General features: G+C 68.8%; 55 protein-coding genes and 1 pseudogene (2 of these 56 running past the window's edge). 30 read left to right on the top strand and 26 right to left on the bottom strand.

The annotated features are described in order from the left end of the window. Nucleotides 1-1121, top strand: partial view of an MFS transporter gene (locus NJE57_RS16045; RefSeq protein ID WP_319029519.1) — the 3' portion only. 247 nt of this gene lie to the left of the window's left edge; only the last 1121 of its 1368 coding nucleotides appear in the window; the start codon falls outside the window, past its left edge; it ends in the stop codon at nucleotides 1119-1121. A gap of 26 nt (nucleotides 1122-1147) precedes the next feature. Then, a complete protein-coding gene (locus NJE57_RS16040; protein WP_319029518.1) occupies nucleotides 1148-1576 on the top strand; it encodes a hypothetical protein in 429 nt (142 codons plus the stop codon). A 75-nt stretch (nucleotides 1577-1651) separates the two neighbouring features. Here NJE57_RS16040 and NJE57_RS16035 read toward each other — a convergent pair whose 3' ends face one another. Continuing rightward, nucleotides 1652-2227, bottom strand: coding sequence for an HdeD family acid-resistance protein (locus NJE57_RS16035; RefSeq protein ID WP_319029517.1), 576 nt, complete (start codon nucleotides 2225-2227; stop codon nucleotides 1652-1654). Between the two features lie 271 nt (nucleotides 2228-2498). Between NJE57_RS16035 and NJE57_RS16030 the strand changes: the two genes are divergently transcribed. Genes NJE57_RS16030 through NJE57_RS16020 form a run of 3 tightly spaced genes read left to right on the top strand, consistent with a single transcriptional unit; the run spans nucleotide 2499 to nucleotide 6250 of the window. Further along, a complete protein-coding gene (locus tag NJE57_RS16030; RefSeq protein WP_319029516.1) occupies nucleotides 2499-3545 on the top strand; it encodes an ABC transporter substrate-binding protein in 1047 nt (348 codons plus the stop codon). A 40-nt stretch (nucleotides 3546-3585) separates the two neighbouring features. Next, entirely contained in the window at nucleotides 3586-5202 is a 1617-nt protein-coding gene (locus NJE57_RS16025) for an iron ABC transporter permease (protein WP_319029515.1), read from the top strand. Beyond that, nucleotides 5195-6250, top strand: a complete 1056-nt coding sequence (locus NJE57_RS16020; protein ID WP_319029514.1) for an ABC transporter ATP-binding protein — start codon at nucleotides 5195-5197, stop codon at nucleotides 6248-6250. Before NJE57_RS16025 ends, NJE57_RS16020 begins: the two co-directional genes overlap by 8 nt. Nucleotides 6251-6272: 22 nt before the next feature. On the opposite strand, the gene NJE57_RS16015 is transcribed toward NJE57_RS16020, so the two are convergent. The 4 genes from NJE57_RS16015 to NJE57_RS16000 form a co-directional block, all read right to left on the bottom strand. Then, on the bottom strand, nucleotides 6273-7115 hold the full coding sequence (locus NJE57_RS16015; protein WP_319029513.1) for a mycofactocin-coupled SDR family oxidoreductase: 843 nt from the start codon (nucleotides 7113-7115) through the stop codon (nucleotides 6273-6275). A 313-nt stretch (nucleotides 7116-7428) separates the two neighbouring features. Beyond that, complete coding sequence (locus NJE57_RS16010) at nucleotides 7429-9930, bottom strand: PEP/pyruvate-binding domain-containing protein (RefSeq protein ID WP_319029512.1); 2502 nt, start codon at nucleotides 9928-9930, stop codon at nucleotides 7429-7431. After that, entirely contained in the window at nucleotides 9927-10925 is a 999-nt protein-coding gene (locus tag NJE57_RS16005) for a TIGR03617 family F420-dependent LLM class oxidoreductase (protein ID WP_319029511.1), read from the bottom strand. The genes NJE57_RS16010 and NJE57_RS16005 overlap by 4 nt, the downstream gene beginning before the upstream one ends. A 10-nt stretch (nucleotides 10926-10935) precedes the next feature. After that, on the bottom strand, nucleotides 10936-12051 hold the full coding sequence (locus NJE57_RS16000; RefSeq protein ID WP_319029510.1) for a hypothetical protein: 1116 nt from the start codon (nucleotides 12049-12051) through the stop codon (nucleotides 10936-10938). Between the two features lie 52 nt (nucleotides 12052-12103). On the opposite strand from NJE57_RS16000, the gene NJE57_RS15995 reads away from it, so the two are divergent. Beyond that, nucleotides 12104-12733 carry a TetR-like C-terminal domain-containing protein gene (locus NJE57_RS15995; protein WP_319029509.1) on the top strand — a complete coding sequence of 210 codons (630 nt, stop codon included), beginning with the start codon at nucleotides 12104-12106 and terminating at the stop codon, nucleotides 12731-12733. Between the two features lie 40 nt (nucleotides 12734-12773). Here NJE57_RS15995 and NJE57_RS15990 read toward each other — a convergent pair whose 3' ends face one another. The 4 genes from NJE57_RS15990 to NJE57_RS15975 form a co-directional block, all read right to left on the bottom strand. Next, nucleotides 12774-14705 carry a heavy metal translocating P-type ATPase gene (locus tag NJE57_RS15990; RefSeq protein WP_319029508.1) on the bottom strand — a complete coding sequence of 644 codons (1932 nt, stop codon included), beginning with the start codon at nucleotides 14703-14705 and terminating at the stop codon, nucleotides 12774-12776. Beyond that, entirely contained in the window at nucleotides 14702-15091 is a 390-nt protein-coding gene (locus NJE57_RS15985) for a metalloregulator ArsR/SmtB family transcription factor (protein WP_319029507.1), read from the bottom strand. The genes NJE57_RS15990 and NJE57_RS15985 overlap by 4 nt, the downstream gene beginning before the upstream one ends. A gap of 78 nt (nucleotides 15092-15169) precedes the next feature. Next, entirely contained in the window at nucleotides 15170-15784 is a 615-nt protein-coding gene (locus tag NJE57_RS15980) for a CueP family metal-binding protein (RefSeq protein ID WP_319029506.1), read from the bottom strand. Beyond that, the gene (locus NJE57_RS15975; protein WP_319029505.1) at nucleotides 15781-16503 is read right to left on the bottom strand and encodes a DUF305 domain-containing protein; all 723 of its coding nucleotides are present in this window, start codon (nucleotides 16501-16503) and stop codon (nucleotides 15781-15783) included. The genes NJE57_RS15980 and NJE57_RS15975 overlap by 4 nt, the downstream gene beginning before the upstream one ends. 273 nt (nucleotides 16504-16776) lie before the next feature. Here NJE57_RS15975 and NJE57_RS15970 point away from each other — a divergent pair, with 273 nt between their 5' ends. Both NJE57_RS15970 and NJE57_RS15965 read left to right on the top strand, forming a co-directional pair. After that, on the top strand, nucleotides 16777-17496 hold the full coding sequence (locus NJE57_RS15970; protein WP_319029554.1) for a response regulator transcription factor: 720 nt from the start codon (nucleotides 16777-16779) through the stop codon (nucleotides 17494-17496). A gap of 110 nt (nucleotides 17497-17606) precedes the next feature. Continuing rightward, entirely contained in the window at nucleotides 17607-18686 is a 1080-nt protein-coding gene (locus NJE57_RS15965; RefSeq protein ID WP_319029553.1) for a HAMP domain-containing sensor histidine kinase, read from the top strand. Here the strand turns inward: NJE57_RS15965 and NJE57_RS15960 are convergent, their stop codons facing one another. Both NJE57_RS15960 and NJE57_RS15955 read right to left on the bottom strand, forming a co-directional pair. Then, nucleotides 18687-19499, bottom strand: coding sequence for an adenylate/guanylate cyclase domain-containing protein (locus NJE57_RS15960; protein ID WP_319029504.1), 813 nt, complete (start codon nucleotides 19497-19499; stop codon nucleotides 18687-18689). It lies immediately after the preceding gene. Between the two features lie 2 nt (nucleotides 19500-19501). After that, nucleotides 19502-20161, bottom strand: a complete 660-nt coding sequence (locus NJE57_RS15955; protein ID WP_319029503.1) for an ATP-binding cassette domain-containing protein — start codon at nucleotides 20159-20161, stop codon at nucleotides 19502-19504. Between the two features lie 53 nt (nucleotides 20162-20214). Between NJE57_RS15955 and aztB the strand changes: the two genes are divergently transcribed. From aztB to NJE57_RS15930, 5 genes are all read left to right on the top strand, one after another. Beyond that, nucleotides 20215-21126 (top strand): zinc ABC transporter permease AztB, encoded by a 912-nt coding sequence (gene aztB, locus NJE57_RS15950; RefSeq protein WP_319029502.1) that lies wholly within the window; start codon nucleotides 20215-20217, stop codon nucleotides 21124-21126. A 23-nt stretch (nucleotides 21127-21149) separates the two neighbouring features. Beyond that, on the top strand, nucleotides 21150-22424 hold the full coding sequence (locus NJE57_RS15945) for an ABC transporter (protein ID WP_319029501.1): 1275 nt from the start codon (nucleotides 21150-21152) through the stop codon (nucleotides 22422-22424). Continuing rightward, the gene (gene aztC, locus NJE57_RS15940; protein WP_319029500.1) at nucleotides 22421-23341 is read left to right on the top strand and encodes a zinc ABC transporter substrate-binding protein AztC; all 921 of its coding nucleotides are present in this window, start codon (nucleotides 22421-22423) and stop codon (nucleotides 23339-23341) included. The genes NJE57_RS15945 and aztC overlap by 4 nt, the downstream gene beginning before the upstream one ends. A gap of 27 nt (nucleotides 23342-23368) precedes the next feature. Continuing rightward, a complete protein-coding gene (gene aztD, locus NJE57_RS15935) occupies nucleotides 23369-24592 on the top strand; it encodes a zinc metallochaperone AztD (protein ID WP_319029499.1) in 1224 nt (407 codons plus the stop codon). Between the two features lie 232 nt (nucleotides 24593-24824). After that, the gene (locus NJE57_RS15930; RefSeq protein ID WP_319029498.1) at nucleotides 24825-25235 is read left to right on the top strand and encodes a hypothetical protein; all 411 of its coding nucleotides are present in this window, start codon (nucleotides 24825-24827) and stop codon (nucleotides 25233-25235) included. Between the two features lie 103 nt (nucleotides 25236-25338). On the opposite strand, the gene NJE57_RS15925 is transcribed toward NJE57_RS15930, so the two are convergent. The 3 genes and pseudogenes from NJE57_RS15925 to NJE57_RS15915 form a co-directional block, all read right to left on the bottom strand. Then, entirely contained in the window at nucleotides 25339-25752 is a 414-nt protein-coding gene (locus NJE57_RS15925) for a hypothetical protein (RefSeq protein ID WP_319029497.1), read from the bottom strand. 12 nt (nucleotides 25753-25764) lie between these two features. Further along, entirely contained in the window at nucleotides 25765-28035 is a 2271-nt protein-coding gene (locus NJE57_RS15920; protein ID WP_319029496.1) for a hypothetical protein, read from the bottom strand. A 9-nt stretch (nucleotides 28036-28044) separates the two neighbouring features. Continuing rightward, nucleotides 28045-28434 (bottom strand): annotated as a pseudogene (locus NJE57_RS15915) (helix-turn-helix domain-containing protein); the annotation flags it as partial. A gap of 311 nt (nucleotides 28435-28745) precedes the next feature. Here NJE57_RS15915 and NJE57_RS15910 point away from each other — a divergent pair. Further along, nucleotides 28746-29108: a hypothetical protein gene (locus NJE57_RS15910; protein ID WP_319029495.1), complete on the top strand. Its 363-nt coding sequence runs from the start codon at nucleotides 28746-28748 to the stop codon at nucleotides 29106-29108. 298 nt (nucleotides 29109-29406) lie between these two features. Continuing rightward, nucleotides 29407-30234: a hypothetical protein gene (locus NJE57_RS15905; protein WP_319029494.1), complete on the top strand. Its 828-nt coding sequence runs from the start codon at nucleotides 29407-29409 to the stop codon at nucleotides 30232-30234. 136 nt (nucleotides 30235-30370) lie between these two features. On the opposite strand, the gene NJE57_RS15900 is transcribed toward NJE57_RS15905, so the two are convergent. Continuing rightward, the gene (locus tag NJE57_RS15900) at nucleotides 30371-31255 is read right to left on the bottom strand and encodes a hypothetical protein (RefSeq protein ID WP_319029493.1); all 885 of its coding nucleotides are present in this window, start codon (nucleotides 31253-31255) and stop codon (nucleotides 30371-30373) included. Between the two features lie 444 nt (nucleotides 31256-31699). On the opposite strand from NJE57_RS15900, the gene NJE57_RS15895 reads away from it, so the two are divergent. The 11 genes from NJE57_RS15895 (at nucleotide 31700) to NJE57_RS15845 (ending at nucleotide 40266) form a co-directional block, all read left to right on the top strand. Then, nucleotides 31700-32047 (top strand): metalloregulator ArsR/SmtB family transcription factor, encoded by a 348-nt coding sequence (locus tag NJE57_RS15895; protein ID WP_319029492.1) that lies wholly within the window; start codon nucleotides 31700-31702, stop codon nucleotides 32045-32047. Further along, nucleotides 32044-33459: an ABC transporter substrate-binding protein gene (locus tag NJE57_RS15890; protein WP_319029491.1), complete on the top strand. Its 1416-nt coding sequence runs from the start codon at nucleotides 32044-32046 to the stop codon at nucleotides 33457-33459. The genes NJE57_RS15895 and NJE57_RS15890 overlap by 4 nt, the downstream gene beginning before the upstream one ends. Nucleotides 33460-33562: 103 nt before the next feature. Continuing rightward, nucleotides 33563-34195: a nitrile hydratase subunit alpha gene (gene nthA / locus NJE57_RS15885; RefSeq protein ID WP_319029490.1), complete on the top strand. Its 633-nt coding sequence runs from the start codon at nucleotides 33563-33565 to the stop codon at nucleotides 34193-34195. Next, nucleotides 34192-34506: an SH3-like domain-containing protein gene (locus NJE57_RS15880; RefSeq protein WP_319029489.1), complete on the top strand. Its 315-nt coding sequence runs from the start codon at nucleotides 34192-34194 to the stop codon at nucleotides 34504-34506. The genes nthA and NJE57_RS15880 overlap by 4 nt, the downstream gene beginning before the upstream one ends. After that, nucleotides 34506-34871 carry an SH3-like domain-containing protein gene (locus NJE57_RS15875; protein ID WP_319029488.1) on the top strand — a complete coding sequence of 122 codons (366 nt, stop codon included), beginning with the start codon at nucleotides 34506-34508 and terminating at the stop codon, nucleotides 34869-34871. The genes NJE57_RS15880 and NJE57_RS15875 overlap by 1 nt, the downstream gene beginning before the upstream one ends. Continuing rightward, nucleotides 34868-35329 (top strand): nitrile hydratase accessory protein, encoded by a 462-nt coding sequence (locus NJE57_RS15870; RefSeq protein WP_319029487.1) that lies wholly within the window; start codon nucleotides 34868-34870, stop codon nucleotides 35327-35329. Before NJE57_RS15875 ends, NJE57_RS15870 begins: the two co-directional genes overlap by 4 nt. Nucleotides 35330-35366: 37 nt before the next feature. After that, the gene (locus tag NJE57_RS15865; protein WP_319029486.1) at nucleotides 35367-35591 is read left to right on the top strand and encodes a hypothetical protein; all 225 of its coding nucleotides are present in this window, start codon (nucleotides 35367-35369) and stop codon (nucleotides 35589-35591) included. Next, the gene (locus NJE57_RS15860; protein WP_319029485.1) at nucleotides 35588-36994 is read left to right on the top strand and encodes an amidase; all 1407 of its coding nucleotides are present in this window, start codon (nucleotides 35588-35590) and stop codon (nucleotides 36992-36994) included. The genes NJE57_RS15865 and NJE57_RS15860 overlap by 4 nt, the downstream gene beginning before the upstream one ends. 280 nt (nucleotides 36995-37274) lie before the next feature. Further along, a complete protein-coding gene (locus tag NJE57_RS15855; RefSeq protein ID WP_319029484.1) occupies nucleotides 37275-38306 on the top strand; it encodes an iron ABC transporter permease in 1032 nt (343 codons plus the stop codon). Continuing rightward, nucleotides 38303-39139 carry an ABC transporter ATP-binding protein gene (locus tag NJE57_RS15850; protein ID WP_319029483.1) on the top strand — a complete coding sequence of 279 codons (837 nt, stop codon included), beginning with the start codon at nucleotides 38303-38305 and terminating at the stop codon, nucleotides 39137-39139. The genes NJE57_RS15855 and NJE57_RS15850 overlap by 4 nt, the downstream gene beginning before the upstream one ends. Nucleotides 39140-39201: 62 nt before the next feature. Continuing rightward, nucleotides 39202-40266: an ABC transporter substrate-binding protein gene (locus NJE57_RS15845; RefSeq protein WP_319029482.1), complete on the top strand. Its 1065-nt coding sequence runs from the start codon at nucleotides 39202-39204 to the stop codon at nucleotides 40264-40266. A gap of 275 nt (nucleotides 40267-40541) precedes the next feature. Here the strand turns inward: NJE57_RS15845 and NJE57_RS15840 are convergent, their stop codons facing one another. The 7 genes from NJE57_RS15840 to NJE57_RS15810 all read right to left on the bottom strand — a co-directional run bounded on the left by NJE57_RS15840 (nucleotide 40542) and on the right by NJE57_RS15810 (nucleotide 46634). After that, nucleotides 40542-41039 carry a carbonic anhydrase gene (locus NJE57_RS15840; RefSeq protein ID WP_319029481.1) on the bottom strand — a complete coding sequence of 166 codons (498 nt, stop codon included), beginning with the start codon at nucleotides 41037-41039 and terminating at the stop codon, nucleotides 40542-40544. Between the two features lie 36 nt (nucleotides 41040-41075). Further along, nucleotides 41076-41756 carry a TrkA family potassium uptake protein gene (locus NJE57_RS15835; protein WP_319029480.1) on the bottom strand — a complete coding sequence of 227 codons (681 nt, stop codon included), beginning with the start codon at nucleotides 41754-41756 and terminating at the stop codon, nucleotides 41076-41078. Next, nucleotides 41749-43125, bottom strand: a complete 1377-nt coding sequence (locus NJE57_RS15830; protein ID WP_319029479.1) for a TrkH family potassium uptake protein — start codon at nucleotides 43123-43125, stop codon at nucleotides 41749-41751. The genes NJE57_RS15835 and NJE57_RS15830 overlap by 8 nt, the downstream gene beginning before the upstream one ends. 35 nt (nucleotides 43126-43160) lie before the next feature. Then, nucleotides 43161-44618, bottom strand: a complete 1458-nt coding sequence (locus NJE57_RS15825; protein ID WP_319029478.1) for a PepSY domain-containing protein — start codon at nucleotides 44616-44618, stop codon at nucleotides 43161-43163. A 139-nt stretch (nucleotides 44619-44757) separates the two neighbouring features. Beyond that, the gene (locus NJE57_RS15820; protein ID WP_319029477.1) at nucleotides 44758-45420 is read right to left on the bottom strand and encodes a hypothetical protein; all 663 of its coding nucleotides are present in this window, start codon (nucleotides 45418-45420) and stop codon (nucleotides 44758-44760) included. Between the two features lie 52 nt (nucleotides 45421-45472). Next, nucleotides 45473-46033, bottom strand: a complete 561-nt coding sequence (locus NJE57_RS15815) for a GNAT family N-acetyltransferase (RefSeq protein WP_319029476.1) — start codon at nucleotides 46031-46033, stop codon at nucleotides 45473-45475. Beyond that, nucleotides 46026-46634 (bottom strand): GNAT family N-acetyltransferase, encoded by a 609-nt coding sequence (locus NJE57_RS15810; RefSeq protein ID WP_319029475.1) that lies wholly within the window; start codon nucleotides 46632-46634, stop codon nucleotides 46026-46028. Before NJE57_RS15810 ends, NJE57_RS15815 begins: the two co-directional genes overlap by 8 nt. Nucleotides 46635-46714: 80 nt before the next feature. On the opposite strand from NJE57_RS15810, the gene NJE57_RS15805 reads away from it, so the two are divergent. Next, complete coding sequence (locus tag NJE57_RS15805; RefSeq protein WP_319029474.1) at nucleotides 46715-47362, top strand: TetR/AcrR family transcriptional regulator; 648 nt, start codon at nucleotides 46715-46717, stop codon at nucleotides 47360-47362. Nucleotides 47363-47386: 24 nt separating this feature from the next. Here the strand turns inward: NJE57_RS15805 and NJE57_RS15800 are convergent, their stop codons facing one another. Further along, on the bottom strand, nucleotides 47387-48589 hold the full coding sequence (locus NJE57_RS15800; protein ID WP_319029473.1) for a 12-oxophytodienoate reductase: 1203 nt from the start codon (nucleotides 48587-48589) through the stop codon (nucleotides 47387-47389). A 225-nt stretch (nucleotides 48590-48814) separates the two neighbouring features. After that, a complete protein-coding gene (locus NJE57_RS15795; RefSeq protein ID WP_413464427.1) occupies nucleotides 48815-49786 on the bottom strand; it encodes an alpha/beta hydrolase family protein in 972 nt (323 codons plus the stop codon). 223 nt (nucleotides 49787-50009) lie between these two features. Between NJE57_RS15795 and eat the strand changes: the two genes are divergently transcribed. The 3 genes from eat to eutC are packed head-to-tail and all read left to right on the top strand — an operon-like array spanning nucleotide 50010 to nucleotide 53619. Next, nucleotides 50010-51449, top strand: a complete 1440-nt coding sequence (eat, locus tag NJE57_RS15790; protein WP_319029472.1) for an ethanolamine permease — start codon at nucleotides 50010-50012, stop codon at nucleotides 51447-51449. Next, complete coding sequence (locus NJE57_RS15785; RefSeq protein WP_319029471.1) at nucleotides 51446-52858, top strand: ethanolamine ammonia-lyase subunit EutB; 1413 nt, start codon at nucleotides 51446-51448, stop codon at nucleotides 52856-52858. The genes eat and NJE57_RS15785 overlap by 4 nt, the downstream gene beginning before the upstream one ends. Beyond that, the gene (eutC, locus tag NJE57_RS15780; RefSeq protein ID WP_319029470.1) at nucleotides 52855-53619 is read left to right on the top strand and encodes an ethanolamine ammonia-lyase subunit EutC; all 765 of its coding nucleotides are present in this window, start codon (nucleotides 52855-52857) and stop codon (nucleotides 53617-53619) included. Before NJE57_RS15785 ends, eutC begins: the two co-directional genes overlap by 4 nt. Before the next feature lie 75 nt (nucleotides 53620-53694). Here eutC and NJE57_RS15775 read toward each other — a convergent pair whose 3' ends face one another. Both NJE57_RS15775 and NJE57_RS15770 read right to left on the bottom strand, forming a co-directional pair. After that, complete coding sequence (locus NJE57_RS15775; protein ID WP_319029469.1) at nucleotides 53695-55245, bottom strand: FAD-dependent oxidoreductase; 1551 nt, start codon at nucleotides 55243-55245, stop codon at nucleotides 53695-53697. Continuing rightward, nucleotides 55245-56159, bottom strand: the 3' portion of a protein-coding gene (locus NJE57_RS15770) for a diiron oxygenase (RefSeq protein WP_319029468.1). 87 nt of this gene lie beyond the right edge of the window; only the last 915 of its 1002 coding nucleotides appear in the window; its start codon lies beyond the right edge, outside the window; the stop codon is at nucleotides 55245-55247. The genes NJE57_RS15775 and NJE57_RS15770 overlap by 1 nt, the downstream gene beginning before the upstream one ends.

Genomic DNA, 56159 nt, shown 5'->3' with positions numbered 1-56159 from the left:
ACTACGGGGACCGCCTGGGACGCAAGGTCACGCTCGTGGGGGCACTGCTGACCATGGGCCTCGCCACGTTCCTGATCGGACTGCTGCCGACCATCCACCAGATCGGGCTGTGGGCGCCGGCAATGCTCACTATCCTTCGGTTCTTCCAGGGCATCGGCCTGGGCGGTGAGTGGTCGGGCGCCGCGCTCCTGGCATCCGAGACCGCGCAGCCGGGCAAGCGGGCCTTCGCCGCGATGTGGCCGCAACTGGGTGCGCCGTTCGGGTTCATCCTGGCCAACGGGCTCTTCCTGCTGCTGACCACCTGGTTCACGTACGACTCCACGGCCAGCGACCTATCCGATCCGTTTCTGGTGTGGGGCTGGCGCCTGCCGTTCCTGCTCTCGATCGTGATGGTGGCCGTCGGCCTCTACGTCCGTCTTCGTATCGAGGAGACTCCGGTCTTCGCCCGGGCGATCGCGGACGATCAGCGCGTCAAGACACCGGTGTCGGAGGTGTTCAGCAAGAACTGGCGGGAGATCATCCTCGGCACGTTCATCATGCTTGCCACCTACGGCCTGTTCTACCTCATGACCACATGGATCCTGTCCTTCGCGATCGGCGGAGAGGGCACCGGCGGGTTGGGGTACGGCTACCGGTCGTTCCTGACCCTGCAGGTGCTCGCGATCATCCTGTTCGCGGTGTTCGTGCCGGTGGCCGGGCTTCTCGCAGACGCGCTCGGGCGGCGGCGCATGCTCATCGGCGTCACCCTCGCCATCATCGTCTTTGGGCTCAGTTTCGGCTGGTGGCTTGACCCCGAGGCGATCGGTACCGGCGACGACCTCGACGTGACCCGCATGCTGCTCTTCCTGTGCGTCGGCATGATCCTCATGGGCCTGACCTTCGGACCCATGTCGGCCGTGCTCCCGGAACTGTTCCCCACCAACACCCGGTACACCGGCTCGGGAGTCGCGTACAACTTCTCGGCCATCCTCGGCGCCGCCCTGACGCCGTTCGTCGCGGTGTGGCTGGTGCAGAACTTCTCGGTGGCCTACGTCGGGTACTACCTGGTGGGTCTGTCCGTGCTGACCATCATCTCGCTCGTCCTGGCCCCGGAGACCAGCAAGAAGTCTCTTTATTCGTGACCCGCGAGCCCATAGGATGGGCGCGTATGAACGCAGTCGGCAAGGTCCTTCTCGGGTTGTTGTTCTTCAACGGGATCACGGCTACCGGTGGGGGCATCGCGCTCATGACCGGTGTGATCCCCGAGGAACCCTCGTGGATCGAGCACACCGACTTCAGCAGTCTCTTCCTCCCCGGCGTGATCCTGCTCGCGCTCGTGGGAGGTAGCGCGTTGTTCGCGGCGACGGTGATGCTCAAGCGAAGCCCGGGATGGCAGGCGGCCAGCATCCTGTCCGGATGGATCATGGTGGTGTGGATCGTCGCGGAGATCGCATCGATTCGCGGCTTCCACGTCCTGCAGGTGGTCTACCTCGTCACCGGGGTCGCCGTGATCTGGTGCACCCCGACCACCCCGACCACCCCGACCACGCCGACCTCGCCGACCACCCCGCGAGGGGCGTCGGAGAGAACCGGGTGAGATCGACGACGGCGGGGTCGGCGCGCCCGTCCGCGATCGCCGACCCCGCGAGTTCGTCGGTGCGTCGGTTCAGCGTCAGTCCCGCGCGGACATCGCCCGGAAGACGTTCAGCGCCCCGAGCACGATGAGCGAGATGCCGAGGAGCCACCACAGGAAGCCGGCGCCCCACACCGGGGTACTCAGCAGGGAGACGCCGGCGAGGACCGAGATGATCGCGAACACGATCGTCACGCCCTTCGCGCCTGACTCGCCGAGGGTGAACAGGGCGGTGAACCCCTCGATGATCCACATGACGCCGATCATCACGGTGATGAAGACGGCGAGGAATGCCGCGGACTGCTCGAGCGAGGCGAAGGCGTAGGCGCCGGCGAGGACGTACAGCAGGCCCAGGAGGACGTGGCCGACCCGACTACCCGTCCCATGGCTCTTGGCGAGGAAGCCTATGGAGGCGTAGACGACGCCCGCGATGATGGCGTAGAAGGCGAGCACGCCGGTGATCGCGACGGCGGTCTTGGCGGGCCAGAGGAGAACGGCGATGCCGAAGCCGATGGCGAGGAGGCCACCGATGATCAGCGCGAGACGCAAGGCCTTGGAGGCCTGGGCGACGGTGGAGTGGGCGGAGGTGGAATGGGTGGCGGTGGAGGTGGACATTCTGGGAACCCCGATCGGGAGAGCCGAACGATCGCGGTCGCGATCAACGGAAATTAATCTAGTCCGTTCATGTCCCCGCCGTGGGTTGTTCCGTGGGCGCAGTTCAGGCCATCGACTCCCGCCAGAAATCGCCGGACGCCGGGCCACGTGGAACCGCGGATAGTGTCATCTCGCGTTCAGGTGGAGGGAACCCCGAGAGAACCCAGCGATGTCACGATGGAGAGTCACGGATCACCGTGGCCCGTCGGCGATAGAGGAGCACCAAGTAACGATGACGACGACCACACGAATCGGTAGGCGTGTTCTGGCGCGGGCAGTCGCAGTGGCGGCCGCCGGCACCCTCACGCTCACGGCCTGTGCCGAACCCGACGAGGGAGGCGGCGCGACCGCGAACGGGGAGAACGCCACCGGCACCGTCACGCTGTACACCTCGGAGCCCCAGGCGAAGATCGACGAGATCATCTCTGCGTTCAACGAGGAGGAGCCCGACATCGCCGTCGAGGTGTTCCGCGCCGGCACCGGAGACCTGCGTGCCCGCATCGCGGCAGAGCAGTCGACGGGCGACATCGGCGCCGACGTGCTGCTGGCGGCCGACGTCCCCACGTTCGAGAGCTACAAGGAGCAGGATCTGTTCCGCGAGTTCACCCCGAGTGATGCCGACGCCCTCCTCGAGGTCGCGACGGACCCCGACGGCTACTACGTGGGGACGCGGATCATCCCCACCGTGATCGCCTACAACACAGGCGACGTCGACGAACCCCCGACCTCCTGGACCGAGCTCACCGAGCCGGACTACGTTGAGCGGATCGTCCTGCCCAACCCGGACATCTCCGGCGCGGCCGCGTTCAACGCCTCGGCGTGGAGCCTGCACCCGGACCTCGGCCCGGAGTGGATCGAGGCGCTCGGCGCCAACAACCCCCAGGTCGCCGAATCAAACGGTCCGGTCGCGCAGGCCGTCGCCGAGGGAGCACGTCCGATCGGCATCGTGGTGGACTACCTGGTGCGCGACCTCGCCGCGGCGGGTTCGCCGATCGGGGTCAGCTACCCCGAAGAGGGAGTCCCGTTCATCACGCAGCCGGGCGCGGTGTTCGCCGACGCCCAGGATCCGGAGGCCGCCGAGCTGTTCCTCGACTTCATCGTCTCGCAGCGCGGCCAGGAGATCGCCGTCGAGCAGAGCTACCTTCCGGTCCGCGACGACGTGGGCACGCCGGAGGGCGCGCCGTCACTGGACCAGATCACGCTGTTCGACCAGGACCTCGAGGCGATCGCCGAGAACCAGGACTCCGCGGTGACCGCGTTCAACGAGGCCACCCGCTGACGCTGCCGATCCGCCACCGACCCCGTCCCCGACCCGTCACGTGACCCTGCCCGTCAGGATCGTCCTCTGGTCCTCGCTCATCGGCGTGGCGGTGCTGCCGCTGGCCCTCGTCGTCTCGCTGGGTTTCGGTACGAACCACCTGCCGCTCCTGCTCGACGGGGGCATCGTGCAGGCCGCCGTGAACAGCGTGACGACATCGCTGGTGGCCGCGATCGGGGCGGTGGTGATCGGCACGGTGATGGCGTTCCTGCTCGACCGGACCGACCTGGCCGGGCGCCGACCGCTCAAGCTGCTGCTGCTCACGCCGCTGTTCGTGCCGCCGTTCATCGGGGCGATCGCCTGGACCGGCCTGGTCACGCGGGGCGGACTGGTCGACCGCACGCTGGGTTTCGCTCCCTGGGAGTTCTACGGCTTCTCGGGCGTGGCTTTCCTGCTGACGTTGCACAGCTATCCCGTCGCCTACTTCGTCGTGGCCGCGGGACTGCGCAGGATCCCGGCGGACTTCGTCGACGCCGCGCGGATGGGTGGGGCCACCCCGCTGCGGACCCAGATCGACGTGACGCTGCCGCTGATCCGGCCGGCGATCGCGGCGGCGTTCACGCTGACCTTCGTCAGCAGCATCGGAGACTTCGGCATCCCGATCATCGTCGGCGTGCCCGGTGGGCTCGACACGCTCTCGACGATGGTCTACCGGTACCTCGAGTCCGGAACCGTGGACTCGCCGCTCCAGGTGGTCTCGCAGATCGGCATCATCCTGCTGGTGCTGGGCGTGCTCGGGACGATTCTCGACCGACGGATGTCGAAGCGTGTGGTGGAGTTCGGCGGGTCCGGGCGGGAGTTCGACACGCTCTCGCTCGGTCGGGCGCGGGTCGGCGTCTCCGCCGTGGCATGGACGTTCGGCGTGGTCGCCACCGTGGCCCCGCTGGCCGGCCTCGCGGTCCGGTCACTCCTGCCGGCACCCGGGGTGCCGTTGACCCTGGAGACGATCACCCTGGACAACTTCGAACGCGTGCTCACCTCCGCGCGGACGATCAACGGTGCGACCAACTCGGTGGTCCTCTCGATCGGCGCCGGGGTCCTCTGCGGGATCCTCGGACTCGCGGTCGGACTGTTCACCACGAGGCTCGCCCGCGCCGACCGGGAGCCGATGTTGCTCTTGGTGCTCCTGCCGCAAGCCGTCCCCGGGTTGGTCATCGCCACGGGATGGCTCATCCTGGGCCGGTACACCGGGCTCTACAACACCGGCTGGGTGATCCTCGGGGCCTACGTCACCGCGTTCGCGGCGATCGTCGTCCAGACGGTTCGTGGCCCACTGGCCGGCATGCACTCCTCGATGGAGGAGGCGGCCAGGATCGGCGGGGCGGGACCGTTCCGGGCGCACCTCGACACGAGCGTGCGGCTGGCGTTGCCGGCGGCGGGGATCGGAGCGATCATGGTCGCGGTCACGGCGGTCCGCGAGTTGACGCTGTCGGTCCTGCTCGTCTCTCCTGGGACGCAGACGCTCGGGGTCGTGATCTTCCAGTACCAACGCGCAGGTGATTTCAACGCCTCGTCCGCGCTCTCGGTGATCCTCATGCTGGTCGGCCTCGTGGTGCTGGCAGTGTTCGGGTCACGGTTCACCAGGTCCGACTCGGAGACGGGGAAGCTGAATGTCTGAACTCGACGCCAGGGGAGTTGATGTCCGCTTCGGCTCCACGCGTGCCCTCGACTCGGTCGATCTCTGCGTGGAGGGCGGCCGGATCCTCGCCCTGGTCGGCCCCTCAGGATCGGGCAAATCCACGTTCCTGCGGGCGGTGGCGGGTTTTGTCACGCCGGACGCCGGCACCATCCGGGTCGGTGGCCGCACGCTGGTGGGCGACGGGGTCCCGGTACCGCCCGAGCGCCGGGGCCTTGGCATGGTGTTCCAACACCACGCGGTGTGGCCGCACATGAGCGTCGCCGAGAACGTGGCGTATCCGCTCCGCCGTGCGCGGTGGAACCGGGTCGATCGTGAGAAGCGGGTGGCGGAGGTTCTCGCGACCGTCGAACTCGGGGACCTCGCTGATCGCGCACCGGACACCCTTTCCGGTGGCCAGCGGCAGCGGGTCTCGCTGGCCCGGGCCCTTGTCGCCCGGCCCGAGGTGCTACTGCTCGACGAGGCGCTCTCCGCCCTCGACGAACCGCTGCGGGCGAGCCTGAGGCTGATGCTGCGCCGGCTCGCGGCGGAGAACGAGCTCACGATGGTCCACGTGACGCACGACCGCGACGAGGCGTTGGCGATCGGCGACCAGGTGGCGGTGTTGGACCGGGGCCGGGTGGTGCAGGTGGGGTCGCCGGCGGAGCTCGATGCATCGCCGAGGAGCGAGTTCGTCGCCCGGTTTCTGCACGACGCGGCCTGCGTGGCCGGCCGCATGAGCGGGGGTCGGTTCCGGTCCGACGACGGCAGGGTGAGCGTCCCGGCCGCAGCGTTGGGCTTCCCGTCCGGGCCCGTCGACGGCCCCGCGTACCTGGCGTTGCCGCCGGACGGGCTGGAACTCGTGGAGGAGTCCACTGGTGAGGGAGTCCTCCCCGTCGAGGTGCTCACCAGCCTCTACGGGCGTCGCGGAAGGACGGTGATCTGCCGGTCAGGAGACCTCGAGTTGCGCGTTCTGACCCCAGGGGTGGACGACGCGTTGCCGTCCACGCGCGGCGCCCGGGTGCGGCGGGGCTTCGTGTACTCCAGGTAGCTCCGGGGGCCGCCACTGGTGGTCAGTGGACCGACGCGCCTCCGTCCACCGGGATCTCCCCGCCCGAGACGTAGTAGGCCTCGTCCGAGGCCAACCAGGCGACGGCGTTGGACACGTGGATGGACTCGATCCAGGCCTTACCCATCGGGTTGAGGCCGGCGAAGGCGTCTTCGGCGTCCTCCGCCTGCGGGTCGTCCAGGTCGGGGCGGAAGAGACCGTAGGTCTTGGAGTTCTTCACCATCGGGGTGTCGATGGAGTTGGGGTGGATCGTGTTGACCCTGATGCCGTGCGGGCCGAGTTCGTTGGCCAGCACCTTCATCAACCCGACGATGCCGTGCTTGGCCGCGGTGTACGCGGCCACGTTCGCCAGGCCCTTGAAACCGGCGAGCGAGGAGATGATGATCACCGACCCGCCCTCGCCAGCGGCGAGGAGGTGCTCGGCTGCCGCCGCATAGGTGTGCCACACGCCGGTGAGGTTGATGTCCTGGATGTCGTTCCAGGACTGCTGCTCGATCTTGTGGGTCTCCTGACCGAAGGTGAAGATCCCGGCGTTTGCAACGACGATGTCAACGCTGCCCAGTTCGGCGACCCCGGCCGACACGGCCTCGGTGAGTGCCGGTAGATCGCGGACGTCGGCGACCCGGGCGACGATGCGGCGCCCCAGGGCCTCGACCTGGCGCACGGTCTCGTCCAGGTCTTCCCGCGTCGGCAGCTCGTAGAACCCCTCGAGTGAGGCGACGGGTGCGCAGATGTCGACGGCGATGATGTCCGCGCCGTCCTCGGCGAGCCGCACCGCGTGGCTGCGCCCCTGTCCTCTCGCTGCTCCGGTGATGAAGGCGACCTTGCCGTCCAGTTTTCCTGCCATGATCGGTTCCTCTCGCTCGAGAAGTCGTTCGGGGGTCGGGGGGACCGGTGTGTCGGACCCACAGCGGCGACCAACACGCTGGCGAAGGCCTCGAGCCGGTCCTCGGGGGAGGGAGACCGCGAGGGGGAGGGGTAAGGGGCTGCGGCCGAGGCGGTCGAGCGCCGGACCGGTGCACTCTCGGGAATGTCGCTCTGTGACGCTCGTCGCTTCTTCGGAGTGTTGCACGTTCCGCCGAGGGGCGCAGGAGACCTGCCACATCGCCGGGTTCGCCCCCGCTGCCGCTCTCCGACGACGGCGGTACACGGAGCAGATGTCACGACTGGTCGAGCCGCGTCACCACCCCGCGGTCCCCGTCCACGCGGACGAGGTCGCCGGTCCGCAGAGTCTGGGTGGCGACGATGGTGTTGACGACGCAGGGCAGGCCGTACTCCCGCGCGACCACGGCCCCGTGGGAGACCGAGCTGCCGATGTCGGTGACCAGCGCCGCGATCACGGTGAAATACGGCGTCCAGCCCACGTCCGTGACGGGCGCGACCAGGATCTCACCACGCTGCACCTCGCGGGCGTCGACGATCGACCTCGCCACGCGTACGACCCCCTCGACTGTTCCGCGGCTGGCCGGCCGGCCGATGATCTCCCCGCCCGCCGCCTCACGCGGAGGCCGGGCGATCAGCGGTATCGGACGGCCGACCGAGACGTCGGGGAACTCCAGGGCGTCCTGGAACGCCAGAGCCTCCCGGCGCTTGAATGCGCTCTGCACGAGGCCGCCCACAGCGCCCGACCCAACGACACTGCCCGACCCGACGACACTGCTCGACCCGACGATCCGGGCCAGCTCCGCGCGGTCGAAGAAGAACACCAGGTCCGCATCGGGCAGTCGCCCGCCCGCGGCCAGCACCTCCCCGAGGTGGCGGTAGCCCCGCTTGAGCGCGTGCGCCATCAGCGCCATCTTGGCCTTGGTCTCCTCGCGCCCGCGAGCGCCCTCCTGCGCGAACCGGGCGAGCAGGCGGATGACGGGCGAGCTGGGCTCGTCGGCGTCCCCGGCCGCATCCGGGCGCACAGGGGCCGGCCCGCGGTCGGGTGAGACCCGCACGGAGCGCACCATCACCTGCATCATCGCCCCGAGCCCCTCAGGGTCCTCGGCCCAGGAGGCATCGCGCATGCACAGCTCGCGGTAGCCGCGATGGCCGTGGCGGGCCAGGAACCCGCGCAGCTTCTCGGCCCCGGCGCCGCTCGAGGCCCGCAGGGCGGTGACCGCGTCGCCAGGCTCGGCGGAGAGGAACTCCTCGGCGGTCGCGGGGTCGGCCGCGATGGCGCGGACCACCGCGTCCAGCTCCTCCAGCATGAGCGCGCTCTCCACATCGGAGGCGCCGGCCATGAGCCGGGCCGCGTCGGTGCGACCGGACTCCTCGGTGCGCCCCTCCTTCACGGCCTGCTTCATCAGGACGCTCTCGAGTATGTTGGCCGCGACCGCGGCGCGGGAGGAGGACCGCACGTGGGTCAGCGTGACGTCGCAGTACTGCTCGACGCCTGCCTCCAGCTGCTCCCACACCAGCCGCGGATCGTCGCTGGTGGGGACGGGCCAGCCGGCGATCTGCGCCTCCAGTCTCCGGATGGCCGGTCCGGCCGTGAGCGCGTGGGTGGAGAGCCGGATGGTGTTGCCGAGCCTGCGCAGGAATGGTTTGGGCGGCTTGGGCACCAGCTCGTCGACCACGCGCCCGCAGATCGAGGTGGAGAACTGCTCGAGCGAGTTGCCCACGATGCCCGAGCTCAGCGCTGTCCCCTCGGTGAGGTTGAGGAACATGTGTCCGGAGAAGTAACCCACCTGCAGCCACGGCTGCTCGTAGCTCGGCTGGGCCCGCGCCACCACTTGGATCTGTTGCATGGCGTAGTCGATCGCGAACCCGGAGACCGCCGCGGTCAGGGGGCAGAACGCCCCCGGCATCATCTCACCTATGTTGCAGCGCGTGTAGACGTGGTCCGGGCCCGCGAGGGTGGAGTCCATCTCGCCGAGGTCGGCGGGCAAGGTCGTGATGGGCCGGGCCTGCAACCACCAGAGTCTGCCGGCCCGGTCGATCGCCCACTCGAGGTCCATCGGCATGGCCCAGTGCTGCTCCGCGCGCAGGGCGCCGGACCGGATCGCCGCGATCTCCTCCGGGGAGAGGACCCCCTCGTCGTCGTACTCCCTCACGACCACCTCGCCCCCGGAATCCAGGACGAGGTGGTCCGGGGACGCCGACCCGTCGACCAGCGCCTCGCCCAGACCGGCGACCGCGTCGATCACCATGAGGTCGCGCCGGCCGGTGGTCGGGTCGGCGGTGAACACCACGCCGGCCGCGCGCGCGTCCACCATCTGCTGCACCACCAGGTGCATGGGCGGCGGGGCGGTGTGTGTCAGGGCGGAGTCCGTGGCCGCGGTCGTGGGTGCCGCGGTGGGTGCAGCAGCGGTGCCCGGTTCAGCGCGGTAGGACGCGGCGCGGCCGGAGTCCACTGAGGCCACGCACGTGCGCACGGCCTCGAGGAAGGCCTCGGGGGAGTCCACGCCCAGCACCGTGTCGTACTGGCCGGCGAAGGACTGGTCCTCGCCGTCCTCCCCGGCCGCCGAGGACCTCACGGCCACGGGTGTCGCGCCCGCGTCGGCCATGCGGGTGAACCACCGGGAGGTGTCGACGACGACGAGGTCGGCCGAGGCGTCCGCGATCACGAACCCCCGGGGTACATCCAGGCCGAGGCGCCGGAGTTCGGCCAGGCCCGCGGCCTTGCCGCCGTAGCTGTCGTCGATGACCTGCTCGAACTCGACCACTCTCGGGGTCATCGCTCGCCTCCCAGTTCGTCGACGATCTGGGCCAGCGCCTCGGTGGCGATGGGGCCCGTCTGGTACAGGCAGAGGCGGTCCGAGACACCGTCCACGCGGTCCCGGATGTGCGCGGCCACCTCGGCCGGGGTGCCGCAGGCGGCGATGGTGTGCAGGATGTCGTCGCTGATCAGCGAGGTCATCTCCTGCCAGCGGCCCTGCTTGGACATGGCGTTGAGCTCCGGCTGGAGATCGCCCCAGCCGTGGGCGTCGAGCACGGGCTTGTACGCAGGTGTAGAGCCATAGAACGCCAGCAGTCGGCGCGTCGACAGGTGGTCGTCGTCGGCCCCGGTGGCCACGGACACGATTACCTCGGGCACCACCTCGAACTCGTCCTCATCGCGACCGGCGGCGGCCAGTCCGGCGCGCACGGCCGGCATCGTGGACTCGTGCAGGAACTTTCTGGATCCGAACGGCATCACCAGCAGGCCGTCGGCCACCTCCGCGGTGGCGCGGGTCAGCCGCGGACCGAGGGCGCCCAGATAGATGGGCGGGGGTCCGTACGGGTTCGGCCCCGGTACGAAGGTCGGCGTCATGAGGGTGTGCCGGTAGTACTCGCCCCGGAAGTCCAGTCTCTCGCCCGTGGTCCAGGTGGCGAAGATCGCCCGCAGTGCTCCGACCAGCTCCTTCATCCGCTCCACGGGGCGGTCGAACTCGGCCCCGTAGCGCTTCTCGATCTGCGCCCGCACCTGCGTGCCCAGCCCCAGGATGAACCGCCCCTCACTGAGCAGCTGCAGGTCGTTGGCCTGGTGGGCCAGTTGGATGGGGTTGCGGGGAAAGGCGATCGCCACGTTGGACATCACGTCGAGGCCCCTCACCTGCGAGGCCAGCACCAGGGGGGTGAACACGTCGTGGGGGCCCTCGAAGGTGAACACGCCGGACGCACCGGCCTCCTTGAGCGCCTCCGCGCGGTGGACCACATCGGTGGGGCCGAACAGCGCTGTCATGATCTTCATCTGATGACCTCTAGTCCGCTACATCTGTCCAGTCGGAGAAGCCCGACGGGTGGTGGGGTCCGATCACGCCGTGCTCGAACAGGCCGGCGCCCTCGCGCGTCGTCCCGTCGGCCTCCGTGCACACGGCCCGGCCGACGTGGTCGATGAGGCTGAACGCCGCCCCGGCCATCACGTCGGGGTCCGTGAGGTCGAAGTTCACGCGTTCGGTGAACCCCTCGCCCTTCCAGCTGCCGTGTGCCCACGAGGAGTCGCCGCCGTATCCGGACCCGAAGGCGATGGGGGCGAACAGTCTGGACTCCACGTCCAACTCGATTCGGTCGCCCACGCGGTTCATGAACTCCACGTGCACGCCCCGGGGGATCCGCGTGCCCGCGCGATAGTCCACGTGGACGCGGACGCCGTCGAGCTGCTCGATGCGCCCGTCCCGCCAGCGTCGGGTGCAGTCGTAGAGGCTGCGGTGGCCGTCGGGGTCCTCCTGCAGGATCAGGAACAGCTGGTAGTCGTCGAAGGTCAGGGGCAGGTAGAGCCACCACATCCCCCGGAACGCGGTATCCGGGCGGCCGGGGGTCTCGGCCTCCCCGACCGGGCGGATGCCCCAGGAGCGGTCCCGGCTGGCGACCGACGACGAGTGGGTGACCTCCATGCGCTCGTCGTCGACCTCGATCCACCCCTCCCACGTGCCGACCTGCGCGAAGCGGCTGGCCTGGAGCGTGACCCGCCGGTCGGTGAGCATCGAGTGCGGCTCCTCCATAGCGGCCGGGAACGCCCCGCGCCAGGTCAGATCGGCGGCGATGCCCTCGGTCGGCTCGAGCGTCAGGCGCAGCTCCTGCAGTGGTTCGCTCACCTCGAGGCGGTAGCCGCCGACGTGCGGGTTGAGGCGGTCGTCGTCGATGGCGTCGCTGAGGTGCACCGCGGTCTGCGCGTCGCCGCGGCGGACCACGAAGTAGGCGTCCTTGACACCCAGCCTGGGGTAGTAGCCGATCCCGGTCAGTGCTATGAATCGGCCCTCGCGGTCCAGCACGTTGAAGTACGACCGGTCGTAGAAGTTGCGGTCCGACGTGGCCGGCCAGGTCACCGGCGCGTGGGTCTGGTGGATCGGGTACTCGTCGAGCGGGCTGAGCTTCACGGGTCTCTCCCTGATAATACGATGCGCACTGTATTGGAACTAGGCTGGACTCATGACAGCAGACGGGCGCGCGGCCTGCGGGGAATCGGCCACGATTGGCAGGAAGTCGGCACCAGTCGCAGCAGGCCGGCCGCGCGACGGGCGGATCGATGCCGCGGTGATCGCCGCGACGCGGGAACTGATCCTCGAGACGGGGTACCCCGCGTTGTCCCTCTCGGCGATCGCCGCGCGCGCCGGCACCACCACGGCCGCCATCTACCGTCGGTGGTCCGGCAAGGCGCAGCTCGTCCACGAGGCGGTGCTGCCCACCGAGTCGATCCCGTTGCCGGCCGGTTCCGGTGACGTCCGCAGCGACATCAGGTCCCTGGTCGAGACCATCCGTTCGATGTTCGACCGGCCCGAGGTCCGGGTGGCGCTGCCGGGGCTCATCGCGGACACCGTCGCCGACCCGGAGGTCCACGACCAGATGATCGCCCGGCTGGCCGGCAACCTCACCGCGTTCGAGACCCACTTCGGCCGGGCCCGTCGGGGCGACGACCAGCTGCCCATGCTCGCCGAGGTGGTGGCGGGCACCGTGATCTTCCGCATCCTGGTGCGCCGGGACGCCGCCCTCGACGAGGCCTGGGTGGACGAGATGACCGAGATGATCACCGGCAGCTGGTCTGGTCCACCTGCTCCTTGACGGTGACGTCGGTCCGGACGAACTCGGCCCGCGCCTCCCACTAGTCGCGCCGGTCCCGCACCAGGGTCAGATGTCGCGTGCGGCCGGCGCGGACGCCGTTGGCGATCACCAGGATCTCGGCGACCTCGTGCACCAGCACGACCGCGGCCAGTCCCAGGACGCCGAACAGTGCCAGTGGGATCAGGACGACGATCAGCGCGAGCGAGAACCCGATGTTCTGCAGCATGATCCGGCGCGAGCGGCGTGCGTGCCGCAGTGCCTGCGGCAGGTGGCGCAGGTCCTCGCCCATCAGAGCGACGTCCGCGGTCTCGATCGCGACGTCCGTGCCCATCGCCCCCATCGCGATGCCGAGGTCGGCCGTGGCCAGGGCGGGGGCGTCGTTGACGCCGTCGCCCACCATCGCCGTCGGCCTCTCGTGGCGGAGCCGGGTGACGATGCGGGCCTTGTCCTCCGGGAGCAGTGCCGCGTGCACGTCGTCGATCCCGGCCTCGGCCGCCAACGCGCGGGCGGCGCGCTCATTGTCCCCGGTGAGCATGGCCACCCGGTAGCCGTCGCGGCGCAACTCTTCGACTACCTCGGCGGCCTCGGGTCGCAGGTCGTCGCGGACGGCGATCGCGCCCAGCACCACCCCGTCCCGCTCGATGAGCACGGCGGTCGCCCCGGCCTGCTGCATCCGCTCCACCACGGCCGCGAGGGGTCCGGGGTCGATCCAGCCGGGGCGCCCGAGTCTGACCTCCGCGCCGGCCAGGCGTCCGGTCAGGCCGGTTCCGGCGACCGCGTCGACGTCGTCGGCCGCCGTGACGTCGCCGCCGGCCTCGTCCAGGACCGCCCGGGCCAGCGGGTGCCCACTGCGCGCCTCGAGCGCCGCCGCCACGGCGAGCACCTCCGCGCGTGAGGCGCCCCCGCCGGTCGCGATCTCGGTCACCGCGGGCCGGTTGCGGGTCAGGGTGCCGGTCTTGTCCAGGGCGATCCCGCGGATGCGGCCGAGCGCCTCCAGGGCGGCGCCCCCCTTGATCAGGACGCCGAACCGGCTGGCGGCACCGACGGCGGCGTACACGGTGACGGGCACGGAGATCGCCAGGGCGCACGGCGAGGCGGCCACCAGGACGACCAGCGCGCGCTCGATCCACACCTGAGGGTCGCCGAGCAGCCCGCCCACCACGGCGATCAGCGTGGCGGCCACCAGGATCCCGGGGACCAGCGGCCTGGCGACGGTGTCGGCCATGCGCTGCGCCTCGCCCCTGCGGGACTGTTCGGCCTCGACGATCCGGACGATCCTGGCCAACGAGTTGTCGCGCGCCAGGGCGGTCACGGTCACCTCGAGAGCGCCGGTGCCGTTGACCGCTCCGGCGAACACCTCGTCACCGGGACCGGCCTCGACCGGGACGGACTCCCCGGTGATCGCCGAGTTGTCCAGGGCGGTCCGTCCGGAACGGAGCACACCGTCGGTGGCCAGACGCTCGCCCGGCCTGACCACCATCACGTCGCCGAGGCGCAGCTCGTCCGGGTCGACGGTCAGCTCCCGCCCGCCACGCACGACGGTGGCGGTGGACGGGGCCAGTGTCAGCAGCGCGCGCAGTCCCCGGCGGGTGCGGGTGACCGAGTACTCCTCCAACCCCTCGCTGATCGCGAAGAGGAACGCCAGCATGGCGGCTTCCTCGAGCTGCCCGAGGACCACCGCGCCCACGGCGGCGATGGTCATGAGCGTGCCCACGCCGATCCGGCCGCGCGCCAGCCGCGCGAGCGTCGAGGGGACGAAGGTGTACCCGGCCACGACCAGTGCGGCCACGTACAGCGCCGACTCGACCCCGTGGGGGCCCGCGGTCCATCCGAGGATCAGCCCCACCAGCAGGAGCACGCCGGCGAGCGCCGCGGCCCGGATCTCGGTGACCTGCCACAGCGTCCCGGGCCCGCCATCGTCGTCGCCCCGGGGCAGGGGCTCGTCGTGGCCGCAGCCGCAGGCGTCACTCACCGCGTCACCCCCGGCTCCCGGCGGGGCTCGGCGCCGTAGTTCGGGCACAACGCGACCTTCGACCCGGTCGCCGCGAGAAGCGACTCCGCCGAGGCCAACAGGTCCATCAGCTCCGGGCGGGCCAGGGAGTAGAACACCTGCCGTCCCTGGGGGCGCCCCTCCACGAGCCCGCATCCCCGCAGACACGCGATGTGCGCGGACACGGTGGACTGCGCCATCCCGAGTTCGTCGACCAGATCGGCCACCCGGGTCTCGCCGAGCGTGAGGCGACGGACGATCGTCAACCGGGTGCCGTCGGACAGGCTGTGGAACAGCGCGACCGCGGCGTCGAGGTCCGCTGCCTCAGATACCGTCGGCGGCCGTGCCGCCCCCTCATTCATCGCCATGTGGCGATGATATCCGCTGGCGACGATCTTCTGGCCCTGGCCCTGGCCCCGGCCCCGTCGGTCCGCGACCGGGGCGGGTCAGGTCAGCTGCATCGTGGTGAGGCAGGTCAGGTCGTCGTCCCCGGTGGAGACGGGTGAGCTCGCCGACGTGTCGCCGCGGGTGATGGTGAGTGTCCCCTCCAGGTCCCGGGGCAGCCACAGGCCCACGAAACCGTTGTCGTAGGTCGCGCGGGTCTCGTCCACGATGGTCGCCCCGGTCGCGTCGTCGGTCACCGTGACCTGCACGGGCTCCCCGGACATCTCCCCGAGGCACGTCGTCAGGCTGTGGAAGTAGCAGTCGTGCGTGCGGGTCTCGTACGGGGCCACGGAGAGGTAGAACTCCTCGGCGGGCATCGCCAGCACCGTCTCCGCGCGCTCACCGGTGGGGTCGCTCAGGACCAACTGCCCCGGTTCGACCGAGGCCCACAGGTCGTCGGGTCGTTCGGCGACGGGCATGGCGTCCAACTGGTCGATGACCTGGCGCGCGTCGAGCCCCGCCAGCTGATGCTGCTCGACTAACGACGCCTTTGCCGGATCCGCCGCCTCCGGTGCGGTCGAGGTGCAGCCGACCAGCACCATCGCGCCCGCGGCCACCGCCGACAGCACGCGGAGCCGGCGGATGCCCGGGCGTTCCACGGCTCCCGCCGCGGTCACGATGCGGTCAGCATGCCGCGCATGTCGTCGATCTCCCGTTGCTGGGTGGCGATGATCTCCCGTGCCAGGTCGACCGCCGGCGGGTAGGTGCCGTCGGCCACCTGGGCCTCCGCCATGTCGATGGCGCCCTCGTGGTGGTCGATCATCCGCTCGAGGAACAGTCGCACGGCGTCGGCGCCCTCGGCGTCGGACAGCTCCTGCATCTCCCGGGGGCTGAGCATGCCGTCCATCATGCCCATCCCATCGGCGTCCCCCATCTGATCACCCATGCGCTCGCCCATGTCCTCGCCCATGTCACCCGCCGATCGGTCGCCCATCCCGTGGCCGCCGTGGTCGCCGCGCGGGCCAGTGGGTTCGCCCCACTGCTCGAGCCACCGCTCGAACTGCTCGATCTCCGGGGCCTGATCTGCCTTGATGTGCTCCGCCAGGTCGCGGACGTCGTCCGGGACGTCGTCGCGGGCCAGGATGATGTCGCTCATCTCGATCGCCTGCTCGTGATGCGGGATCATCATCCGGGCGAACCTCACGTCCGCCATGGAGGGCTCGGCCTCGTCGCCCCCGGTCTCCGCGCCGGAACCGTCCTGGGCTTCCGAACCGTCCTGTGCGGTGGTGTCGGGCGAGGCGGTCGGCGCGGTGGTGGCACCGTCACCGGTGTCGGCGCACGCGGAGAGCGTGAGGACGACGGCGGTTGCGGCGGCGAGCAACGTCGTGCGGGTCATCGTCGACGTCCTTTCCGGGGGCAGGGGGTGGTCACAGGTCGTGCCTTCATCGTGCCCGCGACACCCCGCGGCCACGATGGAGGTCGCGTGAAGGTTTGGTCAAGGACGCCCCAGGGACGGCGCGACGCCCGGCGGGCGGTGATGATGGGAGGCATGCCCCCACTCCCCGGTGACCTCGATCCGACGGGTGACCTCTCACCGACCGGCGCCCCTGCCTCTGCCCCCGCCCCTGCCTCTACCGCCGGCCCGCGCCCGCCGACCGGGCGTCGGGCGATGGTCGTCGACGACGAGCGGGCCCTCGCCGACCTGGTGGGGTCGTACCTGCGGCGCGACGGATTCGAGGTCACGGTGACGGGGGACGGCGCCGAGGCCGTCGCGCTGGCCCGCACGGTGGACCCGGACGTGATCGTCCTGGATCTCGGGCTGCCGGGCCTGGACGGGGTCGAGGTGTGTCGCCGTATCCGGGCCCACTCCGACGCGTACGTGGTGATGCTCACCGCCCGGACCGACGAGGTCGACACACTGATCGGGCTGTCCGTCGGTGCGGACGACTACATGACCAAGCCGTTCAGCCCACGTGAGTTGACGGCCAGGATCCAGGCGATGTTGCGCAGGCCGCGGGGGACCGGGACAGGGTACGACGACGAGGTGGGCGCCGCCGGTCCCGCCACCGGCAGTGCGGCGGACGCGCGACCGCGGAGGATCGGGGATCTGACCATCGACGTGGCCGGTCGCGAGGTGCACGTCGACGGGACGGCGGTCCCGCTGACCCGCACGGAGTTCGACGTGCTCGCGGCCCTGTCCCGCGACCCCGGCGTCGTGTTCACGCGGGCGCAGCTGATCGCCGCGGTGTGGGGGCCGAACTGGGTCGGCAACGAGCACCTGGTGGACGTCCACATCGGGCACCTGCGCCGCAAACTCGGCGACGATGCCGCGCTCGGTCGCTATGTCCGCACCGTCCGCGGCGTGGGCTACCGCATGGGGGTCGGGTGACGGGCGTCGCGGCCGAGTCCCGTGATCGTGGGCGTGACCGTGGGCGTGGACCCGGACCGGGGCGTTCCCGCCTCGCCACGGCGAGTCTCGGGACGCGACTGCTGGTGGTCATGGCCGGGGTGGTCGTGGGGTGCGCCGGCAGTGCCTGGCTGGTCGCGACGATGCTCGCGCCGGAGATCTTCCACGACCATCTGGGCCAGGCCGGGATCGATCACGATTCCGCGGAGGCCGCCCACATCGAGGAGGCGTTCACGGCCTCCATCGCGCTGGCCTGGGGGCTGGCGGTGGGCGTGGCGGTGCTGCTGGCACTGCTGGCCAGTTGGTACCTCACCCGTAGGGTCCAGCGCTCCGTCGCCGTCGTCACCGCCTCCACCGCCGAGATCGCCGGGGGCCACTACGACACCCGGGTCGCGAGCCCGGAGCTGGGGCGGGAGTTCGACGACCTGGCCACGAGCGTCAACGAGCTCGCCCGGCGACTCGACGCCACCGACGCCTCCCGGCGCCGGATGCTCGCCGATCTCGGTCACGAGATGCGCACCCCGCTGGCCACCATCGACTCCTACCTCGAGGCCATCGACGACGGCGTCCGCGAGCTCGACGACGACACCCGGGAGGTGTTGTGGACCGCCACCCGCCGGCTCGAGCGCCTGGCATCGGACATCGTGGCGGTCTCGGCGGTCGAGGAGCACCTCGACCGCCTCCGTCCCGTCCCCACCACGACCGCGGCGCTGGTGACCGCGGCGATCGACGCCGCCCGGGAGCGGTTCGGGGACAAGGGAGTGGGGCTCTCGGCCGGTGACCTCGCCCCGACCCCGGTCGCGGTGGACGTCGACCGGATGGGGCAGGTTCTGGGGAATCTGCTGGACAACGCGCTGCGGCACACCCCCACCGGCGGGAACGTCACCGTCGACTCCGTCCCGGTGGGCCCGGGACGGGTGGCGATCACGGTCTCCGACACCGGCGAGGGCGTCGCCGCGCACCACCTCGACCACCTCTTCGACCGCTTCTACCGCGTCGACACCGCCCGGGGCCGCCACTCCGGTGGCAGTGGCATCGGGCTGGCGATCACCCGGGCGCTGGTCCGGGCCCACGGCGGCCGCGTCGGCGTCGCGAGCGACGGACCCGGCCGCGGTACCCGGTTCACGGTGGAGCTGCCCGCGGAGACCGATGGTGCTCGAGGGGCGGGCTGATCACCACCCCTGGCGGGCGACCGCGGTGTAGACGGCGACCTCCTCGGGGATGCCCTTGGCCCTGGTGAGTCCGAAGGCTCTCTTGCGCCGCGTCGACACCCGGGACTCGTCCAGCCCGGGCAGGGTGGTCTCGCTGACGAGGACCTCGCCCGGGCCCGCCTTCTCCGCCAACCTGGCGGCGATGTTCACGTCCACCCCGAGGTAGTCGCCGCCGATCATGCGGGGTCGGCCGGTGTGGATGCCGGCCCGGATCCGGGGTCGCATCCCGGCGACCTCCACCCGGTCGAGCCCGGCCCCGCAGGCCAGGACCGCGTCGAAGGCGAGCTGCGGCGACGGGAAGACGGCCATCAGTCCGTCGCCGAGGCGTTTGACCACGTGCCCGCGGTGCGCACGCACCACGGGTTCGGTGGCCGAAGCGACCTCCCGCAGCAGGCGTAGCGCGTCCTCGTCGCCGGCCCGCATCGCCCAGTTCGAGAAACCGACGAGGTCGGTGAAGACGATGGTGACCTCGTTTCCGCCGTCACCGCGGCCCGCTCGCTGGGCCAGGGCGTGCCACACCTGCAACCCGCCGAGGGACAGCTCGCGCGAGGCCGTCGGTCGTTCGTCGAACAGGCGCCCGGCGACCCGCGCGATGGTCCCCGCGCTGTCCCGGCCGGCGGCCGAGAGCGGATCCCCGAAACCGGAATCGCCCGGGAGGGCCCGGCGGGCGCGGCGCAACGCCTCGACCGCGGAGGGGTGTCTGTTGATATCGCGGGCGCCCGCTGCGATTCGGGCGGCGGACGCGCGCGCCCGCTCCCACCGAGGGTTCGACATGCTCAGAGGGTAGCCGCCCGCGCTCCCGTGGTCTCGTGTGTGGTCGCGTGCCCGGCCTCCAGCCGGACCACGCGATCGGCGGTGGCGACAAAGGCCTCGTCGTGAGAGGCGCAGCCCACCGCGGCGCCATGGTGAACGGCCCGGTGCACGAGCAACTCGTGGATGTGGCGACGGCTGGCCGAGTCCAACCCGGCGTCGGGCTCGTCCATCAGCACGATGTCGGCGCGGGTCGCGAGTGCCTGCGCGAGCAGGGCACGCTGCCTCTGGCCACCGGACAGCTCCGTCAGGGAGCGGGACTCCAGGCCGGTGAGCCCCACCGCATCGATCATCTCGGAGACGACCCCGCGCGCGTCCCTCCTGCCGAGCCGTCGCCCCCAGGTCCCCATGGAGACGGTGTCGCGCACCGTGAGGGGGAGGGTCTCCGGCGCGGCGGGACGTTGCACCACCAGTGAGACGGTGCCGAGTCGGCGCACCTCGCCCCGCAGTGGGGTGCGGACCCCCGCGAGGAGCTCTACGAGTGTCGATTTGCCCGATCCGTTTTGCCCGGCGATGGCGGTGACGGTCCCGTACTCCAGGGCCACGTCCACGTCGTGGAGCACCTCCCGGCCCGCGTATCCGTAACACAGCCCGTGGGCGCTGATGGCCGGAACGTGTGGGGGCATGCCCGGGACCTCCTTGTTGATAATGGATATCGTTAGCGTTAGTGTACGTCCTCGTGTCCCCACTCCTCGATCCGTTCACCACAGCGTTCGTCGCCCGGGCTCTGGCCGGTGGCGTGCTGGTCGCGGTGATCTGCGGGGTGGTCGGCACCTGGGTGGTCATCCGGGGCATGGCGTTCTTCGGGGAGGCGATCGGGCACGGGATGCTGCCGGGAGTGGCACTGGCCACCGTGCTCGGGCTCCCTGCCCTGGCGGGCGGAGCCGTCAGCGCGGTCACGATGAGCGTGGCGATCGGGGCGTTGCAGAGGCGCGGGCGGTTGTCGTACGACACGACCATCGGCCTGTTGTTCGTCACGATGCTCTCGGTGGGCGTGATCATCGTCTCCCACTCGGGAAGCTTCGCCACGGACGCCACGGTCATCCTCTTCGGTGACATCCTCGCCATCCGTGGTGCCGAACTCGTCACGCTCGCCGTCGCGCTGGCGGTCACCCTGGCCGTGGCCACCCGCTTCCATCGGGCCTTCGTCGCCTCGGCCTTCGATCCCCGCGTGGCACAGGCCCTGGGGCTCCGGCCGAGGGTCGCCCAGGTGGCGCTCGTCGGGCTGGTGACCCTCGCGGTGGTGGCCTCCTATCAGGCCGTCGGGACGCTGCTGGTGGTGGCATTGCTGCTCGCCCCGGTGGTCGCCGCGAACCGTTGGACCAGACGCATCCCGTCGACCATGGCGCTCGCGGCGGCGTTCGGCAGCACCGCCGTGGTGCTCGGCCTGCTCGCCTCGTGGCACGCCGGGACGGCCGCCGGGTCCTCCATCGCGTTCTCCGCGATCGCGCTGGCCGGGGTCTCGGCGTCGGTGCACGCGGCCCGCCAGTCGCTTCGGACCACCCGGCTCTCGCGCCACCGCCCCCTGGTCAGCCCGGTCAGCCCGGTCAGCCCGGTCACCCCGGCCGCAGCGGAAGCGCCCGCACGGTGACACGCCCATCGAGAAAGCAGAGTATGCGCACACGGAGATCGATCGCCCCCCTCGTCGTCGTCGCCCTGATCCTCACCGGATGCGCGGGTGGCACGGACGACCCGGACGCCGCCACCGCCGGGACCGACACGACTGTGGAGGAGTCCTCGACGCAGGAGACCGGCAGCGGGCACGGCGAGATCGAGGGCGCCGAGGAGATGGCTGAACCGCAGCTACACCTGGTGAGCATCGACCGTACGGGTGCTGTCGGAATGGTCGACCTGCTGGACGGGACCACGACCGAACCGGGGAGCATCGACCCGCCCACGGCGGTCGCCTCGGACGGCCGCTACCTGTTCGCCGACACCGACGCCGGAGTCGAGATCGTGGACAGCGGCGTGTGGACGTGGGACCACGCCGACCACTTCCACTACTACCGGACCTCCCCGAGGATGCTGGGAACCGTCGCCGGCGAGGGCCCGGCGGTGGTGACGACGTCGGGAAACGCGACCACCGGCGGCACGGGGGTGTTCTTCCCCGATTCCGGCGAGGCGGTACTGCTCAGCAACGAGGCCCTGTCGGAGGGACGGATCGAGGAGGTCTTCCGCCTCGACGCCGGCGCACACGAGGGACTGACCGCCCCCCTCGGAAGCGGCGCGCTCGTCACCTCCGTCGACGAGTCGGGGACAGTCTCCGGGGTCGAGTTCCACGGGACTGACGGCTCGCCGGTCGACGGTGCGACGGCGCCCTGCGCGGACGCTCAGGGAGCCGCGACCACTCGCATCGGCGTCGTCGTGGGGTGTGCGGACGGGGCGCTGCTGGCCACCTACGAGGAGGGCGAACCGCAGTTCGAGCACATCGCCTTTCCCGAGGGAACCCAGGCGCCGCGCGCGACCGACTTCCGGGGACGCAAGGGCCGGCCGGCCGTGGCCGCGCTCGCCGGGGACGAGGGCTTCTGGCTGCTCGACACCCGCGCGCGTAAGTGGCGACTCGTGCCGACGGATCGGCCGTTGGTGCAGGTGTCGGCCGCGAGTGACGAGGACTCCCACGTAGTGGCGGTGGACGGTCAGGGCCGGATCCGTGTCTACGACGGTGAGGCAGGCACCGAGACGGCCGCGACGGAGGCGGTGCTCGCCGAGGCGGTCGCGAACCCGGAGACCGCCGCCGGGATCGAGCTGACGGTCGACCGGGAGCGGGCGTACGTCAACGACCCCGCCTCCGGGGTCATCCTCGAGATCGACTACCGGGGCGACGCGCGCATCGCCCGCACCCTGGAGACCCCCACTGCTCCCGACTTCGTCGCGGAGACCGGGCGATGAGGCGCCGGTCGCTACTGTCCGCCGCCCTCGTCACGGCGGGACTGGCCTTGTCCGGGTGCGCGATCGTGGACGGCGCCACGAACGACCGTCCGACGATCGTCGTGACGACCAACATCCTCGGCGACGTGGTGGAGAACGTGGTGGGGGAGGCGGCCGACGTCACGACGCTGATGAAGCGCAACGCCGACCCGCACTCGTTCGAGATCTCGGCGCAGGAGGCGAGCCTGATGGATCGCGTCGACCTGGTGGTGTCGAACGGGATGGGCCTCGAGGAGGGGCTCCAGCAGCACCTCGACCGGGTGGCCGGAACCGGGGTGCCGATGCTCGTCGCCGGGGAACACGTCGAGGTGATCGACTACTCGGAAGGGGACGCGGGCGGTACCCCCGACCCGCACTTCTGGACCGATCCGGCCCGCATGGTCGACGTCGTCGACGCACTCGAGGCCGAGTTGGTGGAGGTCGACGGGATCGACCGGGCTGCCGTCGAGGCGGGTGCCGACCGGTACCGGGAGGAGCTCGACGAGCTCGACGACGAAATGGCCGCCGCGTTCGCCACCATCCCCTCCGAGAATCGCGCCCTCGTCACCAACCACCACGTGTTCGGCTACCTCGCCGAGCGTTTCGACTTCCGCGTACTCGGCGCGGCCATCCCCGGCGGGACCACCCTCGCCTCCCCCAGCGCCGCCGACCTCGACGGGCTCGCCTCGGCGATCACCGAGGCCGGCGTCCCCGCGATCTTCGCCGAGTCCTCCCAGCCGGATCGCCTGGTGCAGGTCCTCGCGAGCGAAGCAGGGATCGACACCCGGGTGATCGAGTTGTTCACCGAGTCGCTCACCGAACCGGGACAGGGCGCCCCCAGCTACCTGGAGATGATGCGCGCGAACACCGAGCGCATCGTCGACGGGCTCTCCACCTGACCACCTACGAAAAAAGAAGGACGATTAATGAGAACACGACACACCCGCGCGGCCGGAGCGGTCGCGATGCTCGCCACGGCAGCGCTGCTCGCCACCGCGTGCAGCAACGGTGGCGGCGACGCCGATGCGGACGACGCCGAGGCACAGAACACCGCCACCACCAGCTCGGCAGCCTCGGAGGCAGGCTCCTCGGAGAACCGGCTGGCCGTGGCGTACGAGAACGGCATCGCGGTCCTCGACGGGGAGACTCTGGAGGTCATCGAGGAGTTCGAGACCGAGGAGTTCACCCGGCTGAACGCGTTCGGCGACGGGCAGACCGTGCTGGTGACCACGTCCGACGGGTTCCAGGTGCTCGACACCTCGGCTCCCGAGCTCACCGACCTGGTGATCGAGGCCGAGACCCCGGCGCACGTCGTCCGCCACGCCGACAAGACGGTCCTGTACGACGACGGCACCAGCGACACCTTCATCTTTGACACCGCGGCACTCGCCGAGGCCGACGGCGAGCTCCCCGAGTTCGAGACCATCCCCGGCGACCAGGCCCACCACGGTGTCTCGATCGTGCTGGAGGACGGCACCTTCCTCACCACCATCGGCGACGACGAGGGCCGCACGGGTGCGTACGCCGTCGACGCCGACGGCGAGGAGATCGCCCGCAACGAGGAATGCCCCGGCGTCCACGGTGAGGGCACCGCTGCGGGCGAGACGGTGATCTTCGGCTGCGAGGACGGCGCCCTGATCTACCAGGACGGGGAGTTCGAGAAGATCACGGCCGCCGACGAGTACGGCCGCATGGGCAATGCGTACGTGAGCGAGGACAGCCCGCTCGTCGTGGGTGACTACAAGGACGACCCGGACGCCGAGAGCGTCCTGCTCACCAAAATCGCACTGATCGACACCGAGGACCGCACCCACGAGGTCGTGGACCTGCCTGAGGGCGTCGGGTACACCTGGCGCGACGTCGTGCGCGGCCCGAACGACATGGCCTACCTGCTCGGCACCGACGGAGCCATCCACGTGATCGACCCGGCCACCGGCGAGATCTCCGAGAGCTACGACGTGATCGACCCCTGGGAGGGCCCGGCGGAGTGGCAGGACGCGCACCCGTCCATCGTCGTGAACGGGGACATCGCCTACGTGAGCGAGCCGGCGAAGGACACCGTCTACGCCGTCGACCTCGCGACCGGTGAGGTCGTCGCGTCCGGCGAGACCCCGGGCGCTCCGAACGAGATGGCGGTCGCGCTGGGTTAGGTCGAACCCACGCCGCTCCCGGGGCCGATCATCGCGCTGTCGGCGATGATCGGCCCCGGTCTCTCCCAGGCGGTGCCAGGGGTACACCCGTGCGGGACGGTGGAGGGGCCACCATCGGCGCCGTGTCAGTGGGTCGGTCTGCGCACTTGCGACCCGTGTCCCTCTGGAGTTCAGATCGCATCGGATCAGCGAGCGGCAGATTCCAGCGCATGCGGGGACCTATGGTTACCGAATGGTCAGCGGAGATTCGGGCTCGTCGGCCGCTAGCCAATCGGGCGAGGGCATTCTCCGTGCGGTGCTTGTTGCACTGGTGCCTGTGGTAGGCGTGTTCGCGGGCATCGTGATCGGCTGGTACACGATCACCTGGGCGGTCCAGACTTTCAGAGACGTGTTCGAGGTTCCGGAACTTTCGCCAGTGCCGGTACAAGACCGGGCGCCTGGAGTGCCGGGTCCGACGGTGCGTTATTGGCTTTCATGGGCAGTGCCGCTGGTGGTGTTCTGCGTTGCCAGTGCGCTGCTGTGGTGGGGGTGGAGGCGCGGGCGGCTACTCACTGGTTCGGTCATGGCCGGCTTCAGTGCCGTGGTTGTGTTGCTCGCGCCTCTGTGGGTATCGATCGAGGTTGGCGGTTTCGCCCCCAGTTGAGCTCATCCAGTGATGGCACCTGGGTCGTCGGCGTTGGCCGGGGCCAGAGGGCGTCGATTTCGAGGAAGCTGCCATCGGCCGGTAAGGCCCGGCCATTCGATGTCTAGAGTCGCTCAAATTCCTTCGGCCATCGAAACCCCTGAATCTCCTCGGGGCGGTGCGGTACCCGGTCCCTTACCCCTCGATCGCTTCTGTTCCAGTGGATGAAGTCGGCATTGAGTTCTCGAATATGAACGAACGATATGCCGCGTTCCCAGACGTTTGCCTCGGCGAGGTTCCTACCGATCTCCCACGGCCCCTCGTTCTCAGTCATCGGCCTGAGCTGGGATTTGTATCGCGCCAAACCAAACACGATACCCGGGTAGCTCGTCGGCCGGAGCTCCAAAAGGATCACCAGCACGTCGTCGAAGTGGCCCATCAAAAGCACCTCGGACGCCTCGGCACCTGCAATTCGCGGCCTCTCTGCGGTGGCCCTGAAACCGTCGGCGACATCTGCGAAAAATTCAGTGTCGCTCATTCAATCCACCCCTCATAGTCGGTGCGGTGCGGGACGAGATGTCGCGGTTTGACCGTCGATGATGTGGCCGTCGGCGGTGATTCCTCGCCAGGATCGCCCCGAGAACCAGACGATGTCGTCTGGGGTGACAACAGCTGATGGGCGATGACTGTCGGTCAGGACCGCGGCCACCGGGTCGAAGTTGTTGTCGAGCCGGACCACGAGCCCTCTCGAGTCCTGGTATCGCGGTCTTAGATCGCTAAGCATGTCCCGCAGACGCCACGGGTCTGGTGTCTGCGAATTTCGGAGGTGCTGGCCGAGCTTGGCAGGGTCGAGTGTGAGCCACATTCCAGACTCTGTGACCTCGCCGGAGCCAGGGTAGTAGGGGAGTCGGTGGGCGGTCGTCTTTGTGAGGGACGCATCGAAGCGGATGACGAGATCGGCGCAGAGAATCCATGCCCCCTGCTCGGTGCGCCCGACGGCGCTCTCGGGGCGGGGGAGCCCGAAGGACGGCCCGACAGTCCAGCGACCGTGATGGTCGTACAGCGCCAGCCGGAAACGGTTGAGAGTTGCCTTGTCTGGCCTGTGGTTGACGGCGTCCTGCATGTCGTCCCAGCTCAGCTCACGTCCCACCACCAACAGGCCTTCCGTCACCAGAGCCAGTGAACCGACGTAGGCGATCTCTGGCGGGAGCGGGACAGGATCGATCTCACCGTCCGCATCGAAGCGTCTGAGGTGCTGGCCGGCGGTCACAAGGTGACGTCCGATCGCTACCGCAGAACGCCACCCCACCTTGCCGAGGTCGTTGAGGTGCGCGGTGTCGCCACGGGTGGTGTCGACTGAATAGAGCGTGTGTTCGTGCTCGATCCACAGTCCGTGTGCGCTGACGTGGGGCGTGATCCTGCTCGGGTGACGACTCACGGGCAGCGGCAGAAGGTGCTCCACCGCCGGCGTTGAGTCCTTGGCGCGGCGTCGTTGCAGGATTGGTCGGAAGCGGTCGCTGGCCCAGAGCTCGTCATCGAGAACGGCCAGCCCTCCGGGTTCGAAATCATTGCGCAGCTGCGGTGGTTCGGCGGCGTCGACGTCCAGGTCGAGGGCCACAGCGATCGGGTAGGCATAGTCATCGGTGTTGCGCTGCACCATATGAGGAGCAAACCCGGCGGGACACTCAGATTCGTCGGACCAGGCGTTGTCTGGGAGCGGCTCCCGCTCGGGGTCGGCGGGCATTGGTCCGGTGAGGCGGTTGACTCGGATCCCGGTGACCACCGCCCGGGTCGGTGGAAACGTGTCGACGGCCGCGGCGTCGTGGATGATCGCGAAGTGTCCTGTCACCAGGACGTGCCCGATCATCGGTCGCGGTGAAGACCACCTGGCGCACCACCCATCACCGCGCAGGATGGTGGGCCAGCGCAGAACCCCGTGATGGTCTTTTCGTGGGGTGCCAGTGCCGATCGGTTCGGCGGTAGCCCGGACCTCGGCAGGTTCTGCACCCATCGGCGAGAGGTCTTCGAAGAACGTCAGATGCACCTCGACGGTGTCGCCTACCCGCGGTGGCGAGAGCTGCCCGTCGGCGATCACTAGCTCATCGAGGCGGGCCCGAAGCTGTCGCCCGCTCCGATCGGCGGGCAGAGGTTCCGGGTCGGGGACTGCAGTGAGCTTGCCGGTGAATGGGGTCGGGATCCGCTCGGCGCTGGATTGGATTGGCTCAGGTGGGCCAGTTTCGCCTTCCCAGCGGAACACCGACTCATCGCACTGTGTGAAGGTGAGGTTCTCGAGCCCGGCTTCCCAGGATTCGTCGGCGGCGGCGACTTTGACTAGCACTCCGGTGTGTACGTCGATCGAGACCTCCACTGCTCCGAGTCCGTCACCTGGGTCGCCGGCCGCGACCACGGTAGGTCGGCCCTGGTGACTGGAGTCGGCGAGAGGACCAGATGGGAATCCATAGCCCAGGGCCTGCTCGGCATTGTCCGGTTGGTCAATGAGTAGAGCGGCGTACCCGGAGGCGTTGAGTGACCTGACGTCGAACCGGGTGGCGGTCTCGTCGGCGGCGACCTGCCACACCGTCCCGTCGTTGAACAGCGTCTGTCGCCCGCCTGCGTGATCGAGGCGGACGCGAGAAGCCCCGGCCCGTGTGAGTCGGCTCCGGCCGGGGCCGGCGTGCAGATTCGCCCGCGGATCATCCATCACCCACCTCCGGACCGACGGGGCGGGCTCCGTGCGGGGCCGCACCACCAGATCCGCCTCGAACTCGGCATCGGCACCGCGGGCAAGCAACCCGCCGACGTCAGACCAGGTAGGTGTCATGGCGTCAGCCTAGGGCGGCCCGACGATGCTCCGGGCGCCTGCGGAGGAAGGGGCCTCGGGTTCGGCTGTTACCGGCTCGGCGGGCCGGGGCGGCAGATGTCGGTAGAGGGTGGTGCGGGTGATGCCGGTCTTGGTGACGATCTCGGCGATGGTGTGTCCGGTGGCTCTCAGGTGCACTGCGTAGGCCAGTTTGTCGGGGTCCACTACTGAGGGGCGTCCTACTCGGCGTCCTTTGGCGGTGGCCACGGCCCGGGCATGCGCCACTCGCTCGAGGGTGTAGGTGCGTTCCATTTGACCGAACAGGGCCAGCAGCCCCACCGCGAGTTGGGAGATCGGGTCGTCCGGGTTGGACGAGTCGACTTTGATCGGATCGGCCAGGTCCCGTACCCCGATCCCTCGCTGCTGGACCCTACTTATGGAACGCACTTCCGAACCGCCATCGAGAGGGGGCGGGTTTGACGGAACCCGTCCCACAACCAAGGAACTGGGACGGTCGGTCGAGCGCAGGAGCCGCTCTGTTGATCAGCGGAGTGGGCGGAGCTCTAGGTCGACACGCTGCGGCGGCAAGGTGACCGGTGACAACATCGGCTCATGGTTCACGAAACGGGGATGGGGTAGCGATGCTCAGGCGGTATACCGCAGGCGTTGGCGCTTGCTTTGTAGGAGTTGCACTCTTGGCAGGGTGTGGCGGCGACGGTACGTCCGGCCCTGTGCCGACCGAGGTGCCACCGGTCGAGAGCGCTTTCTCCTCAACGGCCCAGGCACTCGCGATCCCTGAGGATGTGATCGTCTGTCAGCCAGGGATGGTCGACACCGCCCTCACTGTCGCCGATGTGCCTGAGTGGCCGGGCCCTGCGCCGTCCAAGTTCATGGAGCCGAATTATCCGTCAGGCCAATGCGGAACACTCTCTGGGCCGGAAGCGAAGGACGTCTACGAGGCGGCACTCGAGCACCCGACTGCCTTGCTAGAAGAAGGCCAGTTGGAAGAAGGCGAGATCCTGAGCGGCACGCCCGGTGCATTGTGGGCGTCGGAAGGCGTAATCGTGTGGCTCGTCGTTGAACCCCAATGGTGAGCTTGATTCCGCCGCTAGCCGCTCGCTCGCAGAATCTCCGCGGCGGTCCAAGGCCGGTTTCCGTTGCTGATTGGCCGAGGCGTCGGCGGGATACCCTGAGTTGATGCGAGTTTCGCCGGATGGGACCTTCCATGGGCTGCGTGAGTCGCACCTATGCCGCGCGGCGTGCCGGGTTCGGGCGGACCCAGGCCCGCTTAATCGCCGCCTTGTCGCGCTCCACCCGGTAATCAATTATCGGCCCTACATCTCCGCATCCCCTGACGTGTTCCCCCCTGGTCATCCGGGGTACAACCAGGGCGTGGCGGCGGACCTGCAGATACCGCAGGCTCTGCGGAACGAGATAGAGGACTGGATCAGCCAGTTCAAAACTCATTTCCGTTACCTCGGTGACCGCCCTGTTGATCAGCCTGTGTGGTCGAACGGGTTCGACGAGATGGCCTGGCTCGACCGCGGCCACGCACTGGCCGAGCTCCTGGGTGAGCACTTCCCGGAGCACTTCGTGTTCTGCTGTGCGGAGAAGTACGTGGTGTGCGAGTTGGCGGCTGATCAGCTGGACTACGTGTGCGCGCTGACCGGACAGATCACGCGTGAGGATGGCTGGCGAATGCCCGGCAATGAGCCCGATCCGGATGTGCCGGGGGCGCTGAAACTTATGCCGGAGTACGGGGTCGAGTGGGGCATATGGGACGGGTGGCTGCCGTACCACCAGCCTCCTCGGCTCCGCGCCGGTCCGGGTCCCGGGGGTTTTCCGACCCCGCGCAGCCTCGGGCTCACCTCGCAGCTCGAGGAACGACTCCGGCAGTGGAACGAGGACTGGCACCGCGGCTTCCTCGCCTCCGGGCTAGATGACCATGGGGCCAGCGCCGATCTCGGCCTGCCGAATGGAGATTTCGCCCCGCCGGAATGGGCCGACGATGTGGACCCGGTGGCCTGGTATCGCGAGGGCCACGCGATCGCCGCAAGCCTTGCCGATCAGCTGCCTGGGGTCACGGTGCGACTCAGGGCGATCCGATATGTGTGCGCACCACGCTTGCTCGACCTCACGCAGATCTTCGGCGACGACCAGTTCTTCACACCGCTAGCGAGACGGTCTCCCGAGACACCAGAGAACCCTATCGGCCCATGAAGTGGCCGTGTGCCAGGGCCAGCATTGAAAGTCTCACAAAACTGTAGGTTTTTAAGACGCCGAGCCAGTTGGCAGAGCGTCGCAGCCTCGCAGGTTGCGTTAGAGATCCGAATCGCTGGAGACCGTATCGGGATAGTTAGTGGCCGCTGGGTTTTTCGAGATGGTTGGCCAGGTACTCGTCGAGGAGTGAGTCCCATTCGTCTTTCGAGATCGCAAGGTGGGCAGCTCCGCATGAAAGTCGCGTGCCTTGTATAGCGGATCGGGATTCATGTTGGAGTTCGAGCCCTTGGGTGATCCACCCAAGGCGGTCGAACCCCGGTCGCCATTGAGGCGTGCCTCCTCGGAATTTGGGGAGGCCGACGAAGTTCTCCTCCCATTGGGCCTGCCAGGCATCAAGCTTCGCCCAGAACTCCTCGTGGGGTTCCCGGACGCTGCCCCCGTAGCGTCCCAAGTCCGCCTTGATCGCGGTTGACATCTTGGATCGCTCGGGTGGCGCCTTTCGGCTGTCGAAGGGCCGAAAGGTCATGTGCCGGCGGTCAACCAGCTCGCTTGTGCCGTCGAGCTTGCGGTATCCCCTCTGGTCAGGCGCCTCGTGATCGATGCAGTCAATGACCGCCCGCGGGACCGAGTCTAAGAATGTAGCTTCCACGAAGTAGTAAGGGATCTCGTCCCGGATCAATTCGACCAGCTTGAGCCCATCGAGAGCGACCTGCGCAAACTCGGACGCATCAGTCTCGGGCAACCCATGCTCACCGGGGTACGCGCATCGGTCGAAATCTCGCACCCACGATCGAATCCGTCTTCCGAGCTCGTTTGTGAGGAAGAGAGACTCCGAAGTTGGCCAGTCTTCCCACTGCCGCCAGTCGTCGCCCACCCAGTTGGCAAACGGGCTGTGGCCTCCGAAAAAGGCGTATTCCAAAGTGGTTTCCGACGATAGCTGGAGCCATGGCGCGGCTCCCGAGAGAATCGATTCGACGATGAAGTTCGCATCGGTGGTGTGACCAGTGGTGCGGGAGCTCATTGACGTACCCCACGCACTAGAGGAACCGATGGACGAAGCCATCGGGCGCGGGGCTACCTTGCCCGGGACCGTACTCGACCCGACGGCCGGAGCGCTAGGTGTGTCGCAGCAGAGGATCGTCAATCGCGACAGCGCTGAGGAGAAGCGGCAGGGGAGGGACGATGAGTCGCAGTGCCAACTGAAGCTGTCTGTCGGCCAATGGCGGAGAGGCTTCGCTCGCCAAGGTCGTCCGACAGTAGAGCGCCAGCTAGCGCGGCAATTTGAAGAAGTCGGAATGATGCGGGCTCGGCTCGACAACGGTCTTGGATCGACTTGGACCGACTAAGACTCTGGGGGTGCTCCTGATTGCGTGGTCCTCGTGCGGCAGGCCCGTCGGCGGGCGGTTTTCAGTGGCCGTGGTCGTAGGGGGATGTGTCGACGACGCTCGACACGTACGATCAGCGGATGAGTGCGTCCGAGAACCTCGCCTTTGATGCCTTGGCCGACGGTGTCCGTCGGCAGATCCTGGCCATCTTGAGCGAGCGTGGTGAGTGCTCGGTTTCCGAGATCGCAGAGCATATAACGGCGGTGGGACGCACCACCGTCTCGTCGCATCTGCGCGTGCTTCGCACCTCCGGTGTCGTCAGTGAGCGCAAGGTTGGTCGTCACAGGTATATACGTCTCGATGCCGACGGTGCCGCTCGTGAAGCATTCGAGTTCCTGCAGCGCATCATGATTCAAGCCACCACCGAACTTGGTGATTCCGTCGCCTCGCGTTCCGATACGTCCGAGGACGAACTGGCTGCGGGATGAGCGCCGAAACCGTCTCCCTGGCAAGCGAGTGCGTCGTTGACCTCAGTCCGCTCGAGGCTTTCGAGCGATTCGGGAGGGACGACACCGCGAGCTGGCTGTTTCGCGCGCAATGTCATCGCATCGCTCCCGGATACGCTGTATCCGTGGACCTGCCGTCCATGCAGGGCGTTTCGGTGCTCGGGCACTTTCGAGTGGTCCACCCGGGTCGGCGGATCGTGATCGAACACGACCAACCGTGGCGCGGGCAGTTGCACGTCACTTTCAACGCGCTCAACCTCAACCAAACTCGTGTTCGGGTCCGCGCAGAGGTTCCAATAGAGGGAGCCCACTGGCTCGCTGAACATCGCGGTGCGCGCCTTCCGCTGCCCCCTCCCACGGCCGCCCGACGAGTGGGTCTGCTCACGAGCAAGTCTGGATCCGGCGCGATCTATGCCGTCGCTGCCGAGTACATGGCCCAACTCGCTGTCGAGGAAGCCAACACGAGTGGGGGCGTCTCGGATCGCTCGGTAGAAGTGCTCGTCGCCGACGATGCCACTGACCACATACAAGCCAAGCGAGAAACGACGCGCCTGATCGAGGCCGGATGCCACGCGATCTTCGCGTGCGTGACGTCCGCAAGCTTCGGGGCTGCGGTGGAGGCCGCGAGGCACCACGACGTCCTCATGGTCCACCCGGTCATCAACGAAGGCGGCATGCAAGGCGACAAGGTGATCCGTTTCGGTGAGAGACCATCGGCACAGATCGACGCGCTGGCGAAGCTGGCCGAGCGCAGCGCGGGCGGTAATCGCTGGTTTCTTGTCGGTCAGCAGTACAGCTGGTCATGGGGCGCCAATCGCGCGGCTCAACAGGTCTTGGACCGGTCCGGCGGGAACGTGGTCGCGAAACGCTACACGCCTCTCGGCACGCGGGACTTCACGTCAATCATCGAGTCGATCCGCGCCTCGGGGACGGATATCGTCATGTCCTCCCTCGTGGGTGCCGACGAGGTGGCGTTCCAGCAGCAAGCGCATGACGCAGGGCTTCAGGACTTCGCATCACGTGTGTCGCTCGTCATGGATGAGTCGACGCTGGAACACGTCGGGATCGACGCCGGTCGCGGTATCTGGGCGGCGCTGAACTACTTCCAGTCCGCTGCGACGAACACTCGGGGAATCTCGACGATGTACCGAGAGCGCTTCGGACCGTGGGCCCCGCCTCTGTCTTCACTGTCCATCAACATCTACGAATCGGTGCGCCAGTACCTGCAGCTAGCGGCGCTTCACCCGGACAGCTCTGCGACCGCTCTCGCTCGTCTCTGGCGCGAGCGTCGAACCAAGAGTTCAGTGGTCGGCGAACGCGATCTGGCGCACCAACGTCTCTATCTCGCGCAGTGCGGCGACGCAGGACTCCGCGTCATCGACTCGGCGGGATGACCGCTGGTTTGTTACGGCCATGAGTCGATATGTCGATACCTATTGACGTGACGTAGTTCTCATCTCTAGCGTAGGGCCTCACCTACCACCGAAGAGGTACGACATGGCTGAACCCGGATTCACCAGCAGTAACGGTTACACGGCGCCACCGGCGTTCGCGGCCCTCCGCGTCAAGGCGATCCAGTCCTTGCTCGTGGACAAGGGGATCGTTCTCCAGGAGTCGATGGACGAGATCGCCGACATCTACGAGAACCAGGTGGGCCCCCACCTGGGCGCGGGAGTGATCGCTCGGGCGTGGACCGATCCCGAGTTCAAGGCACGACTGCTCCAGGACGGCACCGCGACGCTGCACGAGATCGACCTCAGCGGTTTCGAGGGGTCACACGTCGTGTTTGTTGAGAACACACCGACCGTGCACAACGTCGTCACGTGCACCCTGTGTTCCTGCTACCCGTGGGTAATCCTTGGACTGCCGCCGTCGTGGTTCAAGGCAGCGCCCTACCGTGCGCGGATTGCTTACGAGCCGCGGAAGGTACTCGAGGAGTTCGGGACGTCGATCCCGGACGATGTGGAGGTGCGCGTGTGGGACAGCAATGCGGAGATCAGGTACGTCGTCATCCCGCAGCGACCGAGCGGCACCGAGGGCTGGGATGTTGATCGCTTGGCGCAGCTGGTCGTGAGGGACTCAATGCTGGGCACGCGGGTGCTCGCACCGATCGAGGGGGTTTCGGCATGAACGGGGTGTTCGATCTCGGCGGCCGGCAGGGTTTCGGGCAGGTAGTCGTACCCGACGAGGAGCCGAAGTTCCACGACGAGTGGGAGCGTGAAATCTTCGGCGTCATCATGATGTATTTCATGTCCGGCCTGTGCCCCTTGGACCAATTCCGGCACGCCATCGAAAAGATGGAGCCGACCGAGTACCTCAGTACGCCGTACTACGTGCACTGGCTGCGCGCCGCCGAGACCGTCGGGATCGAGAACGGCATTTTCACCGCGGAGGAGCTCGAGGAGCGGGTCCGCGTGCTGGCAGAGAACGGAGCACAGTGATGACTGTCATTAAGCCCGAAGACGTCGGCCCGGCCTCACGCGCCCACGCCGCTTTCGACCGCCCGGCGACCCAAGAGCCAGCGTTCAAGGTGGGAGATCGCGTGCAGGTCCGCAACCAGCATACGACCGGTCACACTAGGCTGACCGGCTACTCCCGAGGCCGTGTGGGGGTGGTGGAGGAGCATCACGGCTTCTTCGTCTTCCCCGACACGATGGCTCACGGGAAGGGCGAATGCCCGGAGCACCTCTACGGTGTCAGGTTCACCAGTACCGAGCTTTTCGGCGACGTGGGTCATCCTCGCGACTCGGTGCACGCTGATTTGTGGGAGAGCTACCTCGAGCCGGTCAGCGAGCAGACGCCATGACCGAGACACTTCCGCAGCCGGGCCCAGAGGCCGGATTCGACGAGCCGTGGCAGCTGGAAGCGTTCTCTGCCGTAGTAGCGCTGACCAGGCAGGGTCTCTTTACCTGGTCACAGTGGGTGGAGGTGTTCTCGACAGTCATCGCCGACCAGCCGCAGCGGGTGGACGAGTCCGTGACGCAGGCCTACTACAGGCAGTGGTCGTCAGCTCTTGAGACCGTTCTGGAACAGCACGCAGGGCTCACGCGTGCCGAGATCGAGCGTCGTCACGAAGGGTGGCACGCGGCATACCTCGGCACGCCACACGGACAACCCGTCGTGCTCGAGAACCAGGCAATGGCCCAGGGCTGCCCTCCCGCACGTCATGACGACCACCACCACGACCACGACCACCCCACCATGTCGCGTGGCGAACTGGCTAAGCGCGCCGTGCCACTGTTCGTGGACCCGGCGCGGCGATGAACCCACACGGGTTCTTGTCTTACGAAAGGAGTTCGCGGTGACGCCCAAGACTACGGAAATCACGGCCGACCAGGTGACGTCTGCTGCCGCGCTCGTCGAGCTGCCGCTGAGCGGCCCCGACACGGACGAGGTGGCCGATCTGCTCAGTTCCTGGATGCCGGCCGCGGCCGCCCTCAGTGCGCGGATGCAGCGGATTGAGGCCCTTGCGCCGATAACGACATTCACCAGCCTGTCCGGCGTTCAGAACGAGGAGATGTCGTGACCGTACGCGATCTGGTGGAGCTCGAGCTCCACGAAGCCGCGCACCAGGTAGCGGTAGGCGAGGTCTCGCCAGTCGACCTCGTTCAGGCCAGCCTGGAACGAGCGCACGCGATTGAGGACACCAACGCCTTCATCTCCATTCTTGACGACGCGCTAGAGGTCGCCGAGGCCTCGGCCGCCATGCTCCGGGCCGGATACCGAATCGGGCCATTGCACGGAGTCCCCATTGCGCTGAAAGACAACATCAACATGCGCGGGACCCTGACCACGGCCGGCAGCGCCGTCCTGGAGAACAACCGCTCGGACCACGACGCCACTGTCGTGAGCAAGCTTCGTGCTGCCGGAGCGATAGTCGTGGGCAAGACCAACATGCACGAATTCGCATGGGGCGGCACGTCGGCCAATCCGAACCACGGATTCGTAAAGAACCCCTGGGACATGACGCGCATGCCAGCCGGTTCCAGCGGCGGTTCGGGAGTGGCTGTCGCATCGCGTGCGTGCCAGGCCGCCCTGGGCACCGACACCGGGGGATCTGTGCGACTGCCGGCTGCGGTCAACGGAATCACCGGCTTGCGTCCGACAATCGGCAGGGTCAGCAACGCGGGGGTCATCCCGCTCGCGTGGAGCATGGACACCGTGGGGCCGATGGCGCGCAGCGCACGTGATTGCGCGCTCCTGTTGAGCGTCATCGCCGGTCATGATGCGCAAGATCCGGGCACGCCCGCCGTTGCTGTGGGCGACTACCTCGGAGGTATCGATGCTGGCGCCCACGGGCTGCGCATCGGCTTGATCACCGACTACTCGTTGCACCACATGCAGCCACCCGTCGAAAAGGCGATACGCGAAGCGATCGACGTCCTCGTGGATCTCGGCGCCGTCGTCAAGGAGGTCGGGATCGAGGACATCGAGGGCAACATCTCGGCGCAACTGACGGTCGAGGCTGTCGAGCCCAGCACGTACCACCAGCGCAACCTCCGCCTGCACCGCGACAAATACGGCGACGACGTACGTCTGCTGCTCCAGGCCGGGGAGTTGATCCCGGCTGTGCACTATGTCCAAGCTCAACGGTATCGAGCATTGCTGCGTCAGCAGATGCTCGCAGCCTTCGAGCAGGTCGACGTCATCATCTGCCCTACGTTGCCGTTCACGGCCACACCTCTCGGCGAGACCCTGGTCAACATCGACGGGTCGGACGAGGAGATGCTGTCAGCCATCATGCAGTTCACCGGGCTCCCGTCGCTGACGGGCCTGCCGGCCCTCAGTGCACCATGCGGCTTCGACCACCAGGGTCTTCCCATCGGAGTCCAGATGATTGGACGACCGTTTGCTGAAGCAGCGCTTCTGCGCGCAGCCACCGCGTTCCAGTCGGTCACCGATCATCACCGGCAGTCGCCATCGCTGTAGCCAGAATCCACGGTCCGCCCAACGCAGATGCCGAGGGCCGCGACTCCGCGGCCCTCGGTCTGTGCGTCCGAAGAACGCCTCTGCCCCGGATCGCCTGAGTAGCAATCATGGAGGAACCGGTGATGCAATCCGGGCAGGCATCGCGCTCACACCGTCGGTGGATGTTCGCGAACGCTCACGATCGAACACTCCGCGGGCGGCGGGACGCGTCGCCGTCGCACCGCACCCGACGCGGTGGTGAGGGCGCGTGAGTCATCGTCGAAGGGTCCGAGTCCCCTCGGTGCGCCGCCGACTTCCCGTCGTTCCGCTAGTCCTCGGTCTACTCGCCGTGACTATTGCCAGTGTCGTTGTGTCACTGGCTTTCGGATCCGAACGGATCCCTGTCGCTGAGGTGATCGCGGCGGTCGGAGACCGACTAGGGGGTCGCGAGCCGGGACGGTGGGACGTGATCGTCTGGGATTTACGACTTCCGCGCGCACTCCTGGCAATCGTGGTGGGAGCTGGCCTTGCGCTGGCTGGCGCCGGCATGCAGACGCTGGTACGCAACCCGCTTGCCGATCCATTTCTGTTGGGCATCAGCTCTGGGGCGTCGGTCGGAGCGGCCGCAGTCATTACCACCGGGTTCCTGGCCGGGCTGGGTCTGTATGCCATCTCCGCGGGCGCGATGCTCGGGGCGATCGGAACGGCCCTATTGGTCTGGCTTGTTGCTGCGGCACAGGGTGGCCTGACGCCGTTGCGCCTGGTGCTCTCCGGCGTAGTGCTGTCCTCTGGTCTGTCGGCGATCGCGTCGTTGCTCGTTTTCCTCAGTGACGACCCACGTGCAGCCAACTCCGTCATGTTCTGGATGCTGGGCAGCGTGGGTGGAGCTTCATGGGAGAAACTCGCCTTGCCGGTGGTTGTCGGCTTCCTGCTTGGTGGAGGGATGCTCGCGTTGCACCGCTGGCTCGACGCGCTTGCGGCAGGGCCGGAAACGGCCGCATCGCTGGGAGTCAATGTGACCGCCATGCGCACCACGCTCTACGGGGGCCTGGCAATCCTCGTCGGCGTCCTGGTCGCAGTCAGCGGCGGAATCGGATTCGTCGGGCTGATCGTGCCACACGCAGCCCGACTCCTCGTCGGAGCGAGCCACCGCGCGGTCCTCCCCGTCGCAGCCGTGGGAGGAGGGCTGTTTCTGCTCTGGGTCGATGTACTTGCTCGCGTGGCAGTACGACCTCAGGAGATACCACTTGGTGTCGTCACTGGTGTCGTCGGTGCGCCCCTGTTCCTGTTGCTCATGGGGCGAGGGCAATACCGGTTCGGAGGTGAGCGGTGACCGCGCCTGCCCTGCGTGTGGAGCAGGTATCTGCCCGACTCGGCGGGCGAGTCGTGCTGACCGGAGTAGATCTTGAGATCGCAGTAGGGGAGCGGTTCGGGATCGTCGGCGTAAACGGTGCCGGCAAGTCCACCTTGTTACGGGTGCTGGCCGGAGTCCTTCACCCAACCGAAGGCGACGTCTTCATGGCGGACGAAAATGGGCTGCTTCAGGACCTCCATCACGTTCGGTCCCGTGAGCGCGCCCGCCGCGTCGCCTACGTGCCGCAGGATGAGGTCGTTGCCGCCGAGCTGCTCGTGGGTGAGATGGTCGCACTGGGTCGTGTTCCGCGAACGCGGCCCTGGTCTCGAGGGGGCCAGGGCGAGCGGGACATAGTCCGCGGGGCCCTCGACGCGGTCGGGTTGGCGGACCGCATCGATTCGCCTTGCGACCAGCTCTCCGGCGGCGAGCGGCGCCGCGCGATCCTCGCTCGCGGAATCGCGCAAGACTGTCCCATCATGCTGCTCGATGAACCTACTAACCACCTGGACGTGGCCTGGCAGCTGCGCATGCTCTCGGTCATGGAGGAGCGAGCACAGACGCTGGTGGCCACGATCCACGACCTGGACCTGGCCTTGCGACACTTCGACCGGATCGCAGTCGTTGGCTGGGCATCTTCCAGCGCCGACCGCACCTGCGAGCCGGCGACCGTCGTCGCCGTGGGGCATCCTTCAGACGTCCTCATCAACGACCGCCTTTCCACCCACTTCGGCGTGGGCTCCGTGCAGGTATCTCACCCGCATCTAGACCAGCCGCACCTGCTCATACATCCTCGAGAGGAACCGATCCGATGAGACACACGTCGCCCGCCAGCCCGCAAGCTCGCAAACTTGGTGTTGAGCGCGGCGGAGCCCGGATGAGGAGCATGGCCAGTGTGGTTGCACTGATGGTCACTGCATCGATGCTCAATGCCTGCGCAGACGCAGATGTCGCCGCTAGCGCGCCAGCCGACCCCATCACTGTCGAGAACTGTGGGGAGGAGATCACAGTCGACGGGCCGATCACCGAGCTGTACGCCTACGACGGGGGCATCATATCCATCGCACTAGCGGTAGGGGCTCGCGACGAGCTCGTCGCGGTCACCGGGATGGAGCGTGACCAGGCCCTACTAGAGATGGCATACCCGGAGGACCGAGTCGACGAGCTAACCGTGGTGGGTGATACGTACCCGACTCTGGAAAACGTGCTTGCCGTCAACCCGGAGATGATGTTCGCAGGCTGGGGATACGGATTCAGCGAGTCGCGCAACCTCATTCCTGAAATGCTGCACGAGCGAGACATTGCGACGTACCTGCTGAGCGAGACGTGTCGGCAGGAGAGTGGGGCACGCGGAACGATGGATGCGTGGACCGCCCTGGCGACCGACCTCCACAACATTGGCAAGCTGACCGGCCATTCTGACAAGGCCGAAGAGGTGACAGTGGACATTGACCAGCGTCGCAAGGCGCTCGCAGCGGCACCGCAAGGGGAGGAACCGCCCACGGCATTCCTGTTCGACTCCGGCACCGACGCCATATTTACTTCGGGCTCCTTCGGCGCCCCACAGGCGATATTTGACGCCGCGGGTGTCGTCAATGCTACGGCTGACGTCAACGACACCTGGACCGAAGTCGGCTGGGAGCGAATTGCGGCTTCCGAGCCCGACATAATTTACTTCGTGGACTATCCTGGCCAGTCTTTTGAGCAGAAAGTTGCCGTGCTCAAGGCGAATCCAGCGTCGCGAAACCTCGAGGCTGTCCGCGAGGAACGCTTCGTCAACCTTCCCTACGGTCTCTGGGTTTCAGGGCCCCTGAACATTGACGCCGCGGAGTGGGTGCGCCACTCTGTCGAGCAATTCGGGCTAGTGCCGGAGTCAGGCATCGAAACGTCTCTCGACATAACCACACTCGAACAACTGCCCGGCAACGAGTGGGTTCGGTGAACCTCTACCGTGGCTCCGCCACCAAAACCACGCGGGACGACGGCAGGCCGGAGGTGACCGAACTCTAGAGCGGCGGGAAGCCCACGAACGGTCTTTGGAAGGCCTGCCGGAGCGGTGGTGCTTGTCACAACGTCGCTTCGCGGCGCACTAGGGAAGTCGACCCCTGGTACGCGGGGTGGAAGCGCGATGCACGCATCGCCGGGAGTGGCGCCCGAGACGCGTGGCCGTCATCGACTGATCGACCCGGGCATGGGGGCCCAGATCGTGTGGCGCACCTAGCGGCGGGTGACCTCATTCAGATCCCCGGTCGCCACGTCGTAGACGAACCCGCGGACAGCGGTGCCATGCAGTAGGAACGGGTCCGCCTCGACCCGCGCCAGTGACTGGCGGACATCCGCCTCCACCTCGCCGAACGCCTCTGGTGCCCACCGGGGACGCAGACCCGTGTCGGCCTGGATCTGGTCCTTGAAGTCGTCGTCGCGGAACGTGAGCATGCCGCAGTCGGTGTGGTGGATCAGCACGATCTCCTCGGTGCCCAGGAGCCGCTGGCTGATCGAGAGGGACCGCAGGACGTCGTCGGTGACCACACCGCCGGCGTTTCGGATGACGTGGGCGTCGCCCTCGGTCAGCCCCAGCAGACCGTACGGGTTGAGGCGGGCGTCCATGCAGGCGACCACGGCGATCTTCCGGCCGGGCGGCATGGGCAGGTCGCCCTTGTCGAAGTCGGACTTGTAGGCCGTGGCGGCCTCGAGCAGCTCGTCGGTGACTGTCATGCCCGCAGGGTAGTCCCGGGCGAGCTGGCGTGCGCGCTATCGCTTCCGGTCCGAGTGGTCGGCGAATCGTTCGAGGTCCCGGACGTGGCCGGAGACGATGATGACGTCCTCCGGACCGATCGAGGTCTCCGGCTCCGCGTAGTGGAAGGGCTGGCCCGGCGGCTTGATCCCCACGATGTTGACCTTGTGGCGACTGCGGGGGCGGCACTGGTCGATGGTGCGGCCGATGACGTCCCTCGGAGGGAGCATGCGCGCGATCGCGAAGTTGTCGTCGAACTTGATGAAGTCCATCATCTGGTTGGCGACCAGGTGGGCGACACGCACACCCGCGTCGTGCTCGGGAAACACCACGTGGTGACATCCGATCCGGGTGAGGATCTTCCCGTGGGCCTTGTTGATGGCCTTGGCCCACACGTGCTCCACGCCGAGGTCGACCAGGTTCACGGCGACCAGGACGGACGATTCGATCGAGGTGCCCACGCCCACGACGGCGGTGGAGAAGTCCTGGGCGCCGAGTTGCTGGAGGGCGTCGATGTCCGAGGCGTCCGCCTCCACCACGTGGGTCAGGGCGTCGGCGTACTTCTGGACCAGGCCGTGGTCCCGCTCCACCGCGAGCACCTCGCGTCCCTGGGAGACGAGTTGGGTGGCCAGCGAGACGCCGAAACGGCCCAGACCCACGATCAGCACCGGGGCCTGGCGACGGTTGCGGTCAGCCAATGATCGGCCTCTCTGTTGGTAGGCGATATCTGGTGCGCTGGGCTCGCATCGTGAGCGCGGTGGCGAAGGTGATGATGCCGACTCGGCCCGCGAACATCAGCCCGGACAGAACGTACACCCCCGCCGGCTCGAGTTCAGCGCTCAGGCCGGTACTCAGACCACAGGTGGCGAACGCGGAGATGGACTCGAAGAGGGTGCGCTCGAGTTCCTCGCCGGTGAGGATCATCAACGCGAGCGCCGAGGCGGAGACCATGGTCAATCCCATGCCGGCGACGGAGACGGCGACCCGGACCGATGATGTGGGCAGTGCGCGCCCGTGTGCGGTGGTGTCCTCCTGGCCGCGGGCCTCGGCCAGGAAGGCGAGGAAGATGACGGCCAGGGTGGTGACCTTGACCCCGCCGGCCGTCGACACCGAACCGCCGCCGACGAACATCAGCGCGTCGGTGATGAACATGGTCGACGACCTGGTGTCGGATGGCTCGATCACGGCGAAGCCCCCGGACCGCATCATCACCGAGGCGAACAGGGAGTCCTGGACCTTCTGCCCGACTCCCGAGCCGCCGAGGGTCGCGACGTTGCTCCATTCCAGGGCCGCGAACCCGAGAGCTCCGGCCAGCATCAACAGCACGCTGAACTCGACGGTCAGCCGGGTGTGGAGATTCCACTTCCCCAGGTGCCACTGGTGCTTCCACAGGACCAGCAGGACGGGGAAACCCAGACTGCCCAGGAAGACGGCGCAGATCAGTGCCCAGAAGACGACGGGGTCGTGGGCCACCGCGGCCAGCCCGTCGGGGTGGAGGACGAAACCGGCGTTGTTGAACGCGGAGACGGCGTAGAAGACGGCGTGCCAGATCCCGTCCCCCAACGAACCCTGCTGGGAGATCAGTCGGGGAGCGAGGATCAGGGCGATGACCAGCTCGACCACGGCCGAGGAGACGACGATCGTCTTGATCAGCGACCCGATCTCGCCCAACCCGCCCGCGGACATCCCCGTCTGCGCCAGGAGCCGGGTGCGCACACCGAACTGGCGGGTGACCGAGAGGGCCAGCAGCGAGGAGATGGTCACGATGCCCAGGCCGCCGACCTGGATGGCCGCCAGGATGACCACCTCCCCCGCCGTGGACCAGTGGGCGGCGGTGTCGACCGAGGTCAGACCCGTCACGGACACCGCGGAGGTGGCCGTGAACACGGCGTCGTGCAGGTGCGGTGAGACTCCGGTCGAGGTGGCCCACGGCATCATCAACAACGCGGTGAACAGGGCTATCGCCGCGGCGAACGCCACCAGCGCCGAGCGGGCCGGCGAGCTGTAGGAGAACGCGCGGACCGCCCGCGCACCCGACGAGAGGACACCCGTGCTCCTCGACACCATGGGGGAGAGCGTAGACGCAGGGGTCCGCGTCGACGTCAGCCGCGTGCGCGTCGAGCCGCGAGACCCAGGAGTGCGTCCAGAACGAGGAAGGCCGCCAGTGAGATGCCCAGGAGCGGGACGGCCCACCCGAGCGTGACCACCGCGATCGCGCCGATCAGGGTCGCCAGGGGGCGGCGGCGCAGCAGTTCGCGCGCGGCGCCGCGCACGGGGGGCCGGGCCAGGCCGCGGTAGCGGGTGGGTCGCCGCGTCCACCACAGGGCGTATCCCCGGATGGTGACGACGACGATCGCCGCGGCCACCGCCGCCAGCAGGAGTTGGTTGGCCAAGCCGAACAGGAACCCCATGTGCAATCGGATGCCCCAGTCGGCGAGTCTGGCGGCAGCGGGGTAGCTGGAGAACGGTATCGACTGCACCGCCGTCCCCGTCGCGGCATCGATGCTGACCGCGTCGGGGCCGGGGGTCCACGAGCGCCGGACCTCCTGCACCAGCCAGGGTCCGCCGTCTCCTGCGGGTGGGGTGAGCTCCACCGGCTCCGTCAGCCCGGTTGCATGCGCGCCGGCCAGGGCGACCCGGGCGCCGTCCGGGGTCCAGTCGGTGTCCGTGCTGGTGCTGGTGCCGGTGCCGGTCCCGTGTGCGCCGGTGTGAGAGCCGTGACCCTCATGACCGTCCGCGGCCTGGTCGGAGGGTGACCCGGTCCGCGAGGTCACGGGCGGTTGAGCTGAGAGGGACGGCGTGGTCCAGCCCAGTGCCGCGCGGAGGTCGGAGACCCGTTGTCCGGCATGGGCCGACCAGGTCAGGCCAGTCGCCGACAGGACGAGCATGCCCAGCAGCGCCCAGGTTCCCAACACATCGTGGCGGGAGCGTCGGCGCGCCCGGCCCGTGAGCCCGGTGGTCGATCTCACTACGGTCGACCGCAACGCCGAGGTGCCGGCGCGGCGGGTGCGGCCCCACCACAGGTACACCCCGGCCAGGGCCAGCGGAGCGAGCCAGCTGGCGGCCAACTCGGAGTACAGACGGCCTGCGTCGCCGAGGTGCAGACTGCGGTGAACCCCGGACAACCAGGTACGCAAGGGCAGCGCCTGACCGGAGCCGTATTGGACGGTGTCGCCGCGGATCGCTCCGTCGGAGGGGTCCACAAAGACCACGCGGGAGTGCGACTCCGACGGCAGTGCCCCGTCCGTGAAGAGCACCCGGGTCGTGGAGCCGTCGCTCCCGGGCACGATCCTCGACACCGGGAGATCGGGATGCACGGTGCGTGCGGTGGTGATCTGACGGGACAGCGGGACATTCTGTGCTGTCGAGGCGGCGGCCAGTTGATCGTTGTAGACCACCTTCTCGATCGTCGGTGCCAGTGCGTAGAAGAAGCCCGACACCGCGGCGATGAGCAGGAAAGGGCCGATGAGCAGACCGACGTAGAAGTGCAGCCTGAGCATGAGCTGCCGTACGGGGCCACCGATGTCGGAGGGTCGGGACTGTGCGGTCGTGGTGGGCATGGGAGGGCACTCCTGATCCACGGCCCGGGTACCGCCGGTGCGCACGTGTGAGACCGCCGGGGGGCCGTTCGAGAATGAGAGAAGGACTCGCACACCCACCTGGCGCCGGGTGATGGCCCGGAGGAGTGGGTGTGGTGGATCAGGCAGGAAGCGGGGGTCCGCGTAGCGTCCGCTCGGTCAGCAGCCGCACCGGGGCAGGAGCGCTGATCCGGGCGGCCGCGGGAGTGCCAGGAAACGGGGTCCTCGGCACGAGCAGGAACCGAACCAGGAGGATCAGCCGCGCCGCCACCCGGCGCAACCCCTCGGCGGCGGCGGCCACCAGTACCGCGGTCAGCACCGCCCCGACGAGGTGGGCCACGAGCATCGCCGGCTCCAGGTGCGCCTGATGGGCCAGCGCGTCGGTGGTGGCCCCCCAGCCCGCGCCGGGGGGCAGGGGCGGGACCCCGTGACCATGGCCGAGCCCGTGACCGGCGGTGGCCGCCTGGGTGTGCCCGGAAGCGGGCGAGTGGTGGCCTGCGACTCCGGCGTGACGGGTGGTGGGCGAGAGAGTGACGACCGACAGCGCGACGTGACCGACTGCTTGGCCCAGGAGCCCTGCCAACGCCAGGCCCGGTGCCCCTCGGCCAGCCCGGCCCCGGGCGAGCGCGGTGACCGGGATCAGGCACAGGAACACTACTGCCCATCCGCCCGGCCCCGGCACTCCTCCCCCGGCAGCCGTGTGCGCGGCCGACGCGGTGAGCACTGACGCGAACACCACCGCCACCGCGCGCCACTGCGCCATCGGGTCGCAGCGCCTGGTCACGACGGAGAAACTACGCCACCTCGTCGACGCAGGGGCAGCAAGGGTCGGGCGATCAGCGGGACAGGACGTCGACCTCCATATGCCAGACGGGTGGCCCGCCCGGGCGATCGCTCCGGTCGTTCACGTGGAACCCGTGCCGCTCGTACAGACGGACGTTGCGCTCGTCCGAGGTGTCCAGCCGTACGGTGCGGGCGCCTCGACGTGCCGCCTCGTCGAGCCCGAAGCCGATGAGGGCGCTGCCGAGTCGCCGGCCCTGGGCGGAGGGGCGAACGCCGAGGGTCTCGAGGGTCCAGCCGTCGTGCGGCGCGGATCCGTGGGCCAGCCTGTCGATCCGGTCGCCGTGCAGGGCCACGATCTGGTCGAGGGTCGCGTCGTCGGGGTCCGGCGCGTCCGGGGGCAGGAGTGCGATCACGCCGTCGCGCCCGGTGTCGACGGCGACGATCCCGTGCCTGTGGGCATGTGCCAGATAGAGATGCTGCAGCGTGAGCAGGCGATCGGCGTACCCCTCCTCGGGGATGACGTGACGCGTCCAGGGGTAGTGCGCGAACGCCTCGGCCAGGGTCTCTGCGGCGGGGGCGAGATCGTCCGGCGAGGCGAGGCGGGGGTCAGTCATTCTGGGCTCCTGCGGGTCGGATCATCGCCGTGGACTCCTGTCCGGGCCCCGTGGGCACGATGCCCACGGGGGAGAAGCCGAACCGCTCGTACAGGCGGCGGCTCCCCGAGGTGGTCGCCTCGAGGAACACCGGCTCCGGCACACCTCGATCGATGATGTCGAGGCGGTGGCGCAGGAGGGCGGACCCGATCCCTTTCCCGCGAGCCCGTGGTCCGGTGGCGATGTCGTGGAAATACCAGTGCGGCTCCGACGGCCGGTGTGCCTCGACCGCGCGGGTGTGGGCTCTCCCGCGCCTCGCCGTGGGGGAGACCAGCAGACGGAGCGCCGCGGCGACCCTTGTGCCCCATCGTGCCCACCGACCTGCGTCGCGGCGGGGTGGTTCCCACAGCAACGCCCCCAACGTCTGCCCGTCCTCCACGGCCACGTCGACCCGGTCCGGGTGTCGACGTACGTAGTGGCGGTAGTGGGCGGCCAGGTGTGCCGGCCTGGAGGCGCCGTCGGGGAAGAACAGCGCCCACGCCGGATCGTCACCGAACGCCTCCCCCAGCATCGTCCCGATGGCCGGCGCATCGGACGCCACCGCGGGCCTGACCTCCACCACGTCTGCCTCCCTCGACTCGGCGCTATTCTACGATGTAGAAAAGCCTGCGGGGCCCGTCGGCCCGAAAGTGGGGGGTACTGATGGCGAAGCGCCAGGTCGGACGTGGGCCGAGGGGGTTGTCCCCCGCCTCGATCGTCGAGGCCGCGATCGGCGTTCTCGAGGAGGGCGGGCGCGACTCGTTCAGCATGCGCGGTGTCGGTCGCGCGGCGGGGTGCGACGCGATGTCGGTGGCCTACCACTTCGGGTCCAAGCAGGGTCTGGCCCGGGCCATGGCGTCGTGGCTCGACGGTCAGGTGCGACCCGCCCCGCCCGGCGTGCCCTGGCGGACGGCCCTTCGGCACGTGGCGGAGCAGTACCGCACTCTGGCCAGGGCGTATCCCCAGACCTTCCCGCTGCTCCAGCGATTCACGCACACCGGTTCCGCCGACTACGCCACGACCGAGGCGGTGCACGCCGCGATGCTGAGCGCCGGGGTCCCCCTGCCGCAGGTCGTGTCGGTGACCGTGGGCTGGTACGCGACCGTCCTCGGACTGGCCACCGCGGAGGCCCTCGGGATGGTCGCTCCCGTGGACGACGTCACCGCGGCGGAGATCGAGGCCCTGCCCGCCGAGGACTATCCGCTCACCGCCGCGCTCCTGGACGACTATCGCGGGATCGACCCCGGTGCCGTCTTTGGGACCGCCCTGGATCTGATGCAAGACGGGATCGAGCGGCTGGCGGGTTCCTGACCCGTGCTCACCCCCGGAGTGAGATCAGGCTTCGGGGCTGCGCAGCGGCATCTCGTGGACCTCGCGCACGAACTCCGGCAACGGGGCCCCGGTGCGCAGGACGGTGGCGATCGCCGGATCCGCCAGGTGGAGTCGTCCCACTGAGATGAGATCGAACTGCCCGGCCTCCAGGCAGTCCACCACGGCATCGATGTTGTCCGCGGTGTGGGCCGGCTTCCCGGACTTCTGCTCGCGGAGCGAGGCCCCGATCCCCACCCCGCCCACCGCGCCCGTCGGCAACCCGGTGAGCCGGCGGGCCCATCCGGCCAGGGACACCTCGCCGTCGTCGCCCTCCAGGTCGGGGAACGCCGGGTCGTCGAACCGCCTCGTGGAGGCGTCGAGCAGGTCCACCCCGGCGTCGGCGAGGGCGCCCAGGTACACCCCCAGCTCGTCCGGCGTGGTGGCCTTGCGGGCGGTGTAGTCCTGCTGGGTGTGCTGGGAGAAGCGGTAGAACAGCGGGGCGTCGGGCCCGATCGCCTCACGGACCCCGGCCACCACCGCGGCGGGGAACCGGCTCCGCGCCGCCAGGTCGCCGCCCCAGGCGTCGGTGCGCCGGTTGGTGTCGGCCCAGACGAACGAGTCGAGCAGGTATCCGTGGCCGCCGTGCAGGGTCACGCCGTCGAACCCGGCCTCGATGGCCAGTCGGGCCGACCGGGCGAAAGCACTGATCACCTCGGCGATCTCCCCCTCGGTCATCGGCGCGACCTCCGGCGACCACCGGGCGACGCTCCGTTCGGAATAGGTGGTGACGCCCGGGGTGCCCCACCGGCCGGACGGCCGCATCGGGTGCATCTCCATCAACCGGTCCCGATTCGCCCTGTCGAAGCGGGCGTTGGCGCCCCAGAGCGGGCCGACGTGCCACAGCTGTGCGAGTATTCGGCCCCCGGCCGCGTGGACCGCGTCGGTCACCTGCCTCCAGGCGGCCACGGACTCCGGGCCGTCGAGGCGGGGGATCCAGGCGTGATCCACCGAGGTCGGGTGATCGACCCCGATCCCCTCGGTGATGATCAAGGCCGTCCCGCCGGCGGCGCGGGAGGCGTAGTAGTCGCGGTTCACCTCGTCGGGCAGCGCGTCCGGGCAGCCCATGCGGGTCATGGGCGACATGACCAGGCGGTTGGCCAGCTGCATGGATCCGACCTCGAGGGGGCGGAACAGGGCCTCACGAGTGGTGGTGACCGATGGCGTCATCTCTTGCGACCTCTTCTTCTCCGGTGACGGCGGCCCGCCAGGCCCGCGCCCGCGCCGCCATCACTTGACAACTGTCAATAGTACCCAGATCGGTCGAAGAGCGAAGCGCCGTTCGGACTACTGGCGACGAACCGTGCGGACTGCTGAGGGCACACGTAGGCGCCGGGAGAGTCGGTCATCGAGTGGATCGACGTGCCCTGGGCGTGCTCCACGTGAGGGTGCTGACTATCCCGAGTGCTGTTGTTCCAGTTCGTCGACCGTCTTGTCCGAGGTCTCGGAGATGATGTCGAGGATGCGCTGGTAGTGCGCGGAATCTGCGCTGACCAGTGAGACGTGGTCCTCGCCGTCGGCCAGCACGAGGTTCCCGATCCCGTTGTGCTGCTCCACGGCGTCGATGTAGCGAACGGAGTTCTCGGGGGAGACCATTGTGTCGGCGGTGCCGTGTACGGCAATCACCGGGATGCGCGGGTCGATGTTCTGGATGGGGTCGACGGACGCGTAGCGATCCGGGACCTCCTCTGGCGGGCCTCCGAGGGCTGTGACGATGCGGTCGTCGCCGTGGGTGGCGGCATAGATCATGTCCAGGGGCCCGGCCAGGGAGACAACGCGGGTCGGCCGGAACGCGGGGTCGCTGCCGACCTCGTCGTCGTTCAGGGAGTGGCGGGTACCGGACCACATGGCCAGCTGAGCGCCGGCGCTGTGGCCGACCACGAGTTCGTCGTCGGTGGTGAGCTCGGGGTACTGCTCGTCGAGGCGGACCACGTGATCCAGGGCGTCGGCGACGTCGCTGAAGGTGATCGGCCACCCTCCGCCGGAGCCGACGCGCCGGTACTCGATGTTGTACACGGCCATTCCGCGATCGACGAGATCGTCAGCGAAGGAGTTCAACACCTCGGCGCCGAGCTGGGACGCCCACGAACCGCCGTGGATGAGCACGACCAACGGCACCGAGTCCTCGGCGTGCTGTCCGGCCGGCAGGTAGAGGTCGCCCCAGTTCTGGCTCGGGTCCGATTCCCCTCGGGTGGGATAGGCGATCCGCTCGTAGTGGTGCTCATCCCGCTGGGCGACGTCGTCCTGCTCGGCGACATCGCCACCGGAGGCACCGGAGGCGCAGCCACCGACGATCATGGCCGCGATCAGGGATGCCGCCACAGCAACGGTGGACCGGGTCCGAGTCGTCCGCTTCACGTGCGTCAGCCTAGTGAGTGTCCGGACCGCGGGTCGGAGGTCACGCATTTCGGTGCCAGAGGTGTGAGCGTCCCGGCGAGTCCGACTGGTCGACGGCCGCCCCGGTACACCGCCAATCGTCGTAACCGGGCCGTCACAGTGCGTCGACCCCGTGCTTACACCGCGGACCTACGGTGATCCGGTCCGCGCACCCCGCGCGAATCCGTCGATCTTGCTTCGGGAGAGGCCGCGCATGTCCGCCACAGAATCGATCAGCAGCCATCACGACGGCACGCAGTCGCACGTCGAGGGCAGCGACTACCTGGCCAGGCGCCAGTTGAAGAAGGGCACCGCGGGGTGGGTGCTGCTCGCGGGTCTCGGCGTCAGCTACGTGATCTCCGGCGACTACTCCGGGTGGAACTTCGGTCTGGAACAGGGCGGGTTCGGTGGACTGCTCATCGCGGCCGTGATCATCGCCGCCATGTACCTGGCCATGGTGCTGGGCATGGCGGAGATGTCCTCGGCGCTCCCGGCCGCGGGCGGCGGCTACACCTTCGCGCGGCGGGCGTTGGGACCATGGGGTGGGTTCGCCACCGGAACGGCCATCCTCATCGAGTACGCCATCGCGCCCGCTGCCATCGCGACGTTCATCGGCGCGTACGTGGAATCCCTGAACCTGTTCGGCATCACCGACGGCTGGTGGATCTACCTCGCCGTGTACGCGATCTTCATCGGCATCCACCTGTCCGGTGCGGGTGAGGCGCTCAAGGTCATGTTCGTCATCACCGCGATCGCTCTCGTCGGACTCATCGTCTTCGCGGTGGCCGCGGCGGGTCAGTTCGAGGCGTCCAACCTCACCAACATCGCTCCGACCGACGCCGCCGGCGCCTCGAGCTTCCTGCCGTTCGGCGTCATCGGGATCTGGGCTGCCGTTCCGTTCGCGATCTGGTTCTTCCTCGCCATCGAGGGCGTGCCGCTGGCCGCCGAGGAGGCGAAGGACCCGTCCAGGAACGTCCCCCGCGGCATCATCGCGGCGATGGGCGTCCTGCTCGTCACCGCGACCGCCGTTCTGGTCCTGGCCACCGGAGCCGGTGGCGCGGACGCCATCCAGTCCTCGGGCAACCCCCTGGTCGAGGCGCTCGGAGACGGGACGGCCGCGAAGGTCGTCAACTACATCGGGCTCGCCGGACTCGTCGCCAGTTTCTTCTCGATCATGTACGCCTACTCCCGTCAGCTGTTCGCCCTCTCCCGCGCCGGCTACCTGCCCACGACGCTGTCCGTCACCAACTCGCGCAAGGCGCCGACCCTGGCCCTCATCGTCCCGGGGGTCATCGGGTTCCTGCTCTCGCTCACCGGACAGGGCGACATGCTGCTCAACATGGCGGTGTTCGGCGCAGCGCTCAGCTACGTCCTGATGATGGTCAGCCACATCGTGCTGCGTCGCAGGGAACCGGATATGGAGCGCCCGTACCGGACCCCGGGTGGCGTCGTGACCACAGGGTTCGCGCTCGTCATCGCCGCGCTGGCCGTGGTGGCCACCTTCCTCGTCAACAGCACTGCCGCGCTCTGGTGCCTGGTGGTGTTCGGTGCGTTCATGCTGTACTTCGGTATCTACAGTCGGCACCACCTCGTCGCCAACTCCCCGGACGAGGAGTTCGCCGCACTGGCCAGAGCGGAAGCAGAGCTCGAATGAGGACGTACACCCAGCAGGTCTCGGGAACGACCTATCAGTTCGACGGCCTCGTCGAGCTGATGGCCAAGGCGTCGCCGCAGCGATCGGGGGACGAACTGGCCGGGTGCGCGGCGTCCTCCGATGCCGAACGGGCCGCCGCGCAATGGGCGCTCGCCGACGTCCTGCTCGAGACCTTCCTCGAGGACCTGCTGGTGCCGTACGAGACCGACGAGGTCACCCGTCTCATCGTCGACTCCCATGATCGCGCCGCCTTTGCTCCGCTGGCCCACCTCACCGTTGGAGGCCTGCGCGACTGGCTGCTCGAGGTCGCGGCCTCGCCCGGGGCGGCCGCGACGTTGGACTCCGTCGCCGCGGGGCTGACCCCGGAGATGGTGGCGGCGGTGAGCAAGCTGATGCGCAACCAGGACCTGATCTCGGTGGCCCGCGCGGTCCGGGTGACGTCCGCGTTCCGCACCACCGTCGGATTGCCGGGCACGCTCGCCACCCGCCTGCAGCCCAACCACCCGACCGACGATCCGCGGGGCATCGCCGCGGCCACCCTCGACGGTCTGCTCCTGGGTTCCGGCGATGCGGTGATCGGCGTCAATCCGGCGACGGACTCCCCGCACGCCACGTCGGACCTGCTGTACCTGCTCGACGAGATCAGGCAGCGCTTCGAGATCCCCACGCAGTCCTGCGTCCTGTCGCACGTGACCACCACTATGGAACTGATCGAGAAGGGAGCACCGGTGGACCTGGTGTTCCAGTCGGTCGCCGGCACCGAGGGGGCCAACTCCGGTTTCGGTGTGACCCTCTCGCTGCTCCGCGAGGCCAACGAGGCGGGCCGCTCGCTGCACCGCGGCACCGTGGGCGACAACGTGATGTACCTGGAGACCGGGCAGGGCTCCGCGTTGAGCGCGGGCGCACACCTGGGGACGGGCGGCCGGCCCGTGGACCAGCAGACCCTCGAGGCCAGGGCCTACGCGGTGTGCCGCGACCTCGAGCCGCTCCTGGTCAACACCGTCGTCGGGTTCATCGGGCCGGAATACCTCTACGACGGCAAACAGATCATCCGCGCCGGGCTCGAGGACCACTTCTGCGCCAAGCTCCTCGGGCTGCCGATGGGTGTGGACGTCTGCTACACCAACCATGCCGAAGCCGATCAGGACGACATGGACACGCTGCTCACGCTCCTGGGGGCGGCGGGTGCCGCGTTCGTCATCGCGGTCCCCGGCGCCGACGATGTGATGCTCGGTTACCAGAGCCTGAGCTTCCACGATGTGCTGTACGTCAGGCAGGTGTCGGGACTGGCCCCGGCTCCCGAGTTCGCGGCCTGGCTCGACCGCCTGGGCATGGTCGATGCGCACGGACGGCTCCTGGACGTGGACGCGGCCGAGTCGCCGCTCCGAGCGCTGACGGGGACGCGATGAGCGGGATCGAACCGTCCTTCTGGGACGAGCTGCGGCGTAGTACCCAGGCGCGCATCGGGCTGGGCCGCGCCGGCGACTCGCTACCGACTCATCGCGTCCTGGAGTTCCGGTCCGCTCATGCCGCCGCACGCGATGCGGTGCACATGCCGCTGGAGGTCGACGCTCTCGCCGTGCAGGTGGAGGAAGTCGGCATCGGCGTGCCCGCCGTGGTCACCTCGCAGGCCTCCTCGCGAGCGGAATACCTGCGGCGCCCGGATCTGGGCAGGGTTCCGCAGGACCTCTCCTCGATCACCACGGGGGAGTTCGATGTGGGCCTCGTCCTGGCCGACGGCCTGTCGCCTCGGGCACTGATGGACCACGGCGCCGGGTTACTCGACGCGCTGGTGTCCGAGCTGTCCGAGCTCTATTCGATCGCGCCGCCCGTGATCGCGACCGAGGCCCGGGTGGCGCTGGGCGATCACCTCGCCCAGGCGATGGGAGTGCGCACGGTCGTCGTGATCATCGGCGAGCGGCCGGGTCTCTCGGTCGCGGACAGCCTGGGCATCTACCTGACCCACCTGCCCGCCCCGGGCATGTCCGACGCCGCCCGCAACTGCATCTCCAACATCCACCCGCCGGACGGGCTCGGCTACGCCCGGTCCGCGCACATCGTCGCCCGGCTCATCGCGGGTGCCCGAGCGCTCGGCGCGTCCGGGGTGGCGCTCAAGGACACCTCGCGGGCGGTCGAGGTGGACGCCTCGGACGCGGTGACGCTCGAGTAGCGCCCGCGCCTGAGGGCTGGTTACTCGGGTCACCGTGCCGAGAACAGCGCGACCTGGCCGACCCGCCGGGCCCGCTCAGGTTGCGGCCACCGCCACGCGGCGGCTCAACAGCGTCGCAAACTCCCTCGCCGAGCGGGGAGCGGCGAGTCGGCCGGCGTTGGCGTCGGCGAGCAGCGCGTCGACCGTCTCCCGCGCGCAGGTCTTGTTGGAACCGATGAACCCGCGCGGGCCGCGTTTGATCCACCCGACCACGTACGAACCCGGGACCTCGATCCCGCCGGGATTGTCGAGCACGCGGCCGGCGCGATTGGGGATCGTCGCCGTCGCCGGGTCGAACGGCACGCCCGGCACGGGGACGCCGCGGTAACCCACGGACCGCAGCACCAGGCCCGCGGGCAGGACCTCCTCCGACCCCGGACGGGGAACCGCGCGCACCACGCCGTCCTCGGCCGTCAGCTCGGTCCGGGCGATACGCAGTCCCTCCACCCGCTCGTCCCCGAGGACCTCCACCGGCGAGGTCTGGAAACGCAGGACGATCCGGGGCCTGTCCGGCCGCGGCGGGCGCGCGGCCACCTCGGCCAGGCACTCCAGGGTGAGCTGCCGCTGCCGATCGCTCTCCGCACCGGGGTCGATCCCGTCCGGGGCCTCGACCCGCAGGTCGATGTCCTCCCGCGAGGCCAGACCGATCAGCTCGGGGAGGGTGAACGCCGCCTGTGCGGGTCCGCGACGACCCAGCACCACGACCTCGCGGACACGGCTGTCCCGCAGCGCCGCGAGTGCGGTGGGCGAGATGTCGGTCCCGGCGAGGGCATCCGCGGGTGTGGCGAGAATCCTGGCCACGTCCAGCGCCACGTTGCCGTTGCCCACGATGACGGCTCGCTCATGGTCGAGCGGGACAGCCGTGTCCACATGGTCCGGGTGGGCGTTGTACCAGGACACGACCTCGGTCGCGGACATGCTCCCGTACCGATCGGTGCCCGGGATCTCGAGAGGGCGGTCGGTGCTGGCCCCGGTCGCGTAGATCACTGCGTCATGGTGTGCGGCCACCTCGTCGACGGCCAGGTCACGTCCGATCTCCACCCCCAGCCGGTAGGCGAATCCGGGCTGGGCCTCGATGAGGGCGAACAGGTCGGTGACCGACCTCGTCCGCAGGTGGTCGGGGGCGACACCGTGCCGGGCGAGCCCGTGGGGCACGGGCAGGCGGTCGAAGACGGTCACCTCGACGCCCGGCTGCCGGAGCAGCTCGTCGGCGGCGTACAGGGCGGCGGGTCCGGCGCCGACGATCGCCACCCGCAGAGGTTCACCGGCGGGGCCGGGGCCGCGCTCCAGGCGGCGGATCGGGGGGACCGGCGCCTGGGGCGGGTACGGGCGCGAGGGCGTACTCAGCACGGCGTTGAGGTCGAGGAACACCTGCTCGGTCGGGGCGAGCCGGTCGTCCGGCACGATCGCGCCCACCGGGCAGGCGCCCACGCATGCCCCGCAGTCCACACACACGTCCGGATCGATGTAGAGCATCTCGGCGGTGGCGAAGTCCGGCTCGTCCGGAGTGGGATGGATGCAGTTGACCGGACAGGCGTGGACGCACGAGGCGTCGGCGCAACACGCCTGGGTGACGACGTGGGGCATCAGGCGCCGGTCGAGTACGTGACGGGCGGCTCGCTGCGGTAGCGGGAGGCGCGGCCGTCGATCTTCAGCGCCCGCCAGACCCGCCGAGCGAGGGGGTTCATCAGGCCGGACTGTTCGGCGAGCATCCGGACGTCGGAGAAGAGGTCGGACAGGAACTCGCGGGACCGCGGGCTGCCCCAGTACAGCTCGTCGATGACCTCGCGGGGGACGTCGAACTCCTCGCGGAACTCCTTGGTCGGTTTGAGGATGGCGTCGCACAACACCCGCATGATCACGGGGAAGGCCAGGGAGACCGCGAAGGTCTGGCCGCGGCTCATCCGGGGCGCGTGTCGGGCGACGTAGGTGTGCGCGAAGGAGATGTGCCGCGCCTCCTCCGCCACATGGATCTCCATGATGCGGCTCAGTACGGGAGGGAGTTCGTCGGCCCCGCGCAGGATCTGCTTCTGGGTGTGGTCGATGGGCTCCTCGCCCGCGAGGACGCCGATGAAGAAGCCCACCGGGGTGAGGGACGCGAACCACGGGATGATCGGCGAGACCCGGCGCATCCAGCGCGGCAGCCCGGGTACGTCGGCGCCGATGATGTTGACGCCCTGCTGGAACATCTGGGTGTGGTGGCACTCCTCGGTCGCCTCGTGGGTGAGGTAGCGGAACTCGGCCGACCCGTTGTCCAGGTTCGAGATGTACTGCATGATCCCGCGGATCAGGATGTTCTCGAACTGCAGGCCGACCTTCATGATGTTGGCCTGGCGCCACAGGCCGATCTCGATCTGGGTCTCGACGGGCAGCGCCTGGTACCAGGGGTGGGCGCCCAGCGGGTCCACGGCCGCGGGCAGTACCCAGCGTTCGTCGCTGCGATCCACGCGGAAGTCGGGGTGGTCCCAGGGGACGTCGACGAACGCGTCGAAGTGGCGTCG

The organism is Dietzia sp. PP-33 (genome assembly GCF_033790845.1).
Taxonomy (GTDB): Bacteria; Actinomycetota; Actinomycetes; order Mycobacteriales; family Mycobacteriaceae; genus Dietzia.
This window is presented reverse-complemented; position numbering and strand designations above follow the sequence as displayed.

Coding starts and splice junctions, on each gene's coding strand:
- NJE57_RS15840 (WP_319029481.1), bottom strand. CDS start 41,039: ATGACAGTCACCGACGAGCTGCTCGAGGCCGCCACGGCCTACAAGTCC.
- NJE57_RS15800 (WP_319029473.1), bottom strand. CDS start 48,589: ATGACGCCATCGGTCACCACCACTCGTGAGGCCCTGTTCCGCCCCCTC.
- NJE57_RS15970 (WP_319029554.1), top strand. CDS start 16,777: ATGGTCGTCGACGACGAGCGGGCCCTCGCCGACCTGGTGGGGTCGTAC.
- NJE57_RS15890 (WP_319029491.1), top strand. CDS start 32,044: ATGAGCGCCGAAACCGTCTCCCTGGCAAGCGAGTGCGTCGTTGACCTC.
- NJE57_RS15870 (WP_319029487.1), top strand. CDS start 34,868: ATGACCGAGACACTTCCGCAGCCGGGCCCAGAGGCCGGATTCGACGAG.
- NJE57_RS15815 (WP_319029476.1), bottom strand. CDS start 46,033: ATGACTGACCCCCGCCTCGCCTCGCCGGACGATCTCGCCCCCGCCGCA.
- NJE57_RS15965 (WP_319029553.1), top strand. CDS start 17,607: ATGGCCGGGGTGGTCGTGGGGTGCGCCGGCAGTGCCTGGCTGGTCGCG.
- NJE57_RS15880 (WP_319029489.1), top strand. CDS start 34,192: ATGAACGGGGTGTTCGATCTCGGCGGCCGGCAGGGTTTCGGGCAGGTA.
- NJE57_RS15895 (WP_319029492.1), top strand. CDS start 31,700: ATGAGTGCGTCCGAGAACCTCGCCTTTGATGCCTTGGCCGACGGTGTC.
- NJE57_RS15830 (WP_319029479.1), bottom strand. CDS start 43,125: ATGGTGTCGAGGAGCACGGGTGTCCTCTCGTCGGGTGCGCGGGCGGTC.
- eutC (WP_319029470.1), top strand. CDS start 52,855: ATGAGCGGGATCGAACCGTCCTTCTGGGACGAGCTGCGGCGTAGTACC.
- NJE57_RS15925 (WP_319029497.1), bottom strand. CDS start 25,752: ATGAGCGACACTGAATTTTTCGCAGATGTCGCCGACGGTTTCAGGGCC.
- NJE57_RS15960 (WP_319029504.1), bottom strand. CDS start 19,499: ATGTCGAACCCTCGGTGGGAGCGGGCGCGCGCGTCCGCCGCCCGAATC.
- aztC (WP_319029500.1), top strand. CDS start 22,421: ATGAGGCGCCGGTCGCTACTGTCCGCCGCCCTCGTCACGGCGGGACTG.
- NJE57_RS16020 (WP_319029514.1), top strand. CDS start 5,195: ATGTCTGAACTCGACGCCAGGGGAGTTGATGTCCGCTTCGGCTCCACG.
- NJE57_RS15900 (WP_319029493.1), bottom strand. CDS start 31,255: ATGAGCTCCCGCACCACTGGTCACACCACCGATGCGAACTTCATCGTC.
- NJE57_RS15930 (WP_319029498.1), top strand. CDS start 24,825: ATGGTCAGCGGAGATTCGGGCTCGTCGGCCGCTAGCCAATCGGGCGAG.
- NJE57_RS16035 (WP_319029517.1), bottom strand. CDS start 2,227: ATGTCCACCTCCACCGCCACCCATTCCACCTCCGCCCACTCCACCGTC.
- NJE57_RS16030 (WP_319029516.1), top strand. CDS start 2,499: ATGACGACGACCACACGAATCGGTAGGCGTGTTCTGGCGCGGGCAGTC.
- NJE57_RS15805 (WP_319029474.1), top strand. CDS start 46,715: ATGGCGAAGCGCCAGGTCGGACGTGGGCCGAGGGGGTTGTCCCCCGCC.
- NJE57_RS15975 (WP_319029505.1), bottom strand. CDS start 16,503: ATGACCCGCACGACGTTGCTCGCCGCCGCAACCGCCGTCGTCCTCACG.
- NJE57_RS16005 (WP_319029511.1), bottom strand. CDS start 10,925: ATGAAGATCATGACAGCGCTGTTCGGCCCCACCGATGTGGTCCACCGC.
- NJE57_RS16010 (WP_319029512.1), bottom strand. CDS start 9,930: ATGACCCCGAGAGTGGTCGAGTTCGAGCAGGTCATCGACGACAGCTAC.
- eat (WP_319029472.1), top strand. CDS start 50,010: ATGTCCGCCACAGAATCGATCAGCAGCCATCACGACGGCACGCAGTCG.
- NJE57_RS15775 (WP_319029469.1), bottom strand. CDS start 55,245: ATGCCCCACGTCGTCACCCAGGCGTGTTGCGCCGACGCCTCGTGCGTC.
- NJE57_RS15985 (WP_319029507.1), bottom strand. CDS start 15,091: ATGGCGATGAATGAGGGGGCGGCACGGCCGCCGACGGTATCTGAGGCA.
- aztD (WP_319029499.1), top strand. CDS start 23,369: ATGAGAACACGACACACCCGCGCGGCCGGAGCGGTCGCGATGCTCGCC.
- nthA (WP_319029490.1), top strand. CDS start 33,563: ATGGCTGAACCCGGATTCACCAGCAGTAACGGTTACACGGCGCCACCG.
- NJE57_RS15845 (WP_319029482.1), top strand. CDS start 39,202: ATGAGGAGCATGGCCAGTGTGGTTGCACTGATGGTCACTGCATCGATG.
- NJE57_RS15825 (WP_319029478.1), bottom strand. CDS start 44,618: ATGCCCACCACGACCGCACAGTCCCGACCCTCCGACATCGGTGGCCCC.
- NJE57_RS15945 (WP_319029501.1), top strand. CDS start 21,150: ATGCGCACACGGAGATCGATCGCCCCCCTCGTCGTCGTCGCCCTGATC.
- NJE57_RS15875 (WP_319029488.1), top strand. CDS start 34,506: ATGACTGTCATTAAGCCCGAAGACGTCGGCCCGGCCTCACGCGCCCAC.
- NJE57_RS15920 (WP_319029496.1), bottom strand. CDS start 28,035: ATGACACCTACCTGGTCTGACGTCGGCGGGTTGCTTGCCCGCGGTGCC.
- NJE57_RS16015 (WP_319029513.1), bottom strand. CDS start 7,115: ATGGCAGGAAAACTGGACGGCAAGGTCGCCTTCATCACCGGAGCAGCG.
- NJE57_RS16040 (WP_319029518.1), top strand. CDS start 1,148: ATGAACGCAGTCGGCAAGGTCCTTCTCGGGTTGTTGTTCTTCAACGGG.
- NJE57_RS15995 (WP_319029509.1), top strand. CDS start 12,104: ATGACAGCAGACGGGCGCGCGGCCTGCGGGGAATCGGCCACGATTGGC.
- NJE57_RS15785 (WP_319029471.1), top strand. CDS start 51,446: ATGAGGACGTACACCCAGCAGGTCTCGGGAACGACCTATCAGTTCGAC.
- NJE57_RS15955 (WP_319029503.1), bottom strand. CDS start 20,161: ATGCCCCCACACGTTCCGGCCATCAGCGCCCACGGGCTGTGTTACGGA.